We start from the raw sequence: 57,548 nt of genomic DNA, 5'->3' as shown, positions 1-57,548 counted from the left end.
CTTTATAATCGAACGGTTAGTCGAGAGTATGACGGTAGCCATCTAGTCATTGATGGCTTAGCACAAAACATCAGTCTTCGTCCTCACAAAGAGAATGCTATTCAAAGAATCGTAGAAGAAAAAAGAGCCTTATTAGCTCATGAGGTAGGTTCAGGAAAGACCTTGACAATGCTTGGTGCTGGGTTTAAATTAAAGGAGTTGGGGATGGTTCATAAGCCCTTGTATGTGGTGCCCTCTAGTTTGTCTGCTCAGTTTGGCCAAGAAATCATGAAATTTTTCCCGACTAAAAAAGTCTTTGTGACCACTAAGAAAGATTTTGTGAAGGCGAGAAGAAAACAATTTGTGTCCCGTATTATTACAGGAGATTACGATGCCATTGTCATTGGGGATTCTCAATTTGAAAAAATCCCTGTCAGTAAGGAAAGACAGATGAACTATATAGAGGATAAACTTAATGAACTACGAGAGATTAAAACACATTCTGAAAATAAGTATACCGTTAAAGAAGCAGAGCAATCAATAAGTGGTCTAGAGAAACAATTGGAAGAACTCCAACGCTTCAATCGTGATAGCTTTATTGATTTTGAAAATCTAGGAATTGATTTTCTCTTTGTGGATGAAGCACATCACTTTAAAAATATTCGTCCAATTACTGGACTTGGGAATGTAGCAGGGATTACCAATACAACGTCTAAGAAGAATGTGGATATGGAAATGAAGGTTCGACAGATTCAGGAAGAACATGATTTTAAAAATATTGTCTTTGCGACAGGAACACCTGTTTCCAATTCTATTAGTGAGTTATATACTATGATGAACTATATTCAACCAGATATCTTAAAACGTTATCAAGTTGATTATTTTGACTCTTGGGTAGGTGCTTTTGGAGAAATTCAAAACTCTATGGAATTAGCTCCTACAGGGGATAAGTACCAACCTAAGAAGCGATTTAAAAAATTTGTCAATCTTCCTGAGTTGATGAAAATCTATAAAGAAACAGCCGACATTCAAACACAAGATATGTTGGATTTACCTGTTCCAGAAGCTCATATTATCCCTATTGAGAGTGAGTTAACTGAAAACCAGAAACTCTATTTAGAAGAATTAGTTATGAGGTCAGATGCGGTTAAATGTGGAACAGTTGATCCAAGCCAGGATAACATGTTAAAAATTACGGGTGAGGCACGAAAACTAGCTATTGATATGCGTTTATTGGACTCTAGCTATAGTCTAGCAGACAATCATAAACTGCTTCAGGTAGTGGATAATGTTGAGAGAATTTATCGTGAGGGAATGGAAAATAAGGCTACTCAGATGATTTTTTCAGATATTGGCACACCTAAGAAAAAGGATAATGGCTTTGATGTCTATTCTGAAATAAAGGCTTTATTAGTTGATAGAGGAGTCCCTAGTAAAGAAATTGCCTTTGTACATGATGCCAATAGTGATGAAAAGAAGAATAGTTTGTCTCGAAAAGTCAATGCAGGAGAGGTGCGGATTCTCCTTGCTTCAACTGAAAAAGGAGGAACAGGTTTAAATGTTCAGAGCAAGATGAAAGCAGTTCATCACCTGGATGTACCGTGGAGACCAAGTGATATTCAGCAACGCAATGGACGGATTATCCGACAGGGAAATGAAAACAAGGAAGTGGATATTTACCACTATATTACCAAAGGTTCGTTTGATAATTATCTATGGGCAACTCAGGAGAACAAACTCCGTTATATTAAGCAGATTATGACTTCTAAGGAGCCGATTCGTGCTGCAGAAGATATTGATGAGCAGACCATGACAGCTTCTGATTTTAAGGCACTAGCAACAGGTAATCCTTATCTCAAATATAAGATGGAACTAGAGAATGATCTAACTCTATTAGAAAATCAAAGACGCGCCTTTCAGCGCAGCAAGGATCACTATCGTCATACAATCTCCTACTGTGAAGAAAATATGCCCATTCTTGAGAAACGATTAAGCAAGTATGAAGGCGACATTCAACAGTCTGAAATGTCGAAAGACCAGGCATTTTCTATGACGGTAGGTAAGCAAGCTTTTGATCAACGATCTGAAGCAGGGGAATCCCTACACCGTCTTATCCGTCATAATCAAGCTGACAGCAAAGAATTTCGAACCCTAGCAAGCTATCGAGGATTTGACATTAAAATGCTTAGTCTTCCAACAAATCAACCTCTTCCTGAAACCTTCTCTGTTAAGATTGTAGGAGAAAATCAGTATTCTGTCAGTTTAGATTTGTATTCTCCTTTGGGGACAATTCAAAGGCTTCAGCATACGATTGATCACATTAAAGAGGACCAAGTAAAAACACAGAACCTATTGGATGAATTAAAGGATAAATGGACTACTGCTAAAGTAGAAATTGAGAAAAATTTTCCAAAGGAAGAGGAGTATCAAACTAAAAAGGCCGAATACGATGTACTCGCGCCATTGATTGAAACAGAAACGGATTTAGATATTATTGATCAGGCCTTAAGACAATTCTACGAAAAAGGAAAAGAAAAGCAAGAACAACTTTCTTTTGAATTAGATTAAAAAATATATATAAATAGCGGACAAGAAAAGAAAAGCGCGGTAAAATAAAGATAGAAAGAAATGAGGTAACGATTATGATGGAAGATACCTATTATCAATTAGAAGAGGCCTTGGTACAGGGATTTCAAACACCTGAAGAATACAATGCCTACAAGGAATTAAAGGAACATTATGAGGAGGTGACAGGCGATTACAGCTTTTCTATACGAGAACTCACTAGCCAATTGGAAATCGCTCTTCAGAATCATCGAGATGTGGACTTTGAAGAACATGAGAAAGAGGAGTATTTGGACTTAGTTCAAAAATTAGAAGAGTTTGATTATTCTCTTGCCACCCATTATCGTCAGTTGATTGATTAGGAAGGAGAAAGTCATGAATGATTTACTCCTTATCCCAGTAATTTTTCTAGCAGTAGGAGGAATTCTCATTCTTTTATGGAGACTCTTTCTTATTGCAAGTGGACTTTTCCTTATTGGTTTTGTCAGTTTTCTTATTTTCGTAGAGGTCTATGGAATTTATTTGTTCTTTACTGAACCTAGTTTATATTTTGATGATATCAGACAACATGGTTTAACTAGTTATACGGCTGTGTACCTTTTCATCAATCTGATGTTGGTTCTAGGATTCAGTTGGCGCTTCATTAACTCCATAAATAAGAAAAAAATGTGAACTTTTTAGATTGTCAAAAGACTTTATTCAAAGGTAGGTTTGAATAGAGTTTTTTGTTGATGTGCTTATAATCCAGTCTCAATACTCTGTATTAGAAACAAAAAGAGATGAATTAAAATTAAAGTGTACAGAATGCTTTAGAGTTTCTATTTTTCTTATAATATATAGTAATTTCGGTACAAATTAACTTGTATATTCTATCTGGTTTAGTGTGATATATTCATTGTTAAATAAAAATATGAGTTCTCCTCTTATTTTAAAAAATAATTATTTTATAATTTTTTTATATTTAGTGTAAACTATTCATTGCGTCCCAAATACGGGAAGTTTGTTTCTGATTTTCATATTTGGATTATAATATTCTCATCAGAGTTACTTAAGGAGTAAGATATGAACCAGATTATGAAACAATATAAATTACTATACTTCTTGATTATTTTATTAAGTTTGACAAGTGCTCTTTTAATGACATTCTTCTCTCTGCAATTAGGAAGAATACTTGATAGTATATCTAATTCAAATAGTGGATTACTCTTTCATATCACTATTTCTGTAGGTTCGATTTTACTGTGGTTCTTGATTTCTTCTTCCTATTCCTATCTTAAAAACGAATATGTAAAAAAAGTTATTTTAGATCTAAAAAGGCGTCTCTTATTACATTATTTATCGCGTGAATTTAACCAAATTGACAACCGTAACCATTCAGATTTCTTAAATAATATCACCAAAAACAGTGACCTTATTCAAGAAAATTTATTAATCCCTAAAATCTCTCTAATTGCAAATTTAGGGAGCCTTATCATGAGTGTGGTTGCTATTATTTATATAGAATGGCGATTAGCATTAGTCTTCCTTTTATTGTCGAGTATAACGGTTTTCCTATCACAAATTCCTGGAAAGTTAATGACTAAATCAACAAATAATTATTCTCTACAAAATAATCACTATTTGTCAAAAATGACAAACTTTATTAATGGTTTTGAACAAATTAAGTTATTAAATATTCAAAGCTGGACCCAAGAAAAAATTCAGGGAATCAGTTTAGAATTTGAAGAGTCCAGAAAAACATATCAATTCTTAAAAGACTTAGCTTCAACTACTGGAATTTTACTAAGTTTTGGCTCTCAACTATCCTGTATGGTCGCTGGTATCTTTTTTGTAAGAAATAACTTACTGACTATTGGATTACTAGTAGCAAGTATTCAATTATTAAACGGTGTTTTTGCTCCATTACAATCTATTCTTTACAATAAAAATTTAATCAGCAGTAGCAAGTCCATTATTGATAATATCCAAGAAAATCTATATGAGACAAATCATGGAACTTCCCATAAAACAAGTACAATTGATTGTGATAACATTTCGACCATTTCTATTAGCCAATTACATTATGAAATTGAAAATAAAATATTATTTGATCATTTTTCCTATGAATTTAAAAAAGGCAAGCGCTATGCAATTATAGGTGCTTCAGGAGCTGGGAAAACAACTTTAGTAAAATTAATACTAAATTATTATCCCAAAAATCTTTATGATGGAGAAATAAAAATCAACGGAAAACAGAATATTGATATTCCCTCAGACGAGTTATATAAAGATATTGCGTTTGTGCAAAAAAATGACTTTCTTATTGAAGGCAATATTCTAGAGAATATCAAATTGGCTAGAAACCTTCATTTAACTGAAAAATTAAGAAAATCCTTAGGTTTTAATGAAGACTTTCTTCGTAAAAACCTAGCTCAATCAAACCAAATCATTTCAGAAGGAGAAAAGCAACGAATTGATTTAGCTAGGTTTTTAGTCAAAACATATTCAGTTTATATATTTGACGAACCTACAAGTAACCTTGATCCAATAAAAGCAAAAGAAATAATGGATTACATTCTATCCATTAAAGATGCAATTGTTATTGTCATTACTCATGATCAAAATCCAGAAATATTGGAAGAGTTTGATCAGATTATTGTTTTATAATAGAAAGGAGGTGATGATCATGATTATGGAAGATTTCAACATTTTGGAGTTAGAATTTGAAGAAATTCGTGAAGAAGATACAACTAATTGGTACTTTATCTAAGATAATTTTAGATTTAGTTAATTTAAACTCTTAAAAAGAGAGTTTAAATTAGTTTGTATTAATAAAAAAGAAGTCAATAATATTAATCGACTTCTCGTGTATAACAGAAGCATGCATGTTAATCTTGCATGCTTTTATCAAATAGTTGAGGATATAAAATGGATAATTATTTCCCAAAATGGAACCAGGATAGAATCGTTTACCAATGGAAGAACGACAGATTAAGAATTGGAGCTGACGATGTTGATGTATTAGAAATTACAGGATACTCAGATTTTTGGTCAGATTTAATTTCTTGTTGCAATGGAATTAATAGCTTTGAAGAAATTAAAGATTTATTAAGAAAAAAATATGATATATCCGAAAATATTATAGAAAAATATATATCTAAATTTTCTGATCGTAATTTATTAGAAATATTAGATAGACCTGTAAATCAAATTGATCACTATTTAATTAATGAATCACTAGAAACTTATTATTCTAGTGAAGGTATTGGCGGGATTAAATTACTTGAAAAATTGAGTAATTTAAAAGTTACCATACTAGGATGTGGAGCCGGTGGTTCTCATATCGCATTACAATTAGCCCAATTAGGGGTAGGGCGACTTCATTTAGTCGATGATGATATTGTTAAAGAAAATAATATAAATAGGCAATCTATGTTTACCTTTAACGATATTGGTAAATATAAAGTTGACTGTGTAAAAGATTGTATTCTAAAACGTAATTATCAGTGTGTAGTCACAAAAAGAAAATTAAAAATGAGCACTGTTGATGCTGTAAAAAAAGAAATTTCTGAAAGTGACTGGGTATTTTGTTGTATGGATGAACCTCCTTATATAGCACAAAGATTAGTAAATAGAGCATGCTATTTATTTAATATCCCTAGTATATACTGTTTTAGCCAACGTAGCGCAGGTAAACTCTTATTTTGTAATCCTAATATTCAAAATATAGGCTGTGTTGATTGTTTACTTTATGAACAAGATAGTGATAACTTTCAAAATTTAGTTAAAAAATTTTCAAACTATGATGGAAAATTAATAACTGCAAATATTTTAACTAATATTCTATTATTGTCATCATGGGTTGTGAAGAAATGGTTAGATTGTGTAACAGAGAAAAATAGTAATGTTTGGAATACTTTATTTAGATTTGATTTTTATAGTTTTAGGGAAGATGAATTCAAGCACTTCTCTAAGCAATCTCATTGTCCTACATGTGGTCATGATTTCAATAAAAGTAAACTCTGGGAGATTCTAAAAATTGATGAATAAGAGAATTATATTTAAAAAAAATCAAGCAAGTAAATTTGCATATTTTTCATTGATGTTTGTTGCAGGTACTAGTATTGAGCAAGTAAATGAATTAGGATTTTCACATCTTATTGAACATTTACTAATACGAGCAGGGAATGAACAATCACTAAATGAATTGTTTGATATGAATGGTGCAGCTATTAAAGGAGAGACATCTAGAGATTATATTAATTTAAGTGGTTACTGTCTAGCTGAAGATTTCAATAAAATTTTTAAAATACTGATAAGTAGGATTTTCAATCTTTCCATTACTGAAGATGAACTATTGAGGGAAAAGAAAATAGTCTTAATTGAATTAAATCAGTATGAAAATAGTAAGAAATCTATTAATGATAATCGAGTAATTTTTAAAAATAGTTCTTGGTCAATAGATATTATTGGTACTAGAGGTAATATTGAGTATGTTAGTTTAGAAACTATATATAAATTTTATATAAAAAATATTCAAGCAGGAGAATTCCAGATTGCTATTGCTGGTCCAAGTTTTCTACAAAGTGAAATCATAAGTATTGAAAATATGTTACCTTTAAGTGAATCATCTGTAGAAATTAACTTTCCGGCTTTTTCAACTGGTTTAACGGAATTAGATAAGCAACAAGAACTTTCTGAAATTTCTATGTATCTAGATATATCTGGTATGGTAGCATCATCTCATGAAATGGCAATGTTAAGTATCTTAAACTCGATGTTAACTGGTATTAAAGATTCATTATTAGGCCATAAGTTAAGGACACAAAAGCAATGGATATATAATATTGTATCATACCCAATATTTTATAGTAATATGACTTTACTAAAAATAGTAACTATAACACCTACAATCTATAAGAAAAAATTGATTAAAACACTGGAGAACAATCTTGTTAATGAATCCGATTTATCTGATGAAATATTATTTTATAAGGCTAAAAAAAGAGTAATCAATGAATTGTACATAAATTGTGAAGTTAATAAAAATGAATATTTAAAAACAATTTGTAGAGAAAAATTATTTGATATTCCAAGTTGGGATAGTATTGCTGAAGAGCTGGAATTGATTTCTTTAGATGAATTAAAAAGTTTTTCAAAAAAAGCAATTATTCAAAATAGGAATTACCACATTGTAATAAATTGATAATATTTTTTTTGTAGTATTCTTTATAATTTTTGTATAATGTTTTATTGAATAATTCAAAAATTTTTAAAGCATCTTCTATTTTTAAAATTGATTTTTGATTATGATGAAATTTAAGTTCAAAAAATCCTTCTAAATACAAAAGAATAGTTTGTTCAAAAAAATCTGTGGAATTAGATAATATATTCTTAGTAGCTTGTTCTAAAAATAAAGCTTCCTCATATAAGCTGTTTTCAATCATAATAAGAAGTGAATTAAGAAGTAATTGAACGAGAGCTTGTTTATTTCTAGGTATAGAACTATACAACTTTCCTTTTTTAAGCGCCTCTTTGGCATATCTAAATAATAAATTTGGTAATATTGCTCGACAACAATTTCCAAGAATAAGAATTTCGTAATATCCCCAGTTTTCAACAGAAAATAAATAATTAGTAAGATAAGAGGTGTCTTGATTACTCAATTGATGAGTATTATCAATTCCATAGATAATACTTTCAATGAAAATAGCGTTTAACTTATGATAATGAGATTTGGTTTCTCTAAACAGTTCCATCTCTTTGCTTACCATATTAAGTAATGATTTGATTTCTTGATTGTATGCAGCCTGTTGAACTAAGCGTATCAAGGTATTGAAGTCTGAAGGCTGGTAATCATTACATGAAAGCAAAAACTCTTCTAGTGTTACACCTATTTTTTCAAGTAGATATAATAATTTAAAAAATGAGATTTCTGTCTCTCCTAATTCAAATCTAGATATTTGAGACTTTGAAATTTCTGCACCTGCTAATGAAGAAATAGAAATACCTTTTCCTTCTCGTATTTTTCTATAAGTTTCACCTATAATCATATTTATCTCCATTTACCATAAAAAATCATTAGAAAGCGTGACAGATTATGAAAAAATACTATCAAATTTTTTTATTACTATTTGATATTATCATTATTATTGGATTATATCAATAACATTAATGAGTTTGGGTAAAAACTCAATTTCAGGAGAAAATGAAATGAATATTCCCACAATAAAACGCATTATATCAAGTTTTTGGACAGCCTTTGTTCGAAAATTATTTTAACTCATAGTTGATGATTCTATAAATTGAAAAGTTTTATACTTAGCATTAAAATGCTCAATTTTAATACGTATTACAAGTATCTCTATTAAACTTCTTATCCTCTTCAGTCAATAGATGCTTTTTAGAATTTTTAGCAGGAATGAAGGTTATATTATGAATATTCATAATGCATAAATAATCCAAATACAGAAAATCAAGTGATTGCTCTGGCAAACTTGACCTATCCTTTCTTAAAAAGAGTAAAATCATGTGTATGACCTTCTTAAAAAACTAATTAGCAGGCATGAAGTGGTGTTAAATCGAGTATGATTTGTGTCTTCATGGTGTGTCTCTTTTTTCCTGAATAATTTTACTTTGGTTTCTTTTAGGACGTTGAAATAGGACTTTCTATGACATCAATAGCTATAGTGACACTTGCTGCTTTTAAGTTGTCTAAGGCAAATAGACCTGAAGAACGAAGAGTATCTTCTACCAATATTATCGTTCGGTGACTGTCGCTAATCCAAGACCAAAATCAAAAGCTAGGAGACGTAGAGTTGGTCAATAGAATAAATAACGCAAGTTTAGCATCAACTGTTTTTATAGACTTAGCGTTTTTGGACGTCCTCCTTTATAGTGTTTGGCTTTATAAGCTTTATTTAGACAGGATATCTTTGTTGGGAAGGTGTCCTTTTTTACACTAATAAATAATTTAAAGTTCTCAGAAGTTAGTTGCATGATCTTTTGTAAATAGTTTTCTTAACTATAGTATAGCATAGTACAGTATGCATTTTATTTTTTTCCAATAAGTCTATTATACTCCAAAGACAGCTAGTTTTATTTTTTTCTCTGAACTGTACGATTTTGCGCCTGAAATGTAGGAATTACCTTTCGTTGTGATGTGATAAAACTTACAAGTTCTTTTTGTTATTCTTGACCTAGTTTTTATAGAAAGAAGGTCTAAGATGTTAAATAAAGTCAAAACTAAAGCCTTAATTAGTGTTGGAGCAGTAGCCGCAACTAGCTTTATTCTCATGATGGGATATACTGCTGGCCAACATTCTACTGCTAAACAAAGTCGCAAAGAAATCGAATTGGCTGCATCTAAACTTGTAGAGGACAAACAAGCAGAAGATAAAGCAAGTATTTTGTCATCAGATACTGTAAAAGAATTTTTGACACAGTACTATACGAAAGAAAAACTAGGGGAAAATAATACACGTATTCAACCTTATATGACTGAATCAGCTTATTCTCAAGAATTGTCAAGTCAAAATGATGCCATGAACCAAGTTTATAAGGACTATATTTTGGATTATCATTTTGAAAAAGCTGATATCTTTGTCAATCAGACTACGAATCAAGCCATTGCCATGGTCTCTTATAATGTAACCTATGTATCTGATTTAAAGAATGCCAACCAATCAAAGACCAGTCAGACAGAAACCAGAACGGTTAAGTTGTCTTATTCGAAACTACCAGGTAAGTTATTGGTCAATCAAGTGCAGGTTTGGAAATCTGGGTTGGATGATTTGGATAAGGCCACTCCTAAAACTTTAGAAGAATCTTCATCTGTTCCATCACTGCCAAATACTACGACAAAATGATGATGTTTTATGAATATAGAGGAATGTAAGCAAATTTCAATTCTTGATGTAGCCAATCGTTTAGGTATCTCCTTTAAACAAGTTTCGAGCAGTGTCTATGAGCATTCTGAACACGATTCATTTCGGATTTTTTCAACTACCAATACTTTTAAATGGTTTTCAAGAGATATTCAAGGTGATGTCATTGATTTTGTTCGAATTGTTAAGGGAATTTCCTTTAAAGAAGCTCTAGCCTTTCTTTCTAAAGAACCTTTTCAAAAAGAAGCTGTTCAAGAAAAAAGAGAGAGACCATTTTATTATCCTTTAAAGAGAGTAGAGGACTCTAACTGCAGTCTGGCTAGATATTATTTAACAGAATGTAGAGGAATCTCAGAAGAAATCATACAAAAGATGATCCAACAAGGTTTGATAGCACAAGCTAGTTGGAAAACAAATGAAACAGTTGAACCTGTTATCGTTTTTAAAAGCTTTGATCATCGTCACATACTACAGGCAGCAAGCTTACAAGGGATTTATAAGAATCACTCTCTTCCTAGAGAGAGGTTAAAAACGATTCTAAAAGGAAGCCATGGACATGTTGGAATATCCTTTGATATTGGTAAACCAAATAGACTGGTCTTTTGTGAATCGTTTATCGACTTGATGAGCTATTACGAACTTCATCAACAAAGTCTATTTGATGTTCGTTTGGTATCTATGGAGGGATTAAAAAGGTCTGTTGTCGCTTATCAAACTTTACGACTGATAACTGAAGAAAATCAGAAGTTGGAATTTTTAGATACAGTAACACCTTCAAAGTTATTGCCCTTAATCAATACAATTCGTGATACCACTACCTATTTCGATAATCATCCTGATTTATTGACACTTGCGGTAGATTGTGATGATGCAGGAAAAGATTTTTCTGATAAGTTATCTCAAGAAGGATTGCCTGTTTCACTGGATTTACCTAATAATGAATTTGGGAAAGAAAAAATAGACTGGAACGATATTCTTCGAGAAAACAAATCAGATTTTCAATCTATGATTGAGACTGCAAAAGAGATGTTTGGAAATCCATTAGTAAGACAATCATCTAAATGTTTAGAATTGTGATAACAAAATCAAGATGTTCTAGCTAAAATTAGTATGAAGGGGGATCGTATATGACCATAATTGAACGCTTAGAAGAAAAGGTCACTAGGCAAGAAAGCAAGGTAGCAAGAGAGACAGAAAAACTAGCTGCTTACAAAGAGCAACTGGAGACAGCGATGTTTGCGACGTTCAAAAGACGTCACAGCATCAGTCACATGAGTTTTGAAGAAGCTCTTGACCATGCCTTTGGTAAAGAAAGACAATTCGATGATTCTGAATTTAGAAAGGATGAAATGAGTGAATGACAAAAGATTGGAATTTTAATCAACCATTAGAAAGTAAATCAGAAAATCAAGAAGATCCAGATAAAATTGCGGCCTTATTTGGAAATCATCAAGGAGGTAATGATGTAAATTATGAAGCAGCTTTTCAAAAGAGAAAACAAGCACCTGTAACGGAATCAAATCCTAGCTCTAAACCCAAAGTTACAGAGGTTAGAACAGGAAAAGAGACAGATATCACTACAAGTTATCAGCAACATCTTAAAAGACTTATTGAGGATAACAATAGCGATATTCAAAGCAGTCAAAAGAAAATTGAAGAGCTACATACGTTGATTGACACAAAGAATAAAGATAATAAGAAATTGCAGTCAATTTATGATGCGATTTCCGAATTACACTAAGCAGTCCTGATAGGCTGCTTTTTTTGAGAGGTTATAGATGTTTACAACATTTTTTAAGGAAAACCAAGACAATAGTGATATATTTAAGAAGCTAATTCATAGACTATCTGATATGTCTGTCCAAGATCTTGAAAAAATAGATCGACTGTTAGATATCATTTTCACTCCAGACCAAGGATCAGAACAAGTAAAAACAGAATCGATTTATAGAGAAGAAACTTTAGACGACACATTAAAGGAAGCTAAAAATCAACTTCATAAGGAACAATTGGAGAAGAATTTAGAGAGATTTAGGAAAGACGGAAGGAAGTAAATATTTTGGAGTTGACTACCAAGCAGGAAAAGCAACTAGGTCAGATGCAGTGGTTTCATGCTACATTATTGAGATATTTAGAATCCTTAAAAAAAGGAATCGATGTTCAATTTAATTTAGGAAGTGAGCTAGACTTTGGACCTGGTTTCTATATCACGCCGGACTTTGAACAAGCTAGAAAATTTATTAACAAGCAGGTTGAAGTATTAAATCGAAGCACCTCTAATAATAATATTTTTGACTCTGAAGAAGAAGTAGTTATTATAGTAGAATTTCGTATTTCAAATTTTATAGAAATTTTTAAGAGCACTGACTCTCATTGTCACTATTTTGCAAAACATAAAAAGTCAGAGTCAGATTTAGATTTTGCGGAATTTGTAATTCAAAATCGGGAAAATCCAGATGAATTACAACACCATTTTGATTTTATCTATGGTGTTCAGACTGATGACAATCCAACCCAAGTTTTAGCTCGTTTTCGTCAGAATGAAATTACAAAAGAAGAAATGCTTGATGAGTTTAGAAAACCGGTAACTTCTAAAACTAACTTCCAGTTTCCCACAACCTAGCTTTTAGTATGAGAAAAACGCGTGAAATCAGTGGAAATTCTTTTTACACTAACTTCCACTGGTTTTCTTTTTCTTGATATATAAGGGTTCAAAAGCGAAAAGACTCAGAAAAAAGTGCACGACAAATAGCCCTAAAACAGAGTCGTCTTAGAGTAAATTCCAGTTGCTAGCGTTTAGTGTGAGACTTTTCGGATCAAAAAAACTATTGCATAACAAATAAAAAACTATTGCATAACAAATAAAAAAATGATATAATTAAAGCGCTTTCGGAAGTAAATAAATTAGTGAGGTGAAAACCATGAAAAAATCAGCAAAAGTTGTTTTATTAGCTAGTTTGTTATCTATTGGTCTTTTTCAGTCTAGTGTATCTGCTAAGACCGTTCTTAAAAATTATCGCTATGACTGGAATACCTTCTATGAGTCTAGAATGAATTACCATGCATATAGATATACGGTCATTCCGGAATGGTCTCGTTATTACAGCTATTCTGAGTATAAAATTGGCGGAGGATGGAATTACAATCGTTATGAGGTCATAAACTACTACAGCGGAGGCTATTAATCGATAAAGAGTGAGAAAAGGAGGGCTGTATATGATAACTCTTACTCATGTTACCTTAAAAACGCGACAAGTCATCTTGCAAGATGTTGATTTCACCTTTAAAAAGGGTAGGATTTATGGCCTTCTTGCTATCAATGGCTCGGGAAAGACGACACTATTCCGAGCTATGAGCAAGTTGCTTCCCCTTAGTAGTGGACACATCGCAGTTCCTCCTTCTTTATTTTATTATGAGAGCGTTGAATGGCTGGATGGAAACTTAAGTGGGATGGACTACCTTCGTCTCATAAAAAACATCTGGAAGTCAGACCTAAACTTGAGGGATGAAATCGCCTACTGGGAAATGGCTGACTATATCAGTCTTCCCATCCGCAAGTATTCCTTAGGGATGAAGCAACGCTTGGTTATTGCCATGTATTTTCTTAGTCAGGCGAAATGTTGGCTCATGGATGAGATTACAAATGGCTTAGATGAGTATTATCGACAGAAATTTTTTGATAGACTGGCACAAATCGATAGACAAGAGCAGCTGGTTCTTTTAAGTTCCCACTATAAGGAAGAGTTGGTTGATATCTGCGATAGAATAGTAACCATTCGTCAGGGACAGATAGAAGAGGTTTAGTTTATGAAAGATGTTAGTCTATTTTTATTGAAAAAAGTTTTTAAAAGTCGCTTAAATTGGATTGTCTTAGCTTTATTTGTATCTGTACTCGGTGTTACCTTTTATTTTAATAGCCAGACTGCAAACTCAGTCAGCTTGGAGAGCAGGTTGGAAAGTCGTATTACAGCCAACGAGAGAGCTATCAATGAAAATGAAGAGAAGCTCTCCCAAATCTCTGACACCAGCTCGGAGAAATACCAAATTGCTAAAAGTGATTTAGACGTGCAAAAAAATCTTTTGACGCGAAAGACAGAAATTCTGACTTTATTAAAAGAAGGGCACTGGAAAGAAGCCTACTATTTGCAGTGGCAAGATGAAGAGAAGAATTATGAATTTGTATCAAATGACCCAACTTCTAGCTCTGACTTAATAATGGCGGTTGACCGCGAACGGAAGATTTACCAAGCCCTATATCCCTTGAATATAAAAGCACACAATTTAGATTATCCGACCCACGGGATTGATCAGATTGTCTGGATTTTAGAGGCTATCATCCCAAGCTTGTTTGTGATTGCTATTATTTTTATGCTAACGCAACTATTTGCAGAAAGATATCAAAATCATCTGGACACAGCTCAGTTATATCCTTTTTCAAAAGTGACATTTGCAATGTCCTCTCTTGGAGTTGGAGTGGGCTATGTAACTGTGCTGTTTATCGGAATCAGCGGATTTTCTTTTCTAGTGGGAAGTCTGATAAGTGGCTTTGGACAGTTAGATTATCCCTACCCGATTTATAGCTTAGTGAATCAAGAGGTAACTATTGGAAAGATACAAGATGTATTATTTCCTGGCTTGTTATTAGCTTTCTTAGCCTTTATCGTCATTGTGGAAGTCGTCTACTTGATTGCTTACTTTTTCAAGCAAAAAATGCCTGTCCTCTTTCTTTCACTCATTGGGATTGTTGGCTTGTTGTTTGGTATCCAAACGATCCAGCCTCTTCAGAGTATTGCCCATCTAATTCCCTTTACTTACTTGCGTTCAGTAGAGATTTTATCTGGAAGACTACCTAAGCAAATTGATAATGTCAATCTAAATTGGAGCATGGGGATGATCTTACTTCCTTGCCTGATTATCCTTTTGTTAGTGGGGATTCTATTTATTGAAAGATGGGGAAGTTCACAGAAAAAAGAATTTTTTAATAGATCCTAGCTTTCCTATAGGGAAAATAAGTAAAAACTAACATAGAGAGGGAATCAACTTGATTCTCTCTTTTTGATTCGAAAACCAAGCCAAAATACAAACACAAACTTTTCAAAAAGAGTTTAGAAAACCCTATTCTTTTAAAAAATTATCCATTCACAACCAATCTTTTTGCGATATAATGAAAATAGAGAAGATTTATCAATCAAAAAAAGGAGAGGAGTTACAAAAATGGCAGTAGTATCATTGGAAAATAATATAAAACTATATAGTTCAGAATTATTTCATGCATTATTAAAAGCCTCCAATTATAAATTGGATGAGCATATTGTTCAGACTGTTGCAGAAGGCTATGCTCGTAATCTAGATTATTCTGATCCTGAACTGATGCATGTTGGTGTAACTTCGGTTGCTAATAATCTGCTTACAAAAATTAAACAAGAGTATTTTAATGTATAGTATTTTGAACAGCCACCGAAAAAGAATGACTCTTTAAGGTGGCTTTTTTAGAAGTAAAGTTTAGGCTAGAAAAACAAGAAACAACGCACCAAAAATGGTGCATTTCTTTTTTTCTAAATGTTATAATGGTGTTATCAAATAAAAGGAGTTTGCCATGATTGGAAAGAACATAAAATCCCTACGTAAAACACATGACTTAACACAACTCGAATTTGCCCGAATTATAGGAATTTCTCGAAATAGCTTGAGTCGTTATGAAAATGGCACTAGTTCAGTTTCTACGGAACTAATAGACATCATCTGCCAGAAGTTTAATGTATCTTATGTCGATATTGTAGGAGAAGATAAAATGCTCAATCCTGTTGAAGATTATGAATTGACTTTAAAAATTGAAATTGTGAAAGAAAGAGGTGCTAATCTACTATCTCGACTCTATCGTTATCAAGATAGCCAGGGAATTAGCATTGATGATGAATCTAATCCTTGGATTTTAATGAGTGATGATCTATCTGACTTGATTCATACGAATATCTATTTAGTGGATACTTTTGATGAAATAGAGAGATATAGCGGTTATTTGGATGGAATTGAACGTATGTTAGAGATATCTGAAAAACGGATGGTAGCCTAATGGAAATCCAAGATTATACCGATAGTGAATTCAAACAGGCTTTAGCACGGAATCTTCGTTCACTGACAAGAGGAAAAAAGTCCAGTAAGCAGCCTATAGCGATTTTGCTTGGGGGACAAAGTGGTGCTGGTAAGACTACAATTCATCGTATTAAACAGAAAGAATTTCAAGGAAATATTGTTATCATAGATGGCGATAGTTTTCGTTCCCAGCATCCACACTATTTAGAACTGCAGCAAGAATATGGCAAAGATAGTGTAGAATACACCAAAGATTTTGCAGGGAAAATGGTAGAGTCTTTAGTAACCGAATTGAGTCATTTGGGATACAATCTTTTGATAGAGGGAACTTTACGAACAATTGATGTTCCAAAGAAAACAGCACAACTCTTGAAAAATAAGGGATATGAAGTACAATTAGCCTTGATTGCGACAAAGCCTAAGCTATCCTATCTGAGTACCCTTATCCGATATGAAGAACTGTACGCTATTAATCCAAATCAAGCTCGCGCAACACCAAAAGAACATCATGATTTCATTGTAAATCATCTAGTTGATAGTACACGGCAATTGGAAGAACTAGCTATCTTTGAAAAAATCCAAATTTACCAACGAGATAGAAGTTGTGTATATGATTCAAAAGAAAATACAACATCAGCAGCAACCGTTCTTCATGATTTACTATTTGTAGAATGGAATCAAGTTGAGAAAGAGATGCTTAAATTTGGAGAAGAAAGATTGAAAGATTTAACTAATCGAAATGGTTGTTAGAACACAAATTTTATAATATAGTCTATTTAGGATTGAAAAAAGTCTTTAAAATCAGAAAAACGCATAGTCTCAGGTGTTGAAGAACTTGAAACTATGCGTTTTCTTGTGGGAAGATTTACTCCATTTTCTTCAGGAATTGAGATTTTGCCTATCTCTTTTTATTATATTTAAGGATATTTGAAAGATGTATTTTAGAAAAACAATTATGGAGTTCTTAATACGGAATATAGTATAAATGCTAATTCAAAGTGAAGCTTTATATGGTTTTTGCTTTTGTTGAGTATAAAATCTATTAACTAAAGTCGAACTACAAAAATTAATTTAAGATGAAGTGAATTGTAGACTTTGGAAATGTCTCTTACTCGATTTCAGAATGAATCGCTGATACAGGATTAAAAGAACTAAGTATTTCTTTTTGTTTTGAATGAGATACGTGAGTATAGATTTGTGTGATTGATATAGAACTGTGTCCAAGAATTTGTTGAATATATCGAATATCTACATCACTATCTAGAAGCATTGTCGCAAAGCTATGTCTAAACATATGTGGTGTAATAGTTCTAGAAAAGTTATTTTGTTCAACGATTCTCTTTATTACTAAACGTACACTTTGCTCTGACAATGGTTTAAGTGAATGTTTCCCTGGGAACAAGAAATCATTGGATTCATTTCTTGTTTTATTTATATATGTTTCTAATAAATTGAATGTTTTTTGATCTCCTAAAAATAGGATACGTTCTTTCTTACCCTTTCCTATAATATGGAGTGTCTTATTGGACAGATTAATGTCTTTGAGATGAATGTGGCAAAGTTCAGAAATTCTGATGCCTGTTGAAAGTAAAAGTGAAATAATTAGTAGATTTCTTTCAGCGTGTTGTTTTTGATAGTCAGTTTTAGATACAATTACTTTCTGTTCTAAATATATAAAAATGCTTTTCAGCATGTCATACGGAATCGTTTTAGGCAATACTTTTTCAGTTCTAAATTGAAAGCGCAATTGATTGAAGGGATTCTCTTCAATTATGTTCTGGTATTTTAGATAGTTATAAAATACCTTCATACAAGCAATTTTTCTTCTTAATGTATTCGTTTTTATGTTAGATCGTGTCAACTGTTCTATATAGGATTCGACATTATCATAGTCTGAGTTATAAAATTGCATAAGATCATTCTTATAAGCGCGAATCGTGTGTGAACTCAAACGCTTATGAGTTTTGCAATAATCTAAGTAAGTAGAAATAAGTTTATAATCCATAAAAATCTCCTTTATCAATAATCATGCTATTATAAACCTATTTGGGTGCTTTGTATAGTGATAATAAATTGTTATCGGTAGGAGAAATAAGTGTATATAACTAATAAGTTTGAAGGAAAAATTTATCAGAGATTGAATAAAATTCTTGAATCATATAATCAAGATCAAAATAGTATCATAAATCTTGCTGCTTGTATTAGCTATCCATTCAATGAAGTATTAAAAATACAAAGCTTTCCACTTTCTACACTTCCAACTGAAGGCGTTGTTGAAAAACGTTATTTTCCTCATTGTACTTCATTAGATGATATTGAAGTATATGCTGAGGAATTGTGCTGCAAACTCTTTAATTTAAGATCCAATGATTATCGAGTTAGTTTACAACCAAATTCTGGAACTCAGGCTAATCAAATTGTTTATAATGGAATTTTAGAAAGAGATGATTTTATTCTATCATTATCACCAAAAGACGGGGGGCATATTTCACACACTTACACAGGTAGAGGTAAGGTTATATATTATCATTTAGATAATAATTTAAAAGTAGATTTTACTGAACTAAGGGAATTATTAGAGCTATATAAACCCAAACTAATTGTTGTCGGTGCTTCATCGTATGGAAATGAGTTTAATTATAAAAAAATTTATAAGACGGTTAAAGAAACTAGTCCTGACACTCTCATATTGGCAGATATCTGCCATAGTGTCTTGTATATTATGGCAGATATTCATCAGGCAATTTTCCCTTTTGTAGATTTTGCTACTTTTACAATGGATAAGTGTTTACGTGGACCTCAAGGAGGTGTGCTAGTTTATCGTAGCTCTTTTGAAAGAGAAATAAGTTATTCTATTTTTCCTAGAACTCAAGGTGGGCCGACACAATCTGCATTATTTGCTAAATGTATATGTTTAATTAAATTATTGTCAATAGATATTCAAAGTTATGCTAAAGAAGTCCTTAAAAATACTCAACTGTTAATAGATTGCTTAACTAGCTATGGAATCGATGTCATCTATAAACAGTCAAAAACTCATGTTGTTTTAATCAACTTATCAAATCTAAACTTTAATGGTAAGGAAGCAGAGGAGTTACTTTTCGAGCATAGAATATTGGTTAATCGTAATCAAATTCCGAATGATATATATGGTCCGATGACTACTTCAGGAATTAGGTTAGGAACAGTTGGTATTACAAATCTAGGATACACAGAGGCTGATATACAGAAATTAGCTGAACTAGTAGCTAATTTACTAAAATATAAACAGTTCAACTACTCTATACACTCTGAACTCATTAGCAAATATCACAAACAGATTAATATCTCCAATTAGGAGATAGACCAAGACAAAAATTATAATTTTTATATGAAATTAGTATATAGTATTTAGTTAATCCATCCTTATAATTTTCAATATATGATTGATCATAAACAGAAGGAATATCACTAATCTGTTTTAGATTATATACAACTTGAAATTTATACCAAGGATCATCTATTAGTGGAATTTCTGCCTCAAAGTATCTTAAAGAATTCTGAAAATCTATAAGAGAAATATTTTCAGACACCAATTCAACAACTAATTTATTTAGTTTAAGCATACGAACATCTAAAGTTAAAGATTTAGGACACATTTGAAGTGATTTATTGATATATTCTAGAGATTGTTGATAATCTTTCTTCATTAGAAATAAAACTGATTTATTACAATATGATTCAAAAATTTCATTTGAATCATATTTTTTTAGTATTTTTTCTGCTTTGTTGAGATTTTCTAAAGCTAAATCATATTCTCTATTCCATGTATAAATGACTCCTAAATTATTATATACAGTTGCAACAGGAATATACTGCTCATTCACTTGAAAATACTCTAATGCTAATTTGAGATTTCTAGTAGCTTGTTCAATTGGAAAATAATGGGCAGAATTTCGTAAAATAATATAATAAAAATCATCTTTTTCTACTGAATTAAGATTTTCATTAAGAAGTTTTATTGCTTCTTTATCTTTACCTAGATGTCCATAAGCGTTTAATTTATAGAGTAAATTTCCTGAGTTGTTTTCTAATTTTTCAAGTAAATTTAACGCTTCATTAAATTCATATAGTTGAATTAAAAATCTAGGATAATATAAATTTATATGTTCCGAATAATACTCAATTTTAAGATTTCTAAGAATTGTTAAACCATCATTAAAATTTGAAGTCCATTGATGTGAATTCAAAATATAATGTATATATTTCTCTGGTAATAATTCTATTAAATTAAATATCTTTTTACTCAAAGATACGATATAAAAATAAGAATTTTTTCTATACTCTATTTCGAGTAATTTTTTAATGTATTCTATATTTTGTCTTAACTCTTCAAGACTACTGATATGTATTAAGCAGTGAATTAAGTAAGCTAATTCACCACCTATTCCTATGGATAAGATAGTCTGTTCCAAATATATTTTAAGATTCTTTGTGACTAATTTAAGATCAGAATCAGTAGTTTGATTTAATATACTATTAACAATTGATTCATGTGATATTTTTATCTTATCATTTGTATCTCCATTAATGTATACAAAGCCTGCATTAATAAGAGCATTTAACGAATTAGATACTTCAGTAGTGTCCTCTATAATAGATTTTATGTAGTTAAAAACTATTTCTTTACTCATACCAGCTGGAAAAATTGATGATATAATCAAAATATTTTTTTGGGTGTCTGAAAGTTTATTATAAATATCAGAAATACTAAGTAGTTCTGAATTAGGGTTGTCTGCCAGTTTATTAATAATTAATTCAATTTCTTTATAATTTCCTTTAGTTAACTGCCAAATTTGATTTAACATGGTATTATCTAGAAAATCAATCTGATTATTTATTAATAATTTACACTCTTCTTCTGTCAGATAAGATAAATTTAATACATTAGAAGTATAATTATCTAGTGTATCTAATCTATCAACTAAACTGACATCTTCATCAGTTCGATGTATTATGGTTAAAGAAATTCCTTTTTGAAGTGTGTTGAAGTCATCTTCAAATTTTATTTTTATATTATCAGGTAAAAATTGATAATTATCAATAATTATGTTAACTCTGACTTTTTTTGAAATATTATAGAAGTAACGTAAATATAGATCACTTTCGAAAATTTCTTCTTTTATTTCAGAAATAACTTCCTCCCAAGGATAGTCAATAATTTTCTTATACGGAACGTTTAATGAAATTAATGATTTGATAAGTTTAAAACTATGCTTCAATGTTAAATTAGTTAGTTTTTGTTTTCTTAAATAATTTGAGAACGAATATTTATGTGGTATAGATAAACAAAGATTTCTCCTGAATTGAGTGGCTATATAAGCTCCTTTTAATAAATTTTCAAAAAATTTATTACTTTCAAATCCATCATTTGCAACATCAACATATAAAATAAAAATTTCTTTATTATTTCTATATATTTGTTGACTAACTTCTTTAACTAATTCAGTCTTGCCACTGCCACTAAAACCATTTATAATGAATAAACTATTTTTATCATTGCTAGAATACTTAAAATGGTGTTTTAGCTGTTCTATTTCATTGTTGCGTCCATAGTACATAAACATTCTCCTACCGATAACAATTTATTATCACTAGTATACCATAAATTCATTTTTAGTTGTTTGATTCGTATAATGATTTTTTTAGTTAGAATTAAATAGCAAACTATAGTATTGGCCAACTATGGCTTAAAATACTGTTTTAAAATTATATCTAATACTTTTGAGTTAATTACAAACTTACAACAACGTGGTATTTGTATAGTTTGAAGAAAACAAGTACAAATTTATTAGAAAAGCAACATTTTATAGAATTATCACTAAAAATTCTAATTTTAGAATTATACGTTCTATTGATTTAGAATCTGTTTTTTAATTTCTAAATGTTATAATAGTATTATCGAGTAAAAGAAGCATGCCATGATTGGAAACAATATAAAATTTATACGAAAGGCACATGGCCTGACATGTCCAGAATTTGCACGAATTATAAGCATTTCACCCAATAGCCTTAGCCGTTATGAAAAGGGAACAAGTATAATTTCAAAAGAATTAATAGACACAATCTGCCAAAAATTCAATGTATCGTATGTGAATATTGTTGGGAAAGAAAAAATATTAAATCTAGTGGGAAGATAATAAACTGACTTTAAAAATGGAGATTGTTAAGAAACGTTGAACAAATCTCCTAACTCATCACTATTGTTATCAAGATAGCCAGAACCTCGTCTTTAATGATGAGAGCAATCACTGGATTGTAATGAGTGGCGCCTTATCTGATATGGTGAATACCAACATTTATCTAGTGACTACTTTTGAAGAGCTTGAGCGTTACAGGTGCTACTTGGATGGTATTGAGTACATACTAAAAACATCAGAAATGTGAATGGTAGTTTAATGAGTTTATATGATTCTAGTGAGAATGAGTTTGCCTGTGCCTTAGGTCGAAATGTTTGCACACTGACGAAAGGAAAGTGAATGAGCCAAAATCCAATAGCTATCTTTCTCCATGGAAAAAGCGAACTAGAAAGACAATTATCAATTGTATCAAGCTCAAAGAGTTTCTGTTCGGTGAGTGGAGTAAGGTAAGAAGTAAATGTTGAGACTGGGGAAAATAAATTGAGAAAATTTTAATCAGTCATGTTTTATGTTAATATCAAATAGCAAGAATAGGTGAAAACTATGGAATTAAGAGAATTAAGAGAAATAATAGGCAAAGAAATTGAAGAGATTGTTACAGAGTTTCAAAATAGAGGAATAATATTTGAAGATCAATTTAAAGTAATGACTTCAATGTTTTGTAAGCAATATTCACATGAGCTACTCCAATTATTGGAAGAGGAAACAGGATTAAACGTGTGGTATGGTTATGGTTATCAGGCTCCTTATTTTTTCTATTACGATAGTGAAAGATACGATTATCAACTGGCTTCTTTTGTTGCAGAAAAGTATCAAATTAGAAAAGGAAATATGTAATAATTTTCGTATAGGAGCTATAAAACTGCAAATATTTATTATGAGGGAACTATTTATATGGGGATTGTTATGAGACAATACAATGAGTTTTACATAAAACTACAAAAAGAGTTTAAACCAGCTCATAATATGGTCATAGAGACTATGCCAGAGAAATTTTCTAACAAGGACTATGTTGATAAATTTACTTATATGTTTCCTGACAAAATTTCTAAGCTGGAAAAGGAAAGAAATTATTGGTATGGTAAACGTATTATTAAAAAGAATTTAGTTAAAATTCAGAGTAAAAGGATGTCTTTAGAAACTAATGATTTTATTCTTGAAACATCTAAATATATAAGAAGACGAGTAAGAAAAAATATTTTGTGTATTGAAGAGAGAAAAACTCAGGCAGATGAAATTCGAAAAAAATCTTTAGCAAAATTAAAGCTACAAACTATAAAAAGAAAAAAATCATTAGATTATATTCAAGAAATAAATCCCTCTTATCTGGAACATTATCGCAAAAGATTTTTTAAAACACATGATTTACATGAAAGATTAGAAATCATTAGAGAACTTTCGAAGTATGATTCAAAGGAAGTTCATAATTTTTTCTATGCAATAAATGGTCATGTAAGAAATCAATCGCTAAAAAAAGAAGTTCAGTCGTACTTTCAAAGATTATCTCTACCGTTTAGATTGAGTAGAAAAAAGAAAGGAAAAACAAATTTTATTGATAATGAAATAGTAACAAATAGGAAAGGACCAGAAGAGTTGAAGAAGAGGTTATACATTGATGATCTAGAAAAGATAAAAAAATTTGATATCTTTCTTTCACATAACTCTAAAGATGAAGAAAAAATTATAACCTTTTATAAAAAACTAAACAAAAATGGCCAAGTCGTATATATTGACTGGGTTAATGATAAATACGATCTGAAACGAGAATGGTGTAATACTTCAACAGTCGATATTATCAAAGAGCGTATAAAACAATCGGATGTATTTGTTTTGTACTTTTCAAGTAAGACACTTAATTCTCAGTGGTGTGCTTGGGAATTGGGATATGCAGATGCAATTGGAAAGAAAATATGTATCTATTTTTCAGAAAAAATAGATAGAACAATTATTCCAAAGTTCTACTTTAAATATCCAAAATTACTTTTTTCTGAAGATTTTATAGTTAAAAATCATGGACAGTCAGATATTCCATTTACTAAATGGAAAGAGAATAAAAAATAATAGAAGGATTCAAGATGAGGAAAGAGCAATTTATTAAAAAATTTACGAAAGCTGTTCAAGATAGCAATGCGGCAGTTTTTGCTGGCGCAGGAACATCAGTTGACGCAGGATTTGTTAACTGGAAAAAGCTCGTAAAGCCATTTGCGGATGAGATTGATTTAGATATTGATAAAGAGTCAGATTTAGTGGGATTGACTCAATATTATATCAATTCTAAAATGGGAAATCGAGGTTCTGTAAATCAGGAAATAGTTTATCAATTTTCTAGTCAAGAAGCAGAAACAAAAGTAACGAATTTACTAACACGACTACCCATTTCTACATATTGGACGACAAACTATGATAACGTAATTGAAAACGGTTTAAAGAAAAACAATCGTAGAGGAGATATAAAGAGAAAGATAGATGATTTAGCAATTAGTATTCGTGATAGCGATGCCATTGTTTATAAGATGCATGGTGATGTAGATTCGCCTAATGATGCAGTTATTTCAAAAGATGATTATGAAAGATATAGTGATAAAAACTCTTTATTTGTAACAGCTTTACGAGGTGACTTAGTTTCTAAAACATTTTTATTTGTAGGTTTTGGTTTTGAAGATCCTAATTTAGAATCTATTCTGGGGAAGGTAAATGTCTTGCTGGGAGATAATAAGAGAGAACATTATTGTATTCAAAAACAAGTGTTAGAGAGAGACTATGACGCAGATATCGAAGGATATAATTACGCTAAAATAAAACAAGATTTAAAAATCAAAGATTTACAGAGATATGGAATAGAGACCGTTCTAGTAGATGATTATTCTGAAATATCTGACTTAATACAAAAAATTGAGGAGGAGTACTTAAAAAATACAATCTTCATTTCAGGTAGTATATCAGATTATAATGAGAATTGGAGTGAAGAAAAGGTAAATCAATACTGCTATGATTTATCTAGTTTTCTTATTTCAAAAGATTATAAAATAATATCAGGGTTTGGACTGGGGATAGGAAGCAGTGTTATTAACGGTGCGCTGGATCAAATTTATAAAACTAAATATAGACATGTGGCTGAACACCTTGGTTTGTTTCCTTTTCCACAAAATGACAATGGAAAGAAATCGTTAAAAGAGCGTTGGACAGAGAATCGTGAACAAATGATTAGTGAGTCAGGTGTGTGTATTTTTTTATTTGGTAATAAACTTGTCGATGGTAAAGTCAAAATTGCTTCAGGCATGATGGAGGAATTTCAAATAGCTAAAGCAAAAGAAAAGATAATCATTCCGATTGCTTCTACTGGATTTGCTGCAAAAGAAATTTTTGATGAGATGAAACAATCAGGAGAATATAGTTATTTAGATAATTACTGGGAAACTTTGGAGACTGAAAAGGATTTCGCTAAAGTATTTTCCACGATTGATAAAATTATCAATGAGGTACGATAATGGCGACCAAAGTATTTATTTCGTTCCGTTTTAGTGATGGAAAAAAGATTAAAGATGAATTAGTTGATTTATTTGATGGTTCTACCGAGGTAATAAATAGATCTGAAGATAAAGATAGAAGTCAAATGAGCGAAGAAACAATTCAGGATTATTTATACGATAAATTGAAAGATACCTCTGTTACAATTGTATTATTGACACCAGAAGCAATTTCTTACAAAAAAGATTTGCGAGGGAACTACGATGATTGGCTTTATGATGAACTTAGATATTCTTTAGAGAATAGGGAAAATAATAGAACAAATGGTGTGATAGCTATCTATACTGATGAAGCTAAAGATAAGGTACTAGACGATAGTACTCATTATTGTCAACATTGTCAGCAAACTAAGTCGTGTAGGTCTTTGAAATATTTTGATAATTTAGCTAGAGAGAACATGTTAAATATTAAGTCGGCTTATAAGAAAAATCCATGTAATGATCTTTATGATAATGAACACGATTCTTATATTTCTTTAGTGAGTTTGAACGATTTCAAAGAAGATTATAGTCGATATATTCAGAATGCAAAAGACAAAAGAGAACGATTAGATGAGTTCAATATAGCTAAGAGGATGTAATAAACACTTCTTGTAGATAATTCTGCTATTGAGATAAGTTCAATTTTAAGAGTCGAAAGGCTCTTTTTTCATCCTCTCATTCTCCTGTGATAAAATTTCCAACTTTCCTTTGTTATACTTTTCTCAACTTGTAAAAATCCAACTAAGATTTTTCTCTGGGGGTTTGGGGGCGAAGCCACCAAGTTATCTTATCGTTGGCTATCAAAACTAGAAGGTTTTGGTCGGCTGGCGATATGATTTTTGGGATATTGTGGACACAATATCTGAGCTCGCAAAGACCGAACAAGAAGCAAGTGAGGTCTTTAGGAAGCGTACTGACAATGTGAGGTAGACTTACACTGTCATACAAGTAGAATGTTGAAGGGATATCAGAATGGGACAAGAAATTAAGTCAATCCGAAAGCAATTTAGAATCACGAGACAAGAAGAAAAACAGATAAAAGAAATGATGAGGGAACAAAAAATGGAAAGTTTCTCAGAATTTCTTCGTCAGAATTTATTGAAAAAGAATTATCAGGATAGAATTTTTGAAAGTTGGTTCTCTCTTTGGAACTCTCAGAAGTTAGAACAGATTAGTCGAGATGTGTATGAAGTTCTGGTTGTTGCAAGAGAAAATCATCAAGTGACTCAAGAGCACGTCTCAATCTTATTGACTTGTGTTCAAGAATTAATTGTAGAAATCAATCAAGCTCAGCCACTCAGTCGTGAATTCTGTGAAAAATATATGGGATAGGAGACTGCTATGGTTTATCGCTATCGTACCAATCTCAAAAAAGTATTTCTAACTGATCCAGAATTACACCAATTGAATGAACGGATTGCTAAGAGCAATTGTCAAAATTTCTCAGTCTATGCCAGAAAAGTTTTACTTAATCCCAATATGTCATTTGTCACGATTAACACTGATACTTATGACCAGTTAGTTTTTGAATTGAGACGGATTGGAAATAACATCAATCAAATTGCGCGTGCGATTAATCAAAGCCATCTGATTTCTCAGGACCAATTACAAGAATTGAGTAAAGGAGTTGGAGAGTTAATTAAGGAAGTGGACAAAGAATTTCAAGTTGAGGTGAAAAGACTGAAGGAGTTTCATGGTAGTTACTAAACACTTTGCGACGCACGGGAAAAAATATCGTAGGCGTTTAATCAAGTATATTCTCAACCCTGATAAAACGGACAATTTGAAATTGGTATCTGATTTTGGCATGAGCAATTACTTGGACTTCCCTAGTCATGCAGAAATGGTAGAGATGTACAATGTCAACTTCAGCAATAATGACAAGTTGTACGAATCCAGAAACGACCGACAAGAAAAACACCAACAAACTATTCATGCTCATCACCTCATTCAATCATTTTCTCCTGAAGATAGTCTGACACCTGAAAAAATTAACCGCATTGGTTATGAGACCATGATGGAATTGACAGGAGGTCGTTTTAAGTTTATCGTAGCAACTCACACAGACAAAGATCATGTTCATAATCACATCCTAATCAACGCTATTGACCGCAATTCAGATAAAAAGTTGATATGGAACTATGCCTTGGAACGAAACCTCCGTATGATTTCAGACCGTATTTCTAAAGTGGCTGGTGCAAAAATTATTGAGAAACGTTATTCCTATCGAGATTATAAAAAATATAGGGAATCTAGTCATAAGTTTGAATTGAAACAACGTCTTTATTTTTTGCTGCAGCAATCTAAATCGTTTGATGATTTTTTAGAGAAAGCAAAGCAGTTGCATGTTCAGATTGATTTTAGTCAAAAGCATAGCCGTTTTTTGATGACAGATAGAACGATGATAAAACCAATTCGAGGACGCCAACTCAGCAAACGAGATCTATATGATGAAGAATTTTTTAGAACGCATTTTGCTAAGCAAGAGATTGAAAGTCGTTTAGAATTTTTGTTGAACCGTGTCAATTCTTTAGAAGAGTTAAAAACAAAAGTAAAAGAATTGAATCTAACCATTAACTTAAAACAAAAAAATGTAACTTTTATTCTGGAAGAAGATAATCAAAAGATAAGTTTGGGTCATCAAAAAATAAGTGATAAGAAATTATATGATGTCAAATTTTTTCAAGATTATTTTAAAAATAAGGAAGTCGGTGCTTCAGAAGAATTAGAGAATTTACAGGAACAGTACCATGCTTTCCAAAAAGAGCGAGATAAGGATAAAGTATCCACTGAAGAGATTGAGGAAGTCTTTGAGACATTTAAGGAAAAACGAGATACCGTTCATGAATTTGAAGTGGAACTTGCAGAGAACCAAATAGATGAGCTAGTTGATGAGGGTATTTATATCAAAGTGTCTTTTGGTATTAAGCAGAGTGGTCTCATTTTCATTCCCAATTATCAGCTAGATATTATCGAAGAAGACAATCAGAAAAAATATAAAGTCTATATCCGAGAGTCAACCTCATATTTTGTCTATAACAAAGAACATTCGGATAAGAATCAGTATATTAAAGGGCGAACCTTGATTAGACAGTTAACCAACGATAATCGAGTAATACCATACAGAAGACCGACTGTTGATCGACTTCAAGAAAAGATTTCTGAGATTAACCTCTTGATTGAGTTAACAGAGAGAGACAAAAAATACCAGGACATCAAAGACGAACTGGTTGCAGAAATAGCAGAGCTAGACATCAAACTGACTCAAACAAATGAAAAAATCGCCACCTTAAACAAGATGGCGGAAGTGCTTATCAATTTGAAGAGTGAAGATGTGAGCAGTCGAAAGCTTGCAAGATATGACTTTTCAAAATTAAATTTGCCAGAATCAATTACAGTCGAACAAGTAACCGAAGAAATAAGAGTGTTTCAAGAGGAGCTAGGTCATTATCTTTATGAGTATGAAAGACTGATTAGAATATTGGAAGAATTTGTAAAAATGTTAAATATTACTACTAATAATCCTAATCCAAAATTTCAAGAGAATATTTTGATGGACTAATCTCTCTAATTGACATAGTGGTATAAAATATTTGATAACTAAAGACTAGACTGGTATATAAATAGTGACAAGAGCACCGTTCTCAAAATTACTCAAATTTACTTCTCCGCCATGAATTTTCGCTACCCGATTAACAAATGCTAATCCAATTCCGAAATGACTTCCTTGCTCTGAATTTGTTGCCTGTTTGTCTTGATAGTATAGTAACTCATATTTCTCGAGTATATTCTCAGAAAATGAAGAATCGCTATTCCATATGGAAATATAAAATTTATTATCTATTAACTTATAGTCTACTCTTATTAATGGATAATTACTTTTGGAATGGTCAATTGCATTATTAATAATATTTAGGATTGCTCGTAGGAATAAGTTTAAATTAAGTGTTAAATTAATAGTGATTGGTAGATTATTTGAAAATTGGATTTTAGCCTTTTTATCAGTAATTAACTTAATTTCTTGTTCAAATAATTCAAGTAAGTAATCCGAAGAGAAACTCTCCCAATTAGAACTATCATTATAGAATGTTTTAGAGTAATTAATTAGCTGATTAAAGTATCTATTAAGTTGTTGGCTAGCAATTTCGATATCTCCTAAACATTGACCAATATTTCCAGTAATATCTATAGATTGTAAAAATTGAGCATTTCCTTGAATAATTGTTAAAGGTGTCTTCAAATCATGTGCTGCAGCTGAGACTTGAAACATCAATTCCTTTTTTTGCTGTTTTTCAGATTGAATCATTTTTTTAATCGTTGACTGCATTTCCTGAATTTTTTGTCTTGTTTCAATCAGTTCAATCAAAGTTAATTTAGCTGGGGCTTGTTCATTTATATCAACCAATAGACTTTGATTATAAACAATATTTGTTTCTTGCTTTATCTTTTCTAGAAGGTTGCTAATATTTTTAGCAATAATAGAAAATAAAATTAGACTAATATAAATCCAAGAAATTGTGCTGAAATAGATAGTAAATGCACCTGCATTTTTTTCAGTAATATTAGTAAAAGCAGTAAATAACAATGGTAGCAAATAAAATAGAAAAAGACTAATAAGAAATTGTCTTAAAATCTTAAAATATGTTTGTTTAATCAGTTGGTTAAAAGTCAGAGCGTTATCCACTGATAACCACCTCCCCAGATTGTTTTAATTGGATTAATTTCATAAGGTTTTAATTTTTGCCTGATTTGGTATACATACTCTGTAATAGACCTTCCCAGTGTTTCAGAATCATGAGGGTAAAGATAATCAAAGAGTTCGTCATTTGAAAATATTCTATTTGGATTGCTGGAAAGCAACAAAATTAATTGGAATTCTCTTTTTGTAGTTGGAATATGTATATCCGAAATTCTAAGTTCTTCTTTAGTTTTATCAATTGCCAGAGGTCCAAATTGTAGAATCTCACTAGAATGATTATTGCGCACTTCTCGACGGATATGCATCTGTACTCTAGCTACTAGTTCAGGTATGCTAAATGGTTTTGTAATATAGTCATCTGCACCGGACTGTATACCATATACAATATCCTCTTCTAAATTTTTGGATGTTAAAAATATGATTGGAACAGAAATAAATTCTCGGATATACTTACAGATTTCAATTCCATCGTGGGGCATCATAATATCTAAAATAATTAAATCATAGCCGATAAAATGACAGATATCAATTTCTGGAATAGCAGTCCGCGTATCGACGACAAAGTTTTTATTCTCTAGAACATTTTGAATAAGTCTTAAAATGGCAATATCATCATCTATGACTAGGACTTTATATTTCATAATTGTCTCTCCTTTTAAAATATATTCTAATTATACCATGTTTACCCTCAAGTAATGATATAGAATAATAATAATCTAAATAATACAGACTTCTTGTGGAAATTATAGTAGATTAAAATAAGATATGAACAAATCTATTAAGAAAGTCACATTCATTTCTAGAAATGTTTTAGCAGTTGTGGCGTACTATTCTAACTTCAATCTACTATAGTATATGACAATACGATAATCTGGAATCAAAAAAATTACCTAGAAATCAGAAATTCTGATATTTTTCCGATATTCGTTTTGTAGAATATGAAATGTAGATGACAACTTATCATCTGCCCTAATAGTCACTATTATGGATTGGGAATTATTCTATAGCATGTTTTTCTGAGAGTAGTTCAAAACTCCAAATCAGCAATATATGTGGTAAGTTAAATCAATTTGCTCAGAATTTAGCAGGTAAACATAGTTGTTACTCTATTGAAATTGCTGTAGGGTAATATGAATAATAGGAAGGAGAATGTTATGTACCAAAAATTAACTATTACAAAAACGGTAGCTATCGAACTTCGACAAATGGTGCAGGTAATGGGTGTTTACAAAGGGCAGTTGCAGTCATGCTACGAGGAATAATAGGTAGACGAACTTTAGTTCGGGTTTCAGCTTTCCAAGTAGTACAATTTTTAGTTCATGTATGGCTAAAAATTGATGGAATACCAATTGGTTAAGAAATGGATTTATCTAAATTTCAAATAATTATATTTGTAAAAGGAGGACAAAGGTAAATGATTAAAATAGAAAATGTTAGTAAAGCTTTTAGCGATAAGGTTGTTCTTTCAAAAATTTCGTTTACAGCAAACGAAGGGGAGGTAACGGCACTAATTGGACCAAATGGATCTGGTAAATCAACTTTAATAAAAATATTGCTTGGCTTGATTTCGACAGATGAAGGTAAAGCGACTTTTGATGGAAAAAATTATGAAGAATTAGGAAAATACCCCTTCAGATATGTAGGTGCATTTCTAGATAGTTTTCAACCCAATCCAACAAGGACGGCCTATAATCACTTGAGGTGGATTGCTTTAACGAGTGGTATAGATAAACAGAGATGTTTAGAATGTTTAAAAATAGTTGGCCTTCAGGATGTTGGTAATAAAAGGATAAAAGACTACTCTCTTGGAATGAAACAAAGACTGGGGCTGGCTACGGCTATTTTAGCGAATCCTAGAATACTTATTTTGGATGAACCAATTAATGGACTTGATCCAGATGGAATTAGATGGGTTAGAGAGTTTCTAAGAGAATTTGTGAGAAACGGTAAAATAGTTTTAATCACAAGCCATTATATGAATGAGTTAGAACTTACGGTTGATAAAATTGTAGGATTATCTAATGGTAAGGTAGTCATTGATGGTAGCAGCAAAGATGTTCTTGAAGAATATGGCTCTTTTGAGGAAGCATATTTTAAATCTGTTACAAGTTAGATGGGGGTAATGCTTTATGAAAAATACTCGTAGTGAACTATACAAAATACTATCATTACCACTTTTTTGGATTGGTGTAGCAATTGTGATTGCAATCAGTGTATTCTTTACCTTTCAAAATATTCAAGTTATTAATGCGATAGCAAATGGTCATACAGAGATTCTTATACTTGAAGATACGACTAGTCAATTAACAGAGTTTCAAACGGTAAGGGATGCGATATTATCTTCCCCTTACCAATCTAGTATTCTATTTTCTCCAATCTTATTTGCACTGATTCTATCTACGGAGTACAAATTTGGTCAGGAATCATTAACTAAATTGTTAACACCAAAATGGCAGACCGTTTTAACAGGTCAGATTTGTTCTGGAATGATTGTAGCCAGTACGTTGACGATAGCTCTATCTCTTATAAATAGTGCAATGCTCTATGTGATGTTAGATGAAACATTACAAAAATATCTTAGCCTAGGTCTTGTTTTAGAAGTAACGTTAAGAATCATTATCTTTGCCATAACATTGACATTGCTTTCAATGTTTTTAGTAAAAATAACAAGAAAGCCTATTCCATCTGTCATTGTTATTGTAAGTATTCTTATTATAACTTTATCAGGTATATTGAGAGTCCTTTCTCCGACACTCGAACATTTACTCCCTCTAATAGGTGCAAAGTCATTTGCATTCGGAAGAGTAGAAAATAACAATCCTTCGGAAATGTATGGTTTGTTATTATTGTTATCTCAAGCATCAATAGTAACTATTTTGATGTATATTAAAGCTTGGTATGAAAATCAGAAGGACAAGTAATATGGATGAAATAGTATATGCTCTTATTTATAAAAAATATAGTTTGAATGCAGTGAAAATACAAATTTTAAGTCATTTATTGCTTATTCTATTTACATGTATTCTTAGTTTGATAACATTTGAAATCAATGGAAGTTATATTGTGTTATCAATTAATCAAATTTTGGCAATTACATCTTATTTATTTATGATTGGTGGACTGATAAATGGATCTATAGAAGTCGAGAATCCAGAATCTAAAATAGTCTATTTATTAACCGGAAACAAAAAAAGCAGTACACAAAAAATCATTATTGTTGAATTGATAGATTGTGTATTACAAGCCATTCTATCATTCTTAGTTATCGCAATCTTCTTCATTTTTAAAGGAAGTATTAAAGAAGTTAGCATAATACAGTTTTTTTCTTATCTATTCAGTAGCGTTTTGTGTTTCTTCATTGCATATTATTTAACTTTATTTTTTAAGAGTTCGATGACAGCGATAGCTACTTTGCTACTATTTCCAATATTAGTTATACCCTATATTGAGCGTGTATTTCCTGGAGTATTACCATTCATTTATTATGAAACTATTTCTGAAAGTTTTAAAATATCAGCAGTATCTGATAGTCATATCATATTGTTATTGTGGAATTTGATTTTACTCCTATTAATTTATTTGAAAGTCAAAAAGAGGTTGAAAAATGAATAGTCAAAAACATTCAGAAGTCACGTTCGGGGAATTTTTAACATTACTAAAACCTTATAAAATAGCTATAAGTATTGCTTTGATTATTGCACTGATTTCGTCAACATTATCAATTTTTCAACCAATACTTCTTTCAAAAATTATTGACAATATTAACGATAACATTTTAGGACAAACTGTAATATTTTTCTCCATAATAGTATTGTTATCTGCAATCCTTAACTCAATTAAGCAGTATATATTGGAGAGTATTAGTGAAAATTTAGTGAGTAGTTTACGAATTCAAATTGTAAATCGATCAATAAAATATAAGATTGAAGTATTTGATACTAAAAAGATTGGGGATTTGGCATCAATCTTGAGTGCGGATACAGCCCAGCTAAGGGGGATTTTGAGCCAAGGAATAGTAGAATTGATATCACAAACATTTACAATGATATTTGCATTAATTATGATGTTTTATCTTGATATTCAATTATTTGGTGTATCTTTGTTAGCCGTACTCTCTCTTTTAATTTGTGGCTTATTGCTTGGAAAAAAAACTAGACCGATTGCAAAGGATTTACAAGAAATAGTTGGAGAGTTATCCTCTGAGTTAGAACGAACTTTGCGGGGGATTAGGACTATTCGAGCATTTTTATCAGAAGTTGTTTTTATTGAAAGAATGAGTAGTGTTGTAACTAATGCGACAAAAATTGGTAAAAAAGTAGCTATTTTTAAATCGATTATAAGTGGCTTTTCCAATATAGCACTACAAATAATGCTAATAATAATTATTGGAATTGGTTCAATTAGAGTTGCTACAGGGATTATATCTATTGGAAATCTAAGTGCCTTTATAATGTATGTAATGCTAGTACTGACTCCAGCTGCAATGCTAGGAGGAGTATTGTCATCAATAAATGAGGGGTTAGGAGCTTATTCTAGGATTAAACTTGCATTGGAACTTCCGATAGAAGATGATGTAAATTCTTTAAATGTTCTTGATAAAAAAACGAATCTAGTTTTGCAAATTAAAAATTTAACCTTTAAATATAATGGCAATTCTGATAAAAATATTCTAAACAAGATTAATATTTCAGTTAATGGTCCGGGAGTGACAGCATTAGTTGGACCATCTGGTTCAGGAAAAACAACAATATTTGAACTTATTGAAAGATTTTATGATTCAGATAATGGGTCAATAGAATTGTATGGAAATAATATTTATGATTTGCCAATTAAAGTTCTTCGTTCAAAGATAACCTTTGTGGAACAAAATGCTTCAATCTTTTCTGGAACAGTACTAGAGAATCTACAAATTGCTAATAAGAATGTTTCAAGATTTGACTGCTTGTATGCACTTAATTTAGTTAATCTTTTTCAGGATATTCCTGAGGAAGAAATACTAGATAGGGTAATAGGGGAGTCTGGACTCACTTTGAGTGGTGGTGAACAACAAAGGTTATCGTTAGCTAGGGCTTTAATTTCTCCGAATGACATAATATTATTGGATGAGAGTACATCGAATTTAGATAGTATAAACGAGTCAAAAATACAACAAGTAATTAAAGATTTATCTAGTAAGAAGACTGTTTTAATAATTGCTCATAGATTATCTACGATTCAAAACGCTGATTCAATTTATTTAATAAGAGAAGGAGAAGTACATGACTTCGGTACTCATCAAGAACTATTATCAAGGAATAAACTCTATAAAGAATTGGTTGAAACTCAGTTTATTAATAAAGGAGCGTGAAAGTCAGCAAATTAATAGAATTAAGGTTTAGACGATTTTTTCAGTAAACCAATTAGGATTTAAGAAAAACTCAAAAATCAATGGGCCTTGATCAACGATAAAAATCAATAGGGTGAATCAATATTTTCGACATATTTTATATATGAAAAAGATAGCAGTACCTAAAATGATATATAAATCAACAATCGGCATTTAAGATAGTAAAAACTATTAAATAGAAAACGAACGGATTAAGAATGTACCTTATTAGAAAATTAATCTTGTTCGTTTTTATATTTTACACTATTAATCATTAACAATAGTTAATAATATATTTATTTAATTTATAAGTGTGTTTTTAAATATTTTTATGTCAATTTGGCATAAAATACAAGTCTCGTTCAGATCTTAACTATAATTTTCTTAGAAGTGAACGAGTGTATAGGCGCGTCAGAGATTTGATTTACGCAAGAGTATATTGCACAGTACTTGTTCTGGAGTCAATTTCATACTCTAAGATTGAGGGTGGTCAACGAACGCTAGATACCTATTGACTATTTAATAATGCTCTCTTCCCTCTATAAAGTATATATTAGGGCTGGTATATTATCCTTATTACCTGAAAAATAAAAAATGGTCCCTCCTGATTTGTTCATTGATAATTGAATAATCTTAGGTGGGACTTTATTTGTTGAGCAATAGAATGTAATGTGCTAGGAAATGAGCGAGAATCATTTATTCAAAAATAGTATGCTAACCTATCTGCCATGACACAAATAATGATACTTCTGACCGTTCAGGCCGCCATCGTAAAAAGATAGTGGGTGAAACTCCCATGAGTGATAATACCAATCATTCCCACTGAGAGCAACTTAGAGTAACATGTTATCAGGAGGGAAAGTTCTGGAATAATCAGTAGTAAAATATAGTATGCAATTTTCAATCCTTAAATTTTTATACTCCCGAAATATGCTAACTAATAGTCACATAATCAAAAGGTTGGAATTTATAAGTGTGGACGAAAGTTTTCATACTATGTCCCCTTGTTTTTTCTTTCATCACTTCAGTGAACTCTGTCAGAAAGTCAGGCTAAATCTTATTTAGTTATAAGTAATAGCTAGCTTCTATAGAATGATAATGAAAATTCTAGATTGGATTTGCATAATACTGTTATCAGTAGATCTTCTATCCATTGATTTGTTTCGCCTGTGTTACAAAATTTCTATTAGTTTTACAAGTAAAAATAGAACGGTTTCTATCCTAATTACGAGCAGTCTAAGCAGCTTTTTCCTTTGTTTAAATAAAACTAAAATTTAGTATTGTTCAGCTTCAGAGAAGTGATTGAGTGACTGATTTGTGAACAATTTCCTATAATTTTGAAATATTTTTGAGACTATAATATATCAGATAAACATGTCTTTTGTGTTTTACTTTATTTTACAATAAGACTAAATTTTGAATGTCAGTAATTTTAAATAGTTGATAAAATCTTTGCTCTCAGTCGGTTAATAGATATGCTTATGAGAAGTGTTTAATAAATTAATTTTAGTTCAAAATGTCCAATTTGGACACTTTGAAAGATTTCTTAGTTTTATATATTATACTTTTCTCAGGAGAAAGCTAGATGTACAGACGTTTGAGAGATTTGAGGGAAGATCACGACTTGACCCAAAAACAAATAGCTGAAATACTTTCGTTTACAAACTCAGCTTATGCTAAAATTGAACGGGGTGAGCATACGTTAACAGCAGATGTATTGGTCACTCTCTCAAACTTTTACGATGTCAGTTCAGACTACCTATTGGGATTGACAGATTTTCCTGATAAAATTCGCTTTAGAAAATAATCTCCTCAATTGCATAGAGTGTGAAAATGAGGAGATTTTTTTATTTGTTCTTTGACAATTGAATAGTCCAAAATGGTACTTTCCTCATTTGTGGAGCAGATTTGAATGGCTCGCCATGATAAGAGCGATTTTAAAACCATCAATAAAATAGAGCGATACTTTATATGCCAAGATACAAATGATATACAATGATACTTCTGACCGTTCAGGCTGCCACCGTAAAAGAGCAGCAAGTGAAATTCTTATGATGACTTCATCAGTCATGCCATGGAGGTGAAAAAATCTAAGAAAGGAAGTAGTAAAATCATGGAAACAGTAAACTATAAAGATTTAGTTGCGATTGGTTTTCCAGAGCACACATCTAGAAATATTATTAGACAAGCAAAAAAGATTGCTGTAAAAAAGTTTGAAGAAGCTAGAAAAAATGATAAGAATGCGGTACAATTAGGATGTTCACCTTTCGATAATAAAAGGTTAGGCATTGCTCCTAAAAATATTGTAGAAAATTTAATTGGTATTTCTTTTTCAGATATAGAAGGTGAGAAAAATGGTTATATCAAAGACAAAGAAATATAAAGGTGTATACAAAGATTCAAAAGGAAAAATTTATTTTCAAATTGAATTAGGAGTTGATCCAATAACTGGGAAAAGAATTCAAAAGAAAGGAAGGAAAAATCAACAGGGACTACCGTTTAATTCTTTTAAGGAAGCATATGAAGAGATACTTCGTTTAAAACATGAATTTGTGAACTCTACTATTAATAATAGTTTTCTAACTTTTAGAGAGTTTATGGAAGAGATTTATTTAAAATATTATCAACAAAAAGTTCAATTTGTAACTTATCAGACTGCTTTACCACATCATCAGTTATTTATTAAGCAATTTGGTAGTAAAAAATTATCAGATATTAGTACTATTGACTGTGAAAGATTTCGCTTAGCTATTATAGACAAGTATTCTAGTAACTATGCTAAAAATATGTGGTCTAGATTTAAAGCATGTCTGGGCTATGCAGAAAGATTGGGTTATATTGATAGAGTTCCTTTTAAAGGATTAGATAATCCTAGAGGAAAGCACCCTGATACAAAATTTTGGACATTTGATGAATTTACGAAGGTAATAAACTCTTTTGATATTAGTGAGTATGAGGGACTCCATAATTACATGACGATCTGGTTATATTTTATGACTGGCTTAAGAGTTAGTGAGGGTATTGCTCTTAAATGGGAAGATATTGATTTTGAACGTAAATGGATTCATGTTCATTCGACAATTGAGAAAGACAAAAACGGTGTATGGTATGCTAAACAACAAACAAAGACAGTAGCAGGAAATCGTAAAATTGATTTAGATGATTTTACGATTACAATACTTAAAAAATGGCGAGAAGTTCAAATCAAGAATGATGATAAAGATTATGTAATATCACGTTTTGGTGCCCCCTTGTGTAAGTCTACAATTTCTAGGATAATAAAAAGGCATGCTAAGATTACTGGTGTACCAGAAATTACGGGGAAAGGATTAAGACATAGTCATGCATCTTATCTTATAAATGTGTTACATAAGGATACTTTATATGTTTCATATCGATTAGGACACGCTGATAAGTCGACCACGTTGAATACATATAGTCATTGGTATTATTCAGGTGATTCAACAATTTCAGAAGAGATTACAAACAGTTTAGATAATCTTGGATTATCAATTTACCTACCAAATTCCTGCCAGAGTTGAAAATTGAGGAATTAACCCACTAATGCTGGGAGAAAATAGGATTTGCAAATTGTTACTCTTAAATAATAGAGCAACTACATTAGTAGCTTAAAAAAACATATAAAACCGCTATTCTTAGGAGTAGCGGTTTTTCTTTTTATCTTTCATGGGGAACAAATGGGGCAAACTAATTATATAGTATATCTAGGAGACAAACAAGTTTTGAATAATAGGTTTTCCATAAAAAATGATACAAGTTTTTACCCTTCAGGATTTATTTTTTTCTGCTATCATCATTCCTATGAACAGTAGAAAAGTAAGTTTTTAATTTATTGATACTCCGGATATTATAATCTCAGTATTAAAGAACTTTATTGAAGGTAATTTTCGAACGGTTTGAGGTAATTTCAATGAAATTTTAATAGATATTTCAATTTTCTTCTTGACCCTGACCTTAGGGAAGGGATTATACTAATAGTAGATAAGAAAGGAGTTTATTATGCAAATCAATACGATTCGTTCAGATAAAGTTTATCAGGAGATGCTCGAGCTTCCTTTAGAAAAGAGAGAAGGTCTCTTTCGAGCTAAGATTTTAGCACCTTTTGCTTCCAAATACCAAACTCAACACATTCCTCTGAAAGCGAAGTATCCTGGAGGATTTGATGCTCTATTTTTACTTGGATTTATGAATCAGTTGCCCGCAACTCTCTCGGAAGAGGATAGACCAGCTATCAACGCTCTGAGCTCTGATCAACTCTGGCAGGACTGCCAGGAAACCATCAAGAGGAGTATCGGTCTTTTTAAGCAAGCTGGCTATGATTTAGAGGTTGAGGATTACCATTTTACTATTTTATTGGGCAACCCTGAAAAGGCCATGTTACAGCTCCATAAGGGTTACAGCGGAGATGGTGGAATCCCAGGTTATCTCATGTTAAGCATACTGCCTAATGACTATACTTTGCCACGTATTCAAGCGGCATTGGCTCACGAGTGCAATCACAATGTCCGCTTCCAATTTATCAAATGGAATCAGCAGACGACACTAGCAGACTGGGTAGTTAGTGAAGGATTGGCAGAGTCTTTTGCTGCTGAGCTCTATGGCAAGGAGCTCATTGGACCCTGGGTTACTTCAACCAGTCCAGAGCAATTAGAGGAGATTAAGCCCATCATCTCAAGTCAGCTTCAGCTAACAGGGATGGCGGAAATGGCTCCTTATCTCTACGGTGATGAAATTGCAGAGATTCAAGGTCAGATACCGGTTGGTATGCCTTATGCTGCGGGCTATGCTTATGGCTATCATCTTATACAAGCTTATCTGAAAAGAACAAGCAAGAGCATTATTGAGGCCACAGTAACACCAACAGAAGAGATTTTAGAGGCGACTGAAGACTTTTGGAAATGACACTTTTGTTTGAAAATTTGCCAGAACATGATATAATGTAGGTGATTTCAGGAGGTGATAGTATGCACTATAAAAGAATTGAATTGAAGGTGACAGATCAAGGAATTCATGAGCGCAAGATTTTTCAAGGTGTTAAAATTTTTAGCCGTAGCAAGTTATCTAAAGATCAGAAAAGCATTCTAACACAGAAGCTTTACCTGACTCCGAAGCAAAACATCGTTTACTATCAACGGACAGATGTCAACTATGACCAGAACTGGCAGCATAATAAGGACTATTACGAATTAGCTTATGGTCAGTTGGACAGAGAGACTGTTTTTAAGGTTTGTCAAGATTTTGACGAACTAAGTCCTTTTCTGGAAAATGAGCTGCTTGAGAAGCTAAAAGAAAAGCAGTTAACAGGCAAATTTTTTGAAAAATTAGATATATAAAAATCCGGCCGCTTTTATAAGCAGTCGGATTTCTTCTAGTTTGATAGTGCTTAAACAATACCTTTACTATCATAGCATTGGCTACATTAGTATACTGCCATCTATTCATCTGATAAGAGAGATTTTATCATCCAGATATTCATAGCTGGGTGGCCGGCGGCGTTAGCAAGTGGTTGTTGCAGTGATGTGAAACCATAGTGTTGATAGATGGCGACAGCCGTAGCCAGTTCAGTAGAGGTTTCTAGATAAAGCTGTTCATAACCAGCTAGACGGGCTTCCTGGAATATCCGCTTTATCAACCTGCTAGAATAACCTTTGCCACGGCTATTTTTAGTGACATACAGTTTTTGTAATTCAGCAATCTTATCAGACACAGGTGCAAAGCCACCACAGCCAACCAGCTGACCTTCATCTTCCAGAATAAAGTAAGCTGACCTCTCTTGCTGTTGATAGTAGTCGGCCAAATGATCTAGATGAGAATCAAAGTAGACAGTTCCAGGTTTGTCAAGCCCGAATTCTTCAAGACTAGCTCGAATGAGTTGTGCTACAGCTGGATTATCTCTTACTTCCATTGGCCGTAAGTTCATCATTTGTCCTCCGATAGGATGTATCGACTAATTAAACAATACCTTGTGCAATCATAGCGTTTGCTACGTTTTCGAAGGCAGCGATATTTGCTCCTGCAAGGTAGTCAGTACCAAGACCGTATGTTTCAGCAGTTGTTTTAGCTGTATTGAAGATGTTTGTCATGATGTCTTTGAGGCGTCCATCAACTTCTTCACGGGTCCATGAAAGGCGAAGGCTGTTTTGGCTCATTTCAAGCGCTGATACAGCTACACCACCAGCGTTGGCAGCTTTGGCAGGTCCGTAAAGGATTCCGTTTTCTTTGTAGACTTTAATCGCATCAAGGTCACTAGGCATGTTAGCACCTTCAGATACACAGATAACGCCTTGAGCAACCAAACGTTTAGCTGCTTCACCGTTGATTTCGTTTTGAGTCGCACATGGAAGAGCGATGTCGTAGTTACCAGCGTAAGTCCATACAGAACCTTCATGGTAAGTAGCAGTTGCTTTCTCAGCTGCATACTCAGTCAAACGAGCACGGCGTTTTTCTTTAACATCAACCAAAAGATCGAAGTCAATACCATTTTCGTCGATGACATAACCGTTTGAGTCAGATACAGAGATAACAGTAGCGCCGAGTTCAGTCGCTTTTTGAAGAGCATATTGAGCTACGTTACCAGAACCTGAAATAACCACTTTCTTACCAGCAAAACTGTTACCATTAGCTTTGAGCATTTCTTCAGTGTAGTAAACCAAACCATAACCAGTTGCTTCTGGACGAATCAAGCTACCACCAAATCCAAGAGGTTTACCAGTCAAGACACCCGCATCAAATTGGTTAAGACGTTTGTATTGTCCGTAAAGGTAACCAATTTCACGTCCACCAACACCGATATCACCAGCAGGTACGTCAAGAGATGGTCCGATATATTTTTGCAATTCAGTCATGAAGCTTTGGCAGAAGCGCATCACTTCAGCGTCAGTCTTACCTTTAGGATCGAAGTCTGATCCCCCTTTACCTCCACCGATTGGAAGTCCAGTTAAGACGTTTTTAAAGATTTGTTCGAAGCCAAGGAATTTCAAGATCCCTTGGTTTACAGTTGGGTGGAAACGAAGTCCGCCTTTATATGGTCCAACAGCTGAGTTGAATTGAACACGGTAACCACGGTTGACTTGGACTTTACCTTCACGGTCAACCCAAGGAACACGGAAAGAAATCACGCGCTCAGGCTCAGTGATGCGTGCCAAGATGTTTTCTTCGATATACTCAGGGTGTTTTTCAAATACAGGTTCCAAAGTGCTGAAGAATTCTTCAACCGCCTGGAGAAATTCAGCCTCATGCCCGTTACGAGCTTTCACAGTTGCAAACACGCTTTGGATATAGTCTTTAGCAGATGTCATATCGTTCTCCTTTTTGTTGTTATATTTTATTACATGAGCCATTATAGCAGAATTTTTTTTGAGTGTAAAGAAAAAAACAGAAATTTTCTAAAAATTCTTTCAATTTACAAAACCGAACGTTTTATATAGAAATTAGTTTCTCAAAGAGAAAATCTTAAAGTATGGTATAATATTAGAAATAAAAGGAATCTGGAGGATCAGAATCATGGTATCAACGAAAACACAAATAGCTGGCTTTGAGTTTGACAATTGCTTGATGAATGCAGCAGGTGTGGCTTGTATGACGATAGAGGAGCTAGAAGGGGTCAAAAACTCAGCAGCGGGTACTTTTGTTACGAAGACTGCGACCTTGGACTTTCGTCAGGGCAATCCTGAGCCACGATACCAGGATGTTCCACTTGGTTCTATCAACTCCATGGGCTTGCCAAATAATGGCTTAGACTACTATTTGAACTATCTTTTGGACTTGCAGGAAAAAGAGCCAAACCGAACTTTCTTCCTATCTCTAGTTGGCATGTCTCCAGAAGAAACACATACCATCTTGAAAAAAGTGCAAGAGAGTGAATTCAAAGGACTGACAGAGCTTAATCTCTCTTGTCCAAATGTTCCAGGAAAACCTCAGATTGCTTATGATTTTGAGACAACAGATTGTATCTTGGCAGAAGTCTTTGCCTACTTTACCAAACCTCTTGGAATAAAATTGCCACCTTATTTTGATATTGTTCACTTTGATCAAGCGGCAGCTATTTTCAACAAATATCCGCTCAAGTTTGTTAACTGTGTTAACTCTATCGGAAACGGCCTTTATATAGAAGACGAGTCGGTCGTGATTCGTCCTAAAAATGGTTTTGGTGGCATTGGTGGAGAGTATATCAAACCGACTGCTCTAGCGAATGTGCACGCCTTTTACCAACGTTTAAATCCCCAAATCCAAATCATCGGAACAGGTGGCGTTCTGACTGGTCGTGATGCCTTTGAACATATCCTCTGTGGAGCAAGTATGGTGCAGGTGGGAACCACTCTTCACAAAGAAGGCGTCGGTGCTTTTGAACGCATTACCAATGAACTGAAAGAAATCATGGCGGAAAAAGGGTACGAGAGACTAGAAGATTTTCGTGGGAAATTGCGCTATATTGATTAAAGTTAGTAAAAAATCAGAAGAAAGGAGAGATGATGCTAGCCATTGAAGACAGTAAGAAGTTGACTTTATCAAATCTATCTAGCTTGAATCTATTTACAGGGACAGATCAGGGCCAGTTTGAAGTGATGAAGAGTCAAGTGTTGAAACAGATTGGTTATGATCCAGCTGATCTTAACTTTGCTTACTTTGATATGAAAGAAGTAGCCTATAAAGAGTTAGAGTTGGAGTTGGTCAGTCTCCCTTTCTTTACGGATGAGAAAATCGTAATATTAGACCATTTTGTCGATATCACAACAGCCAAGAAACGTTTTTTAACAGATGATGAGCTCAAGTCATTTGAGGAATACCTTGGTAACCCTTCGCCAACAACCAAGTTGTTGATTTTTGCAGAAGGAAAGTTAGATAGTAAAAGACGGCTGGTCAAATTGCTCAAACGAGATGCGACTGTCTTTGATGCTATTGAACCTAAGGAACAAGAGATTCGTCAGTATTTCCAAAAATGGAGTCAGACACAAGGTCTGCAGTTTGTGGGGCAATCCTTTGAAAATCTACTTCTCAAATCTGGTTTTCAATTTAGTGAAATCCAGAAAAATCTCCTTTTTTTACAGTCTTATAAGTCAGATGGCATGATAGAGGAGAAGGACATTGTCGAGGCTATTCCAAAGACTCTGCAGGACAATATTTTTGATTTGACTCAGCTTATCTTGGGCAAAAAGATCGACCAGGCCCGTGACCTGGTTAGAGACTTGACCTTGCAAGGGGAGGATGAGATCAAGCTCATAGCTGTCATGTTAGGACAGTTTCGAACCTTTACCCAAGTGAAGATTTTATCAGAGACTGGTCAGACGGAATCGCAGATTGCAAGCAGTCTGGGAACTTACTTGGGGCGCAACCCTAATCCTTATCAAATCAAGTTTGCATTGAGAGATTCGAGAGGGATTTCCTTGGCCTTTCTCAAGCGAGCGATTTCTTATTTAATTGAAACGGACTACCAGATTAAGACAGGTGTCTATGAAAAAGGGTACCTGTTTGAAAAGGCACTTTTGCAGATCGCGGCAGAAGCAAATTGAGCAAAAAACTTGAAAAAAGAGGATGATTGCGTTATCATTTTCATATAGAAAGAAAAAGAGGTATTACAGATGGCTATTATCTTACCAGACCTTCCATACGCATACGACGCTTTGGAACCATACATCGATGCAGAAACAATGCACTTGCACCATGACAAACACCACCAAACTTATGTCAACAATGCAAATGTAGCTCTTGAAAAACACCCTGAAATCGGTGAAGACCTTGAAGCTTTGCTTACTGATGTAGATTCTATCCCAGCTGATATCCGTCAAGCACTTATCAACAATGGTGGTGGACACTTGAACCACGCTCTTTTCTGGGAATTGATGACTCCTGAAAAAACTGCTCCATCAGCAGAACTTGCAGCAGCAATCGACGCAACATTTGGTTCATTTGAAGAATTCCAAGCAGCCTTTACAGCAGCAGCTACAACTCGCTTTGGTTCTGGCTGGGCATGGTTGGTTGTCAACAAAGAAGGGAAGCTTGAAGTGACTTCAACAGCAAACCAAGATACACCAATCTCAGAAGGTAAAAAACCAATTTTGGGCTTGGACGTTTGGGAACATGCTTACTATGTGAAATACCGCAATGTACGTCCTGACTACATCAAAGCTTTCTTCTCAGTCATTAACTGGAACAAAGTAGATGAGCTTTACGCAGCAGCAAAATAATAAAATATGGAGGGAAGAATTGTTCTTCTCTTTTTAAAGTTATAAAGCAGAAGTCTGACAGAATCGTCAGACTTTTTTCATTTACAGGATATTCGTGCCAACTTGTAGAAAATATGGTAAAATAGAGTGTTAAGTAATCGTGGAAAAGGAAGACTATGCGTAAAGAAATTGCACCTGAATTATACAACTATAACAAGTTTCCTGGCCCAGAATTTCATGTGAATGGGGATAAGGTTGAGACTGAAGGGATTGCTTTTACCTTGGTTGAAAATATCAAGGATGCTTTCGATGTGACAGTCTTTAATCAACGCTTTTCTGAGGTGTTGACCAAGTTTGATTATGTCGTGGGGGACTGGAGCAATGAACAGCTCCGTCTACGTGGCTTTTATAAAGACGACCGAACAGAGGAAAAAATTGAAAAAATCAGTCGCTTACAGGATTATCTTTTAGAGTATTGTAGTTATGGTTGTGCTTATTTTGTCCTAGAAAACCAAGCACCGAAACGGGCTTCATTTGACAAAAAAATGCGTAAAAAGGATGAGGAGAACCTTCCTAGAAGAGGCAAGAAACCTTCGCAAAATAAGAGAAAACCAAATACGGATAAGCGAAATAGACGTCGTCATAAGGACCAAAAGTCTCAGAAAGAGGACAAGGGACAGCGCCATTTTGTCATTCGTCAGAAATAGATAGAGAATAAGGAGAAGAGATGAAACCTTCTATTTATAGTTTAACACGTCAAACAATGCAAGAATGGGTATTAGAACAAGGGGAAAAGAAATTCCGTGCAGATCAAATCTGGGAATGGCTCTACCGTAAACGTGTGCAGTCATTTGAAGAAATGACCAACCTTTCCAAGGATTTGATTGCTAAGCTCAATGACCAGTTTGTCGTAAATCCTTTGAAACAACGGATTGTACAAGAGTCAGCTGACGGTACTGTTAAGTATCTTTTCGAGTTGCCAGATGGCATGTTGATTGAGACAGTACTCATGCGTCAACACTACGGTTTGTCAGTCTGTGTGACCACTCAGGTCGGTTGTAATATCGGTTGTACCTTCTGTGCGTCAGGCTTGATTAAGAAGCAACGTGATCTTAATAATGGGGAAATCGTAGCGCAGATTATGCTGGTTCAGAAATACTTTGATGAACGTGGTCAGGATGAACGTGTCAGCCATATCGTTGTTATGGGAATTGGTGAACCATTTGATAACTACAACAATGTGTTGAATTTTGTCCGTACCATCAATGATGACAAGGGAATGGCTATCGGTGCTCGCCACATCACTGTTTCAACCTCAGGTTTGGCCCATAAAATTCGTGACTTTGCTAATGAAGGCGTACAGGTCAATCTGGCTGTGTCTCTTCACGCACCCAATAATGAATTGCGCTCAAGCATCATGAAGATTAACCGTGCCTTTCCGATTGAAAAGCTCTTTGCAGCTATTGAGTACTATATCGAAAAAACTAATCGTCGTGTAACTTTTGAATATATCATGCTCAATGAAGTCAACGATGGCGTTGAACAAGCCTTGGAATTGGCTGAATTGCTCAAAAACATCAAGAAATTGTCATATGTCAACTTGATTCCCTATAACCCAGTTAGTGAACATGACCAATATAGCCGTAGTCCTAAAGAGCGCGTGATGGCCTTCTACGATACCCTCAAGAAAAAAGGGGTCAACTGTGTTGTCCGTCAAGAGCATGGTACAGATATTGATGCAGCTTGTGGACAATTACGCTCCAATACAATGAAACGTGACCGCCAGAAGGCAGTCGCAGCGGTAAATCCATAAAATGACTAAAAAAAGAGAATTAATCTTAAGATTGGGAGTGGCTATTTACAGTCTTTGCATTGTCTGTTTTTGTTTTACTCCCCAACCTCAACTTCCTACAGGAGTGGAAACTCCAGGTATTCAAACTTTTGGACGCCTGGTTTTTCTTTTAACTCCCTTAAACTCCTTTTGGAAACTGGGTGAAGTGACTAGTTTGGGACAAGTCCTTTGGATCTTTTTGCAGAACATTTTAAATGTCTTCTTGCTTTTCCCACTAGTCTTTCAACTGATCTATCTCTGCCCAAACTTGCGACAAACCAAAAAAATCATCCTTCTCAGCTTTCTACTGAGTTTAGGAATCGAGTGCACGCAACTGGTCTTAGACTTTTTCTTTGATTTTAATCGCGTCTTTGAGATTGATGATTTGTGGACCAATACCCTGGGAGGCTATCTGGCTTGGGTCCTCTATAAAGGACTGCATAAAAACAAGATAAGGAATTAGAATGAGTATTTTAGAAGTTAAAAATTTAAGTCACGGTTTTGGTGACCGTGCAATTTTTGAAGATGTGTCCTTCCGTCTCCTCAAGGGAGAACATATCGGTCTAGTCGGCGCCAATGGTGAAGGGAAATCAACCTTTATGAGCATCGTGACTGGTAAGATGTTACCAGATGAAGGGAAGGTGGAGTGGTCCAAATATGTGACTGCTGGCTATCTGGATCAGCACGCTGTACTAAAGGAAGGTCAAACCGTGCGTGATGTCTTGCGTACAGCCTTTGATGAGCTATTTAAAGCAGAAGCTCGTATCAATGACCTCTATATGGAAATGGCTGAAGACGGAGCGGATATCGACGCGCTCATGGAAGAAGTTGGCGAACTACAAGACCGTTTGGAGAGTCGTGACTTCTATACTTTGGATGCTAAGATTGATGAAGTAGCGCGTGCTCTGGGTGTCATGGACTATGGCATGGATACAGATGTAACAGCCTTATCAGGTGGACAAAGAACCAAGGTGCTTTTGGCTAAACTCCTCCTTGAAAAACCAGATATTTTGTTGCTTGACGAGCCAACCAACTACTTGGATGCTGAACACATTGACTGGCTCAAGCGTTATCTCCAAAACTATGAGAATGCCTTTGTCCTTATTTCTCACGATATTCCTTTCCTCAACGACGTAATCAATATCGTCTACCATGTGGAAAATCAACAGCTGACGCGTTACTCTGGTGACTATTACCAGTTCCAAGAAGTCTATGCTATGAAGAAATCTCAACTGGAGGCAGCCTACGAACGCCAACAGAAAGAGATTGCAGACCTCAAGGATTTCGTGGCTCGAAACAAAGCGCGTGTTGCAACGCGTAATATGGCCATGTCCCGTCAAAAGAAACTCGACAAGATGGATATTATCGAACTGCAAAGTGAGAAGCCAAAACCATCCTTTGATTTCAAAACAGCTCGTACGCCAGGGCGTTTTATCTTCCAAGCCAAGGACTTGCAGATTGGTTATGACCGTCCTCTGACTAAGCCTTTAAACCTCACCTTTGAACGCAATCAAAAGGTTGCTATTATCGGGGCAAATGGTATCGGGAAAACAACCCTCTTGAAGTCTCTCTTGGGCATTATTCCGCCAATCGCTGGGGTAGTTGAACGCGGTGATTACCTAGAACTTGGTTACTTTGAGCAAGAAGTAGAAGGTGGCAATCGTCAAACCCCTCTTGAAGCTGTCTGGAATGCCTTTCCTGCACTCAATCAGGCAGAAGTTCGTGCGGCCCTTGCTCGTTGTGGTTTGACAACCAAGCACATCGAAAGTCAAATTCAAGTCTTGTCAGGTGGGGAACAGGCCAAGGTGCGTTTCTGTCTCTTGATGAACCGTGAAAATAACGTCTTAGTGCTGGACGAGCCGACCAACCACTTGGATGTAGATGCCAAGGATGAACTCAAACGGGCGCTTAAAGAATACAAAGGAAGTATTCTAATGGTTTGCCACGAACCAGACTTTTATGAAGGCTGGATGGACCAAATCTGGGACTTTAACAAGCTAACTTAAAGGTGCTAAAAAAGCCAAGTCGAAATGACTTGGCTTTTTTGACTAGTAATTTAAATAGTTTTCAACTTCAGATTTCTCAATTTCTTTACCGTAGTGGCAAATCGGACAAGAAACGAAGTAACTTTTACCATAAGGAAAAAGTGGAATCCAGTAGAGGGTAAATTTGCGTCCAGTTTCTACGATCTCCCATGTGTCGACATTGTTACAGTGACCACATTCGATCGCTGTTTGCGTATGTCCCAAATCTTTCTGATAACCTTTAGAACCCCAAAATAAAATCATGTCATCGTCTCCTTATCTGTTGATGGCTTATTTTTTGCTGAAATCGTAGTCTTTTACCACTTCGATACTATCAATGGTGATAGCAGACGTTGGTTTGTCTTTCTCATCTTTTTCAGCCTTGGCAATTTTGTCAACAATATCCATGCCATCGATGACTTGACCAAAGACAGGGTGTTTGCCGTCTAGACTTGGATTTCCACCTTCTTTATAGGCTTCGATGATTTTCTTTGGATACTTGCTTGTAGGGAGTTTAGCTGAAATATCTGTTGAATTTTGGTTGATGAAGAACTGGCTACCGTTGGTGTTTGGTTGACCAGTGTTAGCCATAGCAAGGGCTCCTCGGATATTGTATAGGTAAGGAGAGATTTCATTTTTGAAACCAGTTCCCTTGTCCTTCGTTTTATCCTTATCATGCCAGATAGATTGGCCTCCTGTACCATCTCCCTTAGGATCTCCAGTTTGAACCATAAAGCCATCGATGACACGGTGGAAGGTGATGCCGTTATAGTAGCCTTCCTTAGCGTGAGTAAGGAAGTTTTCAACCGCAAGAGGTGCTAGTTTTGGAAAGAGTTTGATGCGGATATCGCCTTGATTTGTGTGTAAAATGACCTCAGCTTCGTCTTCAGCAACTTCCTTAGAAAGTTGAGGGAAGTTGGCATTGTCATTTGTCAAAGCGTCATTCAAATCTTTGGCAGCCTGAGCAGCTGCTTTTGAGCTTTCTTCAGCAGAGATACTAGAGTCGACATATTCATCACCACGGAGACCACGTTGGATACTAGTACATCCAACAAGGGCTACAGTTGATAGTAAAAGAAGGGTTGCTAGTTTTTTCATTGTTAACCTCTCAAAAATTCATTTCTACCATTGTACCTTAAAAGGAGTTTGATTTCAAATGTAAAAGATTTTACTAAAAATTTCTAGTAGTTAAAAAAATTAAGACTCTGTCAAGTTTTTTTCTTGACACCTGTCAGAAATCTGCTATAATAGAACATGTGCTAAATAGCTCAGCTATTTCACCGAAATAAAAAAATAAGAAAAGAGACATTAAAAAATGGCAGTTAAAATCCGTTTGACTCGTATGGGTTCTAAGAAAAAACCTTTCTACCGTATCAACGTAGCAGACTCACGTTCACCACGTGACGGACGTTTCATCGAAACAGTTGGGACTTACAACCCACTTGTTGCTGAAAACCAAGTAACTTTGAAAGAAGACCGCGTTCTTGCATGGTTGGCTGATGGAGCTCAACCTTCAGATACAGTTCGCAACATCCTTTCAAAAGAAGGCGTATTGAAAAAATTCCACGATTCTAAATTCTCAAAATAAGTTTAAAGTAGGTTGACAGATGGATACGATTGAAAATCTCATTATTGCGATTGTGAAACCTTTGATTTCACACCCTGATGCCTTAACTATCAAGATCGAAGACACGCCAGAGTTTTTGGAGTATCACTTGGATCTTGACCAAAGCGATGTCGGTCGTGTTATCGGTCGTAAGGGTCGCACTATCTCAGCGATAAGAACGATTGTCTACTCTGTCCCAACTGAAGACAAGAAAGTAAGAATCGTTATCGATGAAAAATAAAGAAAGCGGGACAGATGTCTCGCTTTTTTGTGGAGGAGAAGATGAAGGATTTAACCTTTAGACAATTACAAGCTTACTTACTCGAACATTACCAACAGTCTCGAACTGAGGAAGGCCTCTTTATCAAACTAGTGGAGGAAGTCGGAGAAGTAGCTGAGGTCTTGAATGGGCGCTCTGGTCGAAAAGAGGGCGTTCAGGACTCAAACGAGGAACTAGCCAAAGAACTGGCAGATATCATTCACTATACGGTTGCAATTGCGGCCATCAACGATATTGACCTAACCAAAACCATCTTTGACAAAGATAAGAAGTCTGCCATTAAGTATCAGCATGAAAGAGATTTGGAAGGATTTTTGAAGAGAAAGGAGAGTTGATGTCCTCTTTCTCCAACTTGTGAAAATCCATAGAACGTGATAAAATAAGGATAGAAATAGATACAGGAGACAAGATGAACTACTTTAATGTTGGAAAAATCGTTAATACGCAGGGTTTACAGGGTGAGATGCGAGTCTTGTCTGTGACGGATTTTGCTGAGGAACGGTTTAAAAAAGGGGCAGAGCTGGCTTTATTTGATGAAAAAGATCAGTTTGTCCAAACAGTGACCATCGCAAGTCATCGTAAGCATAAGAACTTTGACATTATCAAATTCAAAGACATGTACCATATCAATGCGATTGAAAAGTACAAGGGCTATAGTCTCAAGGTCGCTGAGGAAGATTTGAACGATTTAGATGATGGTGAATTCTACTATCACGAGATTATCGGTTTGGATGTTTACGAGGGAGATAACTTGGTTGGAACCATCAAGGAAATTCTGCAACCAGGCGCCAATGATGTCTGGGTGGTCAAGCGAAAAGGCAAGCGAGATTTGCTTTTACCTTACATTCCGCCAGTAGTTCTCAATGTTGATATTCCAAACATGCGGGTTCAAGTGGAAATCTTAGAAGGGTTAGATGATGAAGATTGATATTTTAACCCTCTTTCCGGAGATGTTTTCTCCGCTGGAGCACTCGATTGTTGGGAAGGCTCGAGAAAAAGGGCTCTTGGATATCCAGTATCATAATTTCAGAGAATATGCTGAAAAGGCCCGTCATGTTGACGATGAACCTTACGGAGGCGGTCAGGGGATGTTGCTAAGGGCTCAACCCATTTTCGATGCCTTTGATGCTATTGAAAAGAAAAATCCCCGTGTCATTCTTCTTGATCCTGCTGGAAAACAGTTCGATCAAGCCTACGCTGAGGATTTGGCTCAGGAAGAGGAACTGATCTTTATCTGTGGTCACTATGAAGGGTATGACGAGCGTATCAAAACCTTGGTAACCGATGAAATTTCTCTAGGAGATTATGTTTTGACTGGTGGTGAATTGGCAGCCATGACTATGATTGATGCGACCGTGCGCTTGATTCCAGAAGTGATTGGTAAGGAGTCTAGTCACCAGGATGATAGCTTCTCTTCGGGACTTCTCGAATATCCTCAGTATACTCGCCCTTATGACTATCGAGGCATGGTCGTGCCAGATGTGCTCATGAGTGGGCACCATGAAAAGATTCGCCAGTGGCGACTGTATGAGAGTCTAAAGAAAACCTACGAGCGCAGACCTGACCTGCTAGAAAACTATCAACTAACAGCAGAGGAAGAAAAGATGCTGGCTGAAATCAAAGAAAACAAAGAATAAAGGAGAACCTTATGCAAGTAATCAAACGTAATGGAGAAATTGCTGAATTTGATCCAGATAAAATTTACCAAGCTGTCCTAAAAGCAGCTCAAACAGTTTATGTTTTGACCGATGACTTACGTCAAAACTTAGCTCAAGTTACTAAAAAAGTCGTTTTGGACTTGGAAGAAGCAAAAGTAGAACGTGCGACTATCAGCATGATCCAGTCAATGGTTGAGCACCGCTTGCTTGGAGCTGGCTACATTACAATCGCAGAACATTATATCTCTTATCGCTTGCAACGCGATTTGGAGAGAAGTGGTTATGGCGACCATATCGCTGTTCATCTTCATTTTGAACAAATCCGTTAAGAAAAAGAGTGGGATGCAAAGAACATCTCACTCTTTCTTAAATAGACTTTTCTGAGCTTTTTGTACAGTTGAGGGAACGAAACGAAGTCGCTTAATGTCACTGATACGAATGATTCGAGTTACGTTTTTTGAAAAATTTTTGACGATAATTTGTTGGCGATTAGCATCGTGTTTAACAATATCACCCGTAAAACTTGTCTCAGCAAGTATAACATGAACAGCCGTCTTTTTCTGGATGGCTTGTTCAATCATAGCAGTGAGGGAGTTATCCTGGATTTGCGGATGATCATCATTCCCATTGAGAAAACCATGTAGTTTATCTAGAACTAGTTTGAATGTCTGTCTCATAGAATCCTCCCTTCTTATATATCCACATTATATAAAATTTTCCTAAAAACCACAAGATTTTTACGAATAGACTATAGAAAGCATATCACATAAAGGAGTTAAAATGGCAGAATTTACATTTGAGATCGAAGAACACTTACTGACCTTGTCTGAAAATGACAAAGGATGGACTAAAGAACTAAATCGCGTTAGCTTTAATGGAGCACCAGCAAAGTTTGATATTCGTTCTTGGAGTCCTGACCATACCAAAATGGGCAAAGGAATCACGCTTTCCAATGAAGAATTTCAGGTAATGGTCGATGCCTTTAAAGGGGGACAATAAAAAGAATCTTGAGTGTAACTCAAGATTCTTTTTTAGGACACAATATAGTCACAGAGAGAAGTCTTAGACAATTGAATGAAAGTCTCTCTATACTCTTCAGGGGGGATTGGATTATCTTTACGAATCCAGACTTCAATGAAAGAGATTGCCATGGTCGTAATGATATAAGCGATGTCCTCTTTACTAAAATTATATTTCAGTTGGTAATTAATATTTTTTAGTACCCACTCCGAGTATGTCCCACGCAGAAACTCCTTCCAACATGGGTCGGCTTGAGAATTGTACAAGGCACCGATGACTTCTCGCTTTTCATAGATGAGAGGAAGAACGCGGTCCGCTAAGAGAGTGATGGGATCGCCATCTCTTTCAGGACAGTAGTTGTTAAAAATATTGAAGATTTGTTGATCGGTCTCCTTGTGGATATAATCGATAATATCTTCAAAGTTATTAAAGTGCTTTTGATAAATCGCTTGGCGGGAAATACCAGCTTCTGCAGCAATCTCAGTCATGGTAAAAGAAGTTCGCTGAGGGTTTCTCCTTGCAAGAGTGATAAAAGCATCTAAGATTAACTCTCTAGTTTTGTTTGCCATAACTTTACCTTCCTATCTATAAATATTAAAAATACTAGATTTAGTATTACCCAAGCTTTCCCTTTAGCATAAATAAACTGAATAGATGATTATTTGAAAGCCTCTATAAGACTATTATATCATAGATTTATTAGAAATAACAGATTGTTACAAGGAGGCATTACTTTTTGCAAACTCCTATTATGTCAGTATTTTCAGACAATTCTTAGGAAAGTCATTTTTTATATGGTGTTATGAAATAATATATCAAAACGCTTGACAATGTGTAAATAAATAACTTGATAGATAAAAAGATTTTAATAAAAATATTCAAAGATATGTAGTATAATAGTCGTGGACGATATTTTGCTATATTTCCATCTGATCATGAGTAGTGATACTCCTGCTAAAGATTGAATTTAATATTTTGAATAATGCTAACAGTATATTCTTTACCCAAGCAAAATTACATAGTATAAGGCTCATAACTATGTAATTAATCTACGTGATTGAAAGGGGGTGTTGCTTACGGGGAGAAGACGATGCACTATTCAATCAATTTCAATCATTTAGAAAGGAATATTATGAAAAAGAAAAATTTCAAAAAATTATTATTAACAGTTCTTTTTCCTCTGATGCTCTTGGGGGTGTTTGCTAAAACAACTCAAGTCGAAGCAGCAGACATCACCAATAAAGTTGTCTTTTCAGACGTTAAAATCCTTGCTGAGGATACAGGAAATGCTGATGAAATTTTCTGGCATGCTAAGGGAAGCACTTACAAAGGTGTTTTATTTAATGGGAAGTTTGCTTTTCCTGGCTTAGCTGCCGGAGATATTAAAGAAGGGGATTACTTCACAATCAAAGTTCCAGATGGTTTGTCTCTTAAAGATGCCACTTTGGATTTGATTGATACCTCAAGTAATAAAGTCCTGGGTAAAGTAGTAGCCGACAGCGTAACAGGTGTTATAACTTTTACTTTCAGTAAAGAAGTTGAAGATAAACAAAATGTAAAAGGAACCTTTACCGTTGCGTCAAATGCAACGACGACGGGCACGGAAAACACGGTAACCTATAACCTCCCCGGGGGTACACAAACCATTACCTTTAAACCTTATAAAGATGAAGATGCCGTTAATGTTGAAGGTGAGATTATCCACAAAGGTGGTTGGTCGAACGGTACGGTTAATTATGTAGCGTGGTGGATGCGTGTCAACCGTGCGGCTGAAGATTTAACAGGTAAGACTGTTATTATTAAAGATGCTATTGATAAAGATGGCGGTTCCTTGGCTACCTTCATCGCAGACAGCTTTGTTCTTAAGGCCGTTACTTATGAATCAACGAATACTTCAAAGGCAGACCTAGCTAGTGAGTTGGAAACTTATCAAGTAACAACCGATCCTGCTGCTTATAAGGCTGATTCAGATCACAAAGCTCTTTTGAAGATTACAAACAGTGGTTTTGGTTACGAACTGCTCTTGCCAACCAACACGGGAACAAAGGCTTTCCATCTCGAATATCACACAACTACCCCAGCTGATGGCACAAAAGTTAAAAACTCAGCTGGTATCACTGTAGATGGAGAAGCTCGTCCAACATGGAAATCATGGAATGGTACTACAAACACCAAAACAGTGCACTCAACTGAAGTTTTGGCTGTTAAATCGGTAGGTGCGACAGTTTCGGTTGACCTTGCTGGTAAAGTTAAAATCGTTAAATATGATGAAGGCGATGCTAATGTTAAATTGAAAGATGTTGAATTCGATATTGTCAATAAAGACGACAAATCGAAGAAATACACTATCAAGACAGATGAAAACGGTGTTGCCATCACACCTGTATTGTCAAACGGAACTTACGTTGTTACAGAAGTTCGCACTAAAGACGGATATATTCTAGATAAAACAGAACGTGAAGTTAAGATGACTGGTGAACCTGTTATCTTGAACATTCCGAACAAACGTAAAACAGTTGACTTTACAGCCACTAAAAAATGGACTAAGGGTAACGCAGGAGACTACAAACAAGTAAGTGTAGGTCTTTATGTTCGTAAAGAAAGCGAAGCAGAAACAGACGCTAAACCTGTCACTGGTTCTTATACACCAACTGTAACTGAAAATGATGGTGTCTACACTTATGAGTGGAA

62 protein-coding genes and 1 pseudogene (2 of these 63 cut by a window edge) are annotated in these 57,548 nt (G+C 34.0%); 52 read left to right on the top strand and 11 right to left on the bottom strand.

Annotation, left to right across the window (positions count from 1 at the left end; translation table 11 throughout):
- From BWR56_RS05910 to BWR56_RS05885, 6 genes are all read left to right on the top strand, one after another.
- Nucleotides 1-2,547, top strand: partial view of a DEAD/DEAH box helicase family protein gene (locus BWR56_RS05910; RefSeq protein ID WP_196769356.1) — the final stretch only. It extends 3,666 nt beyond the left edge of the window; only the last 2,547 of its 6,213 coding nucleotides appear in the window; the start codon falls outside the window, past its left edge; the stop codon is at nt 2,545-2,547.
- 74 nt (nt 2,548-2,621) lie between these two features.
- Nucleotides 2,622-2,906, top strand: coding sequence for a DUF5962 family protein (locus BWR56_RS05905; RefSeq protein ID WP_076984640.1), 285 nt, complete (start codon nt 2,622-2,624; stop codon nt 2,904-2,906).
- Between the two features lie 13 nt (nt 2,907-2,919).
- Nucleotides 2,920-3,216 carry a DUF5966 family protein gene (locus tag BWR56_RS05900; RefSeq protein ID WP_076984639.1) on the top strand — a complete coding sequence of 99 codons (297 nt, stop codon included), beginning with the start codon at nt 2,920-2,922 and terminating at the stop codon, nt 3,214-3,216.
- A gap of 390 nt (nt 3,217-3,606) precedes the next feature.
- Entirely contained in the window at nt 3,607-5,190 is a 1,584-nt protein-coding gene (locus BWR56_RS05895; RefSeq protein WP_076984638.1) for an ATP-binding cassette domain-containing protein, read from the top strand.
- Between the two features lie 261 nt (nt 5,191-5,451).
- Nucleotides 5,452-6,573 (top strand): HesA/MoeB/ThiF family protein, encoded by a 1,122-nt coding sequence (locus BWR56_RS05890; RefSeq protein WP_049489279.1) that lies wholly within the window; start codon nt 5,452-5,454, stop codon nt 6,571-6,573.
- Nucleotides 6,566-7,729 carry a M16 family metallopeptidase gene (locus tag BWR56_RS05885; protein WP_076984637.1) on the top strand — a complete coding sequence of 388 codons (1,164 nt, stop codon included), beginning with the start codon at nt 6,566-6,568 and terminating at the stop codon, nt 7,727-7,729. The genes BWR56_RS05890 and BWR56_RS05885 overlap by 8 nt, the downstream gene beginning before the upstream one ends.
- Here BWR56_RS05885 and BWR56_RS05880 read toward each other — a convergent pair.
- Nucleotides 7,692-8,576, bottom strand: a complete 885-nt coding sequence (locus BWR56_RS05880; protein WP_076984636.1) for a helix-turn-helix domain-containing protein — start codon at nt 8,574-8,576, stop codon at nt 7,692-7,694. The genes BWR56_RS05885 and BWR56_RS05880 overlap by 38 nt on opposite strands.
- 1,173 nt (nt 8,577-9,749) lie before the next feature.
- Here BWR56_RS05880 and BWR56_RS05865 point away from each other — a divergent pair.
- The 12 genes from BWR56_RS05865 (at nt 9,750) to pezT (ending at nt 17,252) form a co-directional block, all read left to right on the top strand.
- Nucleotides 9,750-10,391, top strand: coding sequence for a peptidylprolyl isomerase (locus BWR56_RS05865; RefSeq protein ID WP_076984635.1), 642 nt, complete (start codon nt 9,750-9,752; stop codon nt 10,389-10,391).
- 9 nt (nt 10,392-10,400) lie between these two features.
- Nucleotides 10,401-11,486, top strand: a complete 1,086-nt coding sequence (locus BWR56_RS05860) for a toprim domain-containing protein (protein WP_076984634.1) — start codon at nt 10,401-10,403, stop codon at nt 11,484-11,486.
- A 50-nt stretch (nt 11,487-11,536) separates the two neighbouring features.
- Nucleotides 11,537-11,770, top strand: a complete 234-nt coding sequence (locus BWR56_RS05855; protein WP_076984633.1) for a DUF5965 family protein — start codon at nt 11,537-11,539, stop codon at nt 11,768-11,770.
- Nucleotides 11,767-12,150, top strand: a complete 384-nt coding sequence (locus tag BWR56_RS05850; protein WP_076984632.1) for a DUF5945 family protein — start codon at nt 11,767-11,769, stop codon at nt 12,148-12,150. The genes BWR56_RS05855 and BWR56_RS05850 overlap by 4 nt, the downstream gene beginning before the upstream one ends.
- A 37-nt stretch (nt 12,151-12,187) precedes the next feature.
- Complete coding sequence (locus tag BWR56_RS05845) at nt 12,188-12,463, top strand: hypothetical protein (protein WP_076984631.1); 276 nt, start codon at nt 12,188-12,190, stop codon at nt 12,461-12,463.
- Between the two features lie 44 nt (nt 12,464-12,507).
- Nucleotides 12,508-13,032, top strand: a complete 525-nt coding sequence (locus BWR56_RS05840) for a DUF3990 domain-containing protein (RefSeq protein WP_231110153.1) — start codon at nt 12,508-12,510, stop codon at nt 13,030-13,032.
- Between the two features lie 298 nt (nt 13,033-13,330).
- On the top strand, nt 13,331-13,594 hold the full coding sequence (locus tag BWR56_RS05835; protein WP_076984630.1) for a hypothetical protein: 264 nt from the start codon (nt 13,331-13,333) through the stop codon (nt 13,592-13,594).
- A gap of 31 nt (nt 13,595-13,625) precedes the next feature.
- On the top strand, nt 13,626-14,213 hold the full coding sequence (locus tag BWR56_RS05830; protein ID WP_076984629.1) for an ABC transporter ATP-binding protein: 588 nt from the start codon (nt 13,626-13,628) through the stop codon (nt 14,211-14,213).
- Nucleotides 14,214-14,216: 3 nt separating this feature from the next.
- Nucleotides 14,217-15,401 (top strand): hypothetical protein, encoded by a 1,185-nt coding sequence (locus BWR56_RS05825; protein WP_076984628.1) that lies wholly within the window; start codon nt 14,217-14,219, stop codon nt 15,399-15,401.
- 222 nt (nt 15,402-15,623) lie between these two features.
- Complete coding sequence (locus BWR56_RS05820) at nt 15,624-15,851, top strand: hypothetical protein (RefSeq protein WP_076984627.1); 228 nt, start codon at nt 15,624-15,626, stop codon at nt 15,849-15,851.
- 154 nt (nt 15,852-16,005) lie between these two features.
- Entirely contained in the window at nt 16,006-16,482 is a 477-nt protein-coding gene (gene pezA, locus BWR56_RS05815; RefSeq protein WP_076984626.1) for a type II toxin-antitoxin system antitoxin PezA, read from the top strand.
- On the top strand, nt 16,482-17,252 hold the full coding sequence (gene pezT, locus BWR56_RS05810) for a type II toxin-antitoxin system toxin PezT (RefSeq protein ID WP_076984625.1): 771 nt from the start codon (nt 16,482-16,484) through the stop codon (nt 17,250-17,252). The genes pezA and pezT overlap by 1 nt, the downstream gene beginning before the upstream one ends.
- A gap of 358 nt (nt 17,253-17,610) precedes the next feature.
- Here pezT and BWR56_RS05805 read toward each other — a convergent pair whose 3' ends face one another.
- Nucleotides 17,611-18,507, bottom strand: a complete 897-nt coding sequence (locus BWR56_RS05805; RefSeq protein ID WP_076984624.1) for a tyrosine-type recombinase/integrase — start codon at nt 18,505-18,507, stop codon at nt 17,611-17,613.
- Nucleotides 18,508-18,597: 90 nt separating this feature from the next.
- Here BWR56_RS05805 and BWR56_RS05800 point away from each other — a divergent pair, with 90 nt between their 5' ends.
- Entirely contained in the window at nt 18,598-19,839 is a 1,242-nt protein-coding gene (locus BWR56_RS05800) for a glycine hydroxymethyltransferase (protein WP_076984623.1), read from the top strand.
- On the opposite strand, the gene BWR56_RS05795 is transcribed toward BWR56_RS05800, so the two are convergent.
- Complete coding sequence (locus tag BWR56_RS05795) at nt 19,823-22,102, bottom strand: tetratricopeptide repeat protein (RefSeq protein ID WP_076984622.1); 2,280 nt, start codon at nt 22,100-22,102, stop codon at nt 19,823-19,825. The genes BWR56_RS05800 and BWR56_RS05795 overlap by 17 nt on opposite strands.
- Nucleotides 22,103-22,462: 360 nt before the next feature.
- Here BWR56_RS05795 and BWR56_RS05790 point away from each other — a divergent pair.
- From BWR56_RS05790 to BWR56_RS05755, 8 genes and pseudogenes are all read left to right on the top strand, one after another.
- Nucleotides 22,463-22,928: pseudogene (locus tag BWR56_RS05790) on the top strand (helix-turn-helix domain-containing protein).
- A 296-nt stretch (nt 22,929-23,224) separates the two neighbouring features.
- Nucleotides 23,225-23,518, top strand: coding sequence for a hypothetical protein (locus BWR56_RS05785; protein WP_076984621.1), 294 nt, complete (start codon nt 23,225-23,227; stop codon nt 23,516-23,518).
- 57 nt (nt 23,519-23,575) lie between these two features.
- A complete protein-coding gene (locus BWR56_RS05780) occupies nt 23,576-24,742 on the top strand; it encodes a toll/interleukin-1 receptor domain-containing protein (RefSeq protein ID WP_076984620.1) in 1,167 nt (388 codons plus the stop codon).
- Nucleotides 24,743-24,756: 14 nt separating this feature from the next.
- Nucleotides 24,757-26,169, top strand: a complete 1,413-nt coding sequence (locus tag BWR56_RS05775) for an SIR2 family protein (protein WP_076984619.1) — start codon at nt 24,757-24,759, stop codon at nt 26,167-26,169.
- Nucleotides 26,169-26,789, top strand: a complete 621-nt coding sequence (locus BWR56_RS05770) for a TIR domain-containing protein (RefSeq protein ID WP_076984618.1) — start codon at nt 26,169-26,171, stop codon at nt 26,787-26,789. The genes BWR56_RS05775 and BWR56_RS05770 overlap by 1 nt, the downstream gene beginning before the upstream one ends.
- Nucleotides 26,790-27,162: 373 nt before the next feature.
- Nucleotides 27,163-27,522, top strand: a complete 360-nt coding sequence (locus BWR56_RS05765) for an SAG1252 family conjugative relaxosome accessory protein (protein WP_014713360.1) — start codon at nt 27,163-27,165, stop codon at nt 27,520-27,522.
- A gap of 9 nt (nt 27,523-27,531) precedes the next feature.
- The gene (mobC, locus tag BWR56_RS05760; protein ID WP_000263039.1) at nt 27,532-27,897 is read left to right on the top strand and encodes a plasmid mobilization relaxosome protein MobC; all 366 of its coding nucleotides are present in this window, start codon (nt 27,532-27,534) and stop codon (nt 27,895-27,897) included.
- The gene (locus BWR56_RS05755) at nt 27,884-29,752 is read left to right on the top strand and encodes an SAG1250 family conjugative relaxase (protein ID WP_070889472.1); all 1,869 of its coding nucleotides are present in this window, start codon (nt 27,884-27,886) and stop codon (nt 29,750-29,752) included. Before mobC ends, BWR56_RS05755 begins: the two co-directional genes overlap by 14 nt.
- 45 nt (nt 29,753-29,797) lie before the next feature.
- Here the strand turns inward: BWR56_RS05755 and BWR56_RS05750 are convergent, their stop codons facing one another.
- Nucleotides 29,798-30,874, bottom strand: a complete 1,077-nt coding sequence (locus BWR56_RS05750) for a sensor histidine kinase (RefSeq protein WP_076984617.1) — start codon at nt 30,872-30,874, stop codon at nt 29,798-29,800.
- The gene (locus BWR56_RS05745) at nt 30,859-31,530 is read right to left on the bottom strand and encodes a response regulator transcription factor (protein WP_014713357.1); all 672 of its coding nucleotides are present in this window, start codon (nt 31,528-31,530) and stop codon (nt 30,859-30,861) included. Before BWR56_RS05745 ends, BWR56_RS05750 begins: the two co-directional genes overlap by 16 nt.
- A gap of 489 nt (nt 31,531-32,019) precedes the next feature.
- On the opposite strand from BWR56_RS05745, the gene BWR56_RS10060 reads away from it, so the two are divergent.
- From BWR56_RS10060 to BWR56_RS05695, 10 genes are all read left to right on the top strand, one after another.
- Nucleotides 32,020-32,151 carry a hypothetical protein gene (locus tag BWR56_RS10060; protein ID WP_257787199.1) on the top strand — a complete coding sequence of 44 codons (132 nt, stop codon included), beginning with the start codon at nt 32,020-32,022 and terminating at the stop codon, nt 32,149-32,151.
- Between the two features lie 152 nt (nt 32,152-32,303).
- Nucleotides 32,304-33,002, top strand: a complete 699-nt coding sequence (locus tag BWR56_RS05740; protein WP_014713356.1) for an ABC transporter ATP-binding protein — start codon at nt 32,304-32,306, stop codon at nt 33,000-33,002.
- A gap of 16 nt (nt 33,003-33,018) precedes the next feature.
- Nucleotides 33,019-33,810, top strand: coding sequence for a membrane protein (locus BWR56_RS05735; protein WP_014713355.1), 792 nt, complete (start codon nt 33,019-33,021; stop codon nt 33,808-33,810).
- A 1-nt stretch (nt 33,811) separates the two neighbouring features.
- Nucleotides 33,812-34,501, top strand: coding sequence for a hypothetical protein (locus BWR56_RS05730; protein WP_076984616.1), 690 nt, complete (start codon nt 33,812-33,814; stop codon nt 34,499-34,501).
- Nucleotides 34,494-36,236: an ABC transporter ATP-binding protein gene (locus tag BWR56_RS05725; RefSeq protein WP_076984615.1), complete on the top strand. Its 1,743-nt coding sequence runs from the start codon at nt 34,494-34,496 to the stop codon at nt 36,234-36,236. The genes BWR56_RS05730 and BWR56_RS05725 overlap by 8 nt, the downstream gene beginning before the upstream one ends.
- 1,603 nt (nt 36,237-37,839) lie before the next feature.
- A complete protein-coding gene (locus tag BWR56_RS05720) occupies nt 37,840-38,061 on the top strand; it encodes a helix-turn-helix domain-containing protein (protein ID WP_076984614.1) in 222 nt (73 codons plus the stop codon).
- A gap of 306 nt (nt 38,062-38,367) precedes the next feature.
- The gene (locus BWR56_RS05710) at nt 38,368-38,637 is read left to right on the top strand and encodes a DUF3173 family protein (RefSeq protein ID WP_000450956.1); all 270 of its coding nucleotides are present in this window, start codon (nt 38,368-38,370) and stop codon (nt 38,635-38,637) included.
- Nucleotides 38,609-39,796, top strand: a complete 1,188-nt coding sequence (locus BWR56_RS05705; protein WP_076984612.1) for a tyrosine-type recombinase/integrase — start codon at nt 38,609-38,611, stop codon at nt 39,794-39,796. The genes BWR56_RS05710 and BWR56_RS05705 overlap by 29 nt, the downstream gene beginning before the upstream one ends.
- 478 nt (nt 39,797-40,274) lie before the next feature.
- Nucleotides 40,275-41,177 carry a DUF2268 domain-containing putative Zn-dependent protease gene (locus BWR56_RS05700; RefSeq protein ID WP_049505680.1) on the top strand — a complete coding sequence of 301 codons (903 nt, stop codon included), beginning with the start codon at nt 40,275-40,277 and terminating at the stop codon, nt 41,175-41,177.
- A 62-nt stretch (nt 41,178-41,239) separates the two neighbouring features.
- Nucleotides 41,240-41,608, top strand: coding sequence for an EXLDI protein (locus BWR56_RS05695; protein WP_000559015.1), 369 nt, complete (start codon nt 41,240-41,242; stop codon nt 41,606-41,608).
- A gap of 101 nt (nt 41,609-41,709) precedes the next feature.
- Here the strand turns inward: BWR56_RS05695 and BWR56_RS05690 are convergent, their stop codons facing one another.
- Nucleotides 41,710-42,195: a GNAT family N-acetyltransferase gene (locus tag BWR56_RS05690; RefSeq protein ID WP_049505679.1), complete on the bottom strand. Its 486-nt coding sequence runs from the start codon at nt 42,193-42,195 to the stop codon at nt 41,710-41,712.
- A 31-nt stretch (nt 42,196-42,226) separates the two neighbouring features.
- The gene (gdhA, locus tag BWR56_RS05685) at nt 42,227-43,573 is read right to left on the bottom strand and encodes an NADP-specific glutamate dehydrogenase (RefSeq protein WP_000199520.1); all 1,347 of its coding nucleotides are present in this window, start codon (nt 43,571-43,573) and stop codon (nt 42,227-42,229) included.
- Between the two features lie 205 nt (nt 43,574-43,778).
- Between gdhA and BWR56_RS05680 the strand changes: the two genes are divergently transcribed.
- The 7 genes from BWR56_RS05680 to BWR56_RS05650 all read left to right on the top strand — a co-directional run bounded on the left by BWR56_RS05680 (nt 43,779) and on the right by BWR56_RS05650 (nt 50,275).
- Complete coding sequence (locus BWR56_RS05680) at nt 43,779-44,714, top strand: dihydroorotate oxidase (protein WP_071851082.1); 936 nt, start codon at nt 43,779-43,781, stop codon at nt 44,712-44,714.
- 32 nt (nt 44,715-44,746) lie between these two features.
- On the top strand, nt 44,747-45,784 hold the full coding sequence (gene holA, locus BWR56_RS05675; protein ID WP_076984611.1) for a DNA polymerase III subunit delta: 1,038 nt from the start codon (nt 44,747-44,749) through the stop codon (nt 45,782-45,784).
- Between the two features lie 69 nt (nt 45,785-45,853).
- Entirely contained in the window at nt 45,854-46,459 is a 606-nt protein-coding gene (gene sodA, locus BWR56_RS05670) for a superoxide dismutase SodA (RefSeq protein WP_049505675.1), read from the top strand.
- Nucleotides 46,460-46,614: 155 nt separating this feature from the next.
- Nucleotides 46,615-47,145 carry a YutD family protein gene (locus BWR56_RS05665; protein ID WP_001224364.1) on the top strand — a complete coding sequence of 177 codons (531 nt, stop codon included), beginning with the start codon at nt 46,615-46,617 and terminating at the stop codon, nt 47,143-47,145.
- 20 nt (nt 47,146-47,165) lie between these two features.
- Entirely contained in the window at nt 47,166-48,251 is a 1,086-nt protein-coding gene (gene rlmN / locus BWR56_RS05660) for a dual-specificity RNA methyltransferase RlmN (protein WP_000804759.1), read from the top strand.
- Between the two features lies 1 nt (nt 48,252).
- Entirely contained in the window at nt 48,253-48,732 is a 480-nt protein-coding gene (locus BWR56_RS05655) for a VanZ family protein (RefSeq protein WP_000163102.1), read from the top strand.
- 1 nt (nt 48,733) lies between these two features.
- On the top strand, nt 48,734-50,275 hold the full coding sequence (locus BWR56_RS05650) for an ABC-F family ATP-binding cassette domain-containing protein (protein WP_076984610.1): 1,542 nt from the start codon (nt 48,734-48,736) through the stop codon (nt 50,273-50,275).
- Nucleotides 50,276-50,317: 42 nt separating this feature from the next.
- On the opposite strand, the gene BWR56_RS05645 is transcribed toward BWR56_RS05650, so the two are convergent.
- Both BWR56_RS05645 and BWR56_RS05640 read right to left on the bottom strand, forming a co-directional pair.
- Nucleotides 50,318-50,557 carry a zinc-ribbon domain-containing protein gene (locus tag BWR56_RS05645; protein WP_000600214.1) on the bottom strand — a complete coding sequence of 80 codons (240 nt, stop codon included), beginning with the start codon at nt 50,555-50,557 and terminating at the stop codon, nt 50,318-50,320.
- Nucleotides 50,558-50,584: 27 nt separating this feature from the next.
- Nucleotides 50,585-51,391, bottom strand: a complete 807-nt coding sequence (locus BWR56_RS05640) for a peptidylprolyl isomerase (protein ID WP_000731940.1) — start codon at nt 51,389-51,391, stop codon at nt 50,585-50,587.
- A 217-nt stretch (nt 51,392-51,608) separates the two neighbouring features.
- On the opposite strand from BWR56_RS05640, the gene rpsP reads away from it, so the two are divergent.
- From rpsP to BWR56_RS05610, 6 genes are all read left to right on the top strand, one after another.
- Nucleotides 51,609-51,881: a 30S ribosomal protein S16 gene (gene rpsP, locus BWR56_RS05635; protein WP_000268760.1), complete on the top strand. Its 273-nt coding sequence runs from the start codon at nt 51,609-51,611 to the stop codon at nt 51,879-51,881.
- A gap of 19 nt (nt 51,882-51,900) precedes the next feature.
- Nucleotides 51,901-52,140 (top strand): RNA-binding protein KphA, encoded by a 240-nt coding sequence (gene kphA / locus BWR56_RS05630; protein ID WP_000379615.1) that lies wholly within the window; start codon nt 51,901-51,903, stop codon nt 52,138-52,140.
- Nucleotides 52,141-52,181: 41 nt separating this feature from the next.
- Nucleotides 52,182-52,514, top strand: coding sequence for a MazG nucleotide pyrophosphohydrolase domain-containing protein (locus BWR56_RS05625; RefSeq protein WP_049477707.1), 333 nt, complete (start codon nt 52,182-52,184; stop codon nt 52,512-52,514).
- Nucleotides 52,515-52,588: 74 nt separating this feature from the next.
- Nucleotides 52,589-53,107, top strand: a complete 519-nt coding sequence (gene rimM, locus BWR56_RS05620; RefSeq protein ID WP_076984609.1) for a ribosome maturation factor RimM — start codon at nt 52,589-52,591, stop codon at nt 53,105-53,107.
- Complete coding sequence (gene trmD / locus BWR56_RS05615) at nt 53,097-53,816, top strand: tRNA (guanosine(37)-N1)-methyltransferase TrmD (protein ID WP_002882191.1); 720 nt, start codon at nt 53,097-53,099, stop codon at nt 53,814-53,816. Before rimM ends, trmD begins: the two co-directional genes overlap by 11 nt.
- An 11-nt stretch (nt 53,817-53,827) precedes the next feature.
- A complete protein-coding gene (locus BWR56_RS05610; RefSeq protein ID WP_001196045.1) occupies nt 53,828-54,166 on the top strand; it encodes an ATP cone domain-containing protein in 339 nt (112 codons plus the stop codon).
- Between the two features lie 27 nt (nt 54,167-54,193).
- Here the strand turns inward: BWR56_RS05610 and BWR56_RS05605 are convergent, their stop codons facing one another.
- Nucleotides 54,194-54,514, bottom strand: coding sequence for a eukaryotic translation initiation factor 4 gamma (locus BWR56_RS05605; RefSeq protein ID WP_049477659.1), 321 nt, complete (start codon nt 54,512-54,514; stop codon nt 54,194-54,196).
- Between the two features lie 103 nt (nt 54,515-54,617).
- Here BWR56_RS05605 and BWR56_RS05600 point away from each other — a divergent pair, with 103 nt between their 5' ends.
- The gene (locus BWR56_RS05600) at nt 54,618-54,836 is read left to right on the top strand and encodes a YdbC family protein (RefSeq protein WP_000807419.1); all 219 of its coding nucleotides are present in this window, start codon (nt 54,618-54,620) and stop codon (nt 54,834-54,836) included.
- A gap of 32 nt (nt 54,837-54,868) precedes the next feature.
- Here BWR56_RS05600 and BWR56_RS05595 read toward each other — a convergent pair whose 3' ends face one another.
- Nucleotides 54,869-55,426, bottom strand: a complete 558-nt coding sequence (locus BWR56_RS05595; protein WP_076984608.1) for a TetR/AcrR family transcriptional regulator — start codon at nt 55,424-55,426, stop codon at nt 54,869-54,871.
- A gap of 563 nt (nt 55,427-55,989) precedes the next feature.
- On the opposite strand from BWR56_RS05595, the gene BWR56_RS05590 reads away from it, so the two are divergent.
- Nucleotides 55,990-57,548 carry the 5' portion of a Cna B-type domain-containing protein gene (locus tag BWR56_RS05590; RefSeq protein ID WP_076984607.1) on the top strand. 3,145 nt of this gene lie beyond the right edge of the window, so only the first 1,559 of its 4,704 coding nucleotides appear in the window; it begins with the start codon at nt 55,990-55,992; its stop codon lies off the right edge, out of view.

The sequence above is a fragment of the Streptococcus oralis genome (assembly GCF_001983955.1).
Lineage (GTDB): Bacteria > Bacillota > Bacilli > Lactobacillales > Streptococcaceae > Streptococcus > Streptococcus jiangnanensis.
Note: the sequence above shows the minus strand (reverse complement) of the source record. Positions and strands in the feature narration are given on the sequence as shown.

What these genes read in the sequence shown, in the direction of transcription:
- BWR56_RS05880 (WP_076984636.1), bottom strand. Translation starts at nt 8,576, where the DNA reads ATGATTATAGGTGAAACTTATAGAAAAATACGAGAAGGAAAAGGTATT.
- holA (WP_076984611.1), top strand. Translation starts at nt 44,747, where the DNA reads ATGCTAGCCATTGAAGACAGTAAGAAGTTGACTTTATCAAATCTATCT.
- mobC (WP_000263039.1), top strand. Translation starts at nt 27,532, where the DNA reads ATGGTTTATCGCTATCGTACCAATCTCAAAAAAGTATTTCTAACTGAT.
- BWR56_RS05885 (WP_076984637.1), top strand. Translation starts at nt 6,566, where the DNA reads ATGAATAAGAGAATTATATTTAAAAAAAATCAAGCAAGTAAATTTGCA.
- BWR56_RS05610 (WP_001196045.1), top strand. Translation starts at nt 53,828, where the DNA reads ATGCAAGTAATCAAACGTAATGGAGAAATTGCTGAATTTGATCCAGAT.
- BWR56_RS05680 (WP_071851082.1), top strand. Translation starts at nt 43,779, where the DNA reads ATGGTATCAACGAAAACACAAATAGCTGGCTTTGAGTTTGACAATTGC.
- BWR56_RS05845 (WP_076984631.1), top strand. Translation starts at nt 12,188, where the DNA reads ATGTTTACAACATTTTTTAAGGAAAACCAAGACAATAGTGATATATTT.
- BWR56_RS05665 (WP_001224364.1), top strand. Translation starts at nt 46,615, where the DNA reads ATGCGTAAAGAAATTGCACCTGAATTATACAACTATAACAAGTTTCCT.
- BWR56_RS05820 (WP_076984627.1), top strand. Translation starts at nt 15,624, where the DNA reads ATGGCAGTAGTATCATTGGAAAATAATATAAAACTATATAGTTCAGAA.
- BWR56_RS05905 (WP_076984640.1), top strand. Translation starts at nt 2,622, where the DNA reads ATGATGGAAGATACCTATTATCAATTAGAAGAGGCCTTGGTACAGGGA.
- BWR56_RS05655 (WP_000163102.1), top strand. Translation starts at nt 48,253, where the DNA reads ATGACTAAAAAAAGAGAATTAATCTTAAGATTGGGAGTGGCTATTTAC.
- sodA (WP_049505675.1), top strand. Translation starts at nt 45,854, where the DNA reads ATGGCTATTATCTTACCAGACCTTCCATACGCATACGACGCTTTGGAA.
- BWR56_RS05850 (WP_076984632.1), top strand. Translation starts at nt 11,767, where the DNA reads ATGACAAAAGATTGGAATTTTAATCAACCATTAGAAAGTAAATCAGAA.
- BWR56_RS05650 (WP_076984610.1), top strand. Translation starts at nt 48,734, where the DNA reads ATGAGTATTTTAGAAGTTAAAAATTTAAGTCACGGTTTTGGTGACCGT.
- BWR56_RS05730 (WP_076984616.1), top strand. Translation starts at nt 33,812, where the DNA reads ATGGATGAAATAGTATATGCTCTTATTTATAAAAAATATAGTTTGAAT.
- pezA (WP_076984626.1), top strand. Translation starts at nt 16,006, where the DNA reads ATGATTGGAAAGAACATAAAATCCCTACGTAAAACACATGACTTAACA.
- BWR56_RS05640 (WP_000731940.1), bottom strand. Translation starts at nt 51,391, where the DNA reads ATGAAAAAACTAGCAACCCTTCTTTTACTATCAACTGTAGCCCTTGTT.
- BWR56_RS05700 (WP_049505680.1), top strand. Translation starts at nt 40,275, where the DNA reads ATGCAAATCAATACGATTCGTTCAGATAAAGTTTATCAGGAGATGCTC.
- BWR56_RS05735 (WP_014713355.1), top strand. Translation starts at nt 33,019, where the DNA reads ATGAAAAATACTCGTAGTGAACTATACAAAATACTATCATTACCACTT.
- kphA (WP_000379615.1), top strand. Translation starts at nt 51,901, where the DNA reads ATGGATACGATTGAAAATCTCATTATTGCGATTGTGAAACCTTTGATT.
- BWR56_RS05780 (WP_076984620.1), top strand. Translation starts at nt 23,576, where the DNA reads ATGGGGATTGTTATGAGACAATACAATGAGTTTTACATAAAACTACAA.
- BWR56_RS05795 (WP_076984622.1), bottom strand. Translation starts at nt 22,102, where the DNA reads ATGTACTATGGACGCAACAATGAAATAGAACAGCTAAAACACCATTTT.
- pezT (WP_076984625.1), top strand. Translation starts at nt 16,482, where the DNA reads ATGGAAATCCAAGATTATACCGATAGTGAATTCAAACAGGCTTTAGCA.
- BWR56_RS05740 (WP_014713356.1), top strand. Translation starts at nt 32,304, where the DNA reads ATGATTAAAATAGAAAATGTTAGTAAAGCTTTTAGCGATAAGGTTGTT.
- BWR56_RS05835 (WP_076984630.1), top strand. Translation starts at nt 13,331, where the DNA reads ATGAAAAAATCAGCAAAAGTTGTTTTATTAGCTAGTTTGTTATCTATT.
- BWR56_RS05855 (WP_076984633.1), top strand. Translation starts at nt 11,537, where the DNA reads ATGACCATAATTGAACGCTTAGAAGAAAAGGTCACTAGGCAAGAAAGC.
- BWR56_RS05690 (WP_049505679.1), bottom strand. Translation starts at nt 42,195, where the DNA reads ATGAACTTACGGCCAATGGAAGTAAGAGATAATCCAGCTGTAGCACAA.
- trmD (WP_002882191.1), top strand. Translation starts at nt 53,097, where the DNA reads ATGAAGATTGATATTTTAACCCTCTTTCCGGAGATGTTTTCTCCGCTG.
- rimM (WP_076984609.1), top strand. Translation starts at nt 52,589, where the DNA reads ATGAACTACTTTAATGTTGGAAAAATCGTTAATACGCAGGGTTTACAG.
- BWR56_RS05720 (WP_076984614.1), top strand. Translation starts at nt 37,840, where the DNA reads ATGTACAGACGTTTGAGAGATTTGAGGGAAGATCACGACTTGACCCAA.
- BWR56_RS05625 (WP_049477707.1), top strand. Translation starts at nt 52,182, where the DNA reads ATGAAGGATTTAACCTTTAGACAATTACAAGCTTACTTACTCGAACAT.
- BWR56_RS05900 (WP_076984639.1), top strand. Translation starts at nt 2,920, where the DNA reads ATGAATGATTTACTCCTTATCCCAGTAATTTTTCTAGCAGTAGGAGGA.
- BWR56_RS05775 (WP_076984619.1), top strand. Translation starts at nt 24,757, where the DNA reads ATGAGGAAAGAGCAATTTATTAAAAAATTTACGAAAGCTGTTCAAGAT.
- BWR56_RS05705 (WP_076984612.1), top strand. Translation starts at nt 38,609, where the DNA reads ATGGTTATATCAAAGACAAAGAAATATAAAGGTGTATACAAAGATTCA.
- BWR56_RS05695 (WP_000559015.1), top strand. Translation starts at nt 41,240, where the DNA reads ATGCACTATAAAAGAATTGAATTGAAGGTGACAGATCAAGGAATTCAT.
- BWR56_RS05860 (WP_076984634.1), top strand. Translation starts at nt 10,401, where the DNA reads ATGAATATAGAGGAATGTAAGCAAATTTCAATTCTTGATGTAGCCAAT.
- rlmN (WP_000804759.1), top strand. Translation starts at nt 47,166, where the DNA reads ATGAAACCTTCTATTTATAGTTTAACACGTCAAACAATGCAAGAATGG.
- BWR56_RS05785 (WP_076984621.1), top strand. Translation starts at nt 23,225, where the DNA reads ATGGAATTAAGAGAATTAAGAGAAATAATAGGCAAAGAAATTGAAGAG.
- BWR56_RS05765 (WP_014713360.1), top strand. Translation starts at nt 27,163, where the DNA reads ATGGGACAAGAAATTAAGTCAATCCGAAAGCAATTTAGAATCACGAGA.
- BWR56_RS10060 (WP_257787199.1), top strand. Translation starts at nt 32,020, where the DNA reads ATGAATAATAGGAAGGAGAATGTTATGTACCAAAAATTAACTATTACA.
- BWR56_RS05605 (WP_049477659.1), bottom strand. Translation starts at nt 54,514, where the DNA reads ATGAGACAGACATTCAAACTAGTTCTAGATAAACTACATGGTTTTCTC.
- BWR56_RS05770 (WP_076984618.1), top strand. Translation starts at nt 26,169, where the DNA reads ATGGCGACCAAAGTATTTATTTCGTTCCGTTTTAGTGATGGAAAAAAG.
- BWR56_RS05840 (WP_231110153.1), top strand. Translation starts at nt 12,508, where the DNA reads ATGCAGTGGTTTCATGCTACATTATTGAGATATTTAGAATCCTTAAAA.
- BWR56_RS05645 (WP_000600214.1), bottom strand. Translation starts at nt 50,557, where the DNA reads ATGATTTTATTTTGGGGTTCTAAAGGTTATCAGAAAGATTTGGGACAT.
- BWR56_RS05865 (WP_076984635.1), top strand. Translation starts at nt 9,750, where the DNA reads ATGTTAAATAAAGTCAAAACTAAAGCCTTAATTAGTGTTGGAGCAGTA.
- BWR56_RS05830 (WP_076984629.1), top strand. Translation starts at nt 13,626, where the DNA reads ATGATAACTCTTACTCATGTTACCTTAAAAACGCGACAAGTCATCTTG.
- BWR56_RS05890 (WP_049489279.1), top strand. Translation starts at nt 5,452, where the DNA reads ATGGATAATTATTTCCCAAAATGGAACCAGGATAGAATCGTTTACCAA.
- BWR56_RS05895 (WP_076984638.1), top strand. Translation starts at nt 3,607, where the DNA reads ATGAACCAGATTATGAAACAATATAAATTACTATACTTCTTGATTATT.
- BWR56_RS05600 (WP_000807419.1), top strand. Translation starts at nt 54,618, where the DNA reads ATGGCAGAATTTACATTTGAGATCGAAGAACACTTACTGACCTTGTCT.
- gdhA (WP_000199520.1), bottom strand. Translation starts at nt 43,573, where the DNA reads ATGACATCTGCTAAAGACTATATCCAAAGCGTGTTTGCAACTGTGAAA.
- BWR56_RS05825 (WP_076984628.1), top strand. Translation starts at nt 14,217, where the DNA reads ATGAAAGATGTTAGTCTATTTTTATTGAAAAAAGTTTTTAAAAGTCGC.
- BWR56_RS05725 (WP_076984615.1), top strand. Translation starts at nt 34,494, where the DNA reads ATGAATAGTCAAAAACATTCAGAAGTCACGTTCGGGGAATTTTTAACA.
- rpsP (WP_000268760.1), top strand. Translation starts at nt 51,609, where the DNA reads ATGGCAGTTAAAATCCGTTTGACTCGTATGGGTTCTAAGAAAAAACCT.
- BWR56_RS05745 (WP_014713357.1), bottom strand. Translation starts at nt 31,530, where the DNA reads ATGAAATATAAAGTCCTAGTCATAGATGATGATATTGCCATTTTAAGA.
- BWR56_RS05710 (WP_000450956.1), top strand. Translation starts at nt 38,368, where the DNA reads ATGGAAACAGTAAACTATAAAGATTTAGTTGCGATTGGTTTTCCAGAG.
- BWR56_RS05805 (WP_076984624.1), bottom strand. Translation starts at nt 18,507, where the DNA reads ATGGATTATAAACTTATTTCTACTTACTTAGATTATTGCAAAACTCAT.
- BWR56_RS05755 (WP_070889472.1), top strand. Translation starts at nt 27,884, where the DNA reads ATGGTAGTTACTAAACACTTTGCGACGCACGGGAAAAAATATCGTAGG.
- BWR56_RS05595 (WP_076984608.1), bottom strand. Translation starts at nt 55,426, where the DNA reads ATGGCAAACAAAACTAGAGAGTTAATCTTAGATGCTTTTATCACTCTT.